Origin of the sequence: Aestuariimicrobium soli (assembly GCF_051192575.1) — a bacterium.
Taxonomy (GTDB): Bacteria; Actinomycetota; Actinomycetes; order Propionibacteriales; family Propionibacteriaceae; genus Aestuariimicrobium; species Aestuariimicrobium soli.
This window is the reverse complement of the sequence record NZ_JBPJSQ010000002.1, coordinates 456,902-513,302: the sequence shown is the minus strand read 5'-3', so window position 1 is coordinate 513,302 and position 56,401 is coordinate 456,902. Positions and strand designations below refer to the sequence as shown.

49 protein-coding genes and 1 tRNA gene (2 of these 50 cut by a window edge) are annotated in these 56,401 nt (G+C 69.5%); 26 read left to right on the top strand and 24 right to left on the bottom strand.

Features of this window, described 5'->3' with window-relative positions; genetic code table 11:
- On the top strand, positions 1-365 hold the 3' portion of the coding sequence (locus ACSDQ9_RS03660) for a histidine phosphatase family protein (RefSeq protein WP_435143693.1). 280 nt of this gene lie to the left of the window's left edge; only the last 365 of its 645 coding nucleotides appear in the window; its start codon lies off the left edge, out of view; the stop codon is at positions 363-365.
- 101 nt (positions 366-466) lie between these two features.
- Positions 467-1,255, top strand: a complete 789-nt coding sequence (locus ACSDQ9_RS03655) for a hypothetical protein (protein WP_435143690.1) — start codon at positions 467-469, stop codon at positions 1,253-1,255.
- Between the two features lie 31 nt (positions 1,256-1,286).
- Here ACSDQ9_RS03655 and ACSDQ9_RS03650 read toward each other — a convergent pair whose 3' ends face one another.
- A complete protein-coding gene (locus ACSDQ9_RS03650; RefSeq protein WP_435143688.1) occupies positions 1,287-2,234 on the bottom strand; it encodes an L-lactate dehydrogenase in 948 nt (315 codons plus the stop codon).
- Between the two features lie 133 nt (positions 2,235-2,367).
- Here ACSDQ9_RS03650 and ACSDQ9_RS03645 point away from each other — a divergent pair.
- Positions 2,368-2,440, top strand: a tRNA-Ala gene (locus ACSDQ9_RS03645).
- Between the two features lie 67 nt (positions 2,441-2,507).
- Here ACSDQ9_RS03645 and ACSDQ9_RS03640 read toward each other — a convergent pair.
- From ACSDQ9_RS03640 to ACSDQ9_RS03625, 4 genes are all read right to left on the bottom strand, one after another.
- Complete coding sequence (locus ACSDQ9_RS03640; protein ID WP_435143685.1) at positions 2,508-4,547, bottom strand: hypothetical protein; 2,040 nt, start codon at positions 4,545-4,547, stop codon at positions 2,508-2,510.
- A gap of 113 nt (positions 4,548-4,660) precedes the next feature.
- Complete coding sequence (gene crcB / locus ACSDQ9_RS03635) at positions 4,661-5,038, bottom strand: fluoride efflux transporter CrcB (protein ID WP_435143682.1); 378 nt, start codon at positions 5,036-5,038, stop codon at positions 4,661-4,663.
- Positions 5,035-5,460 (bottom strand): fluoride efflux transporter FluC, encoded by a 426-nt coding sequence (locus tag ACSDQ9_RS03630; protein ID WP_435143679.1) that lies wholly within the window; start codon positions 5,458-5,460, stop codon positions 5,035-5,037. Before ACSDQ9_RS03630 ends, crcB begins: the two co-directional genes overlap by 4 nt.
- Positions 5,457-5,954, bottom strand: coding sequence for a universal stress protein (locus ACSDQ9_RS03625; RefSeq protein ID WP_435143676.1), 498 nt, complete (start codon positions 5,952-5,954; stop codon positions 5,457-5,459). Before ACSDQ9_RS03625 ends, ACSDQ9_RS03630 begins: the two co-directional genes overlap by 4 nt.
- A gap of 190 nt (positions 5,955-6,144) precedes the next feature.
- On the opposite strand from ACSDQ9_RS03625, the gene ACSDQ9_RS03620 reads away from it, so the two are divergent.
- Positions 6,145-7,044, top strand: coding sequence for a 3-methyladenine DNA glycosylase (locus tag ACSDQ9_RS03620; RefSeq protein ID WP_435143673.1), 900 nt, complete (start codon positions 6,145-6,147; stop codon positions 7,042-7,044).
- On the opposite strand, the gene ACSDQ9_RS03615 is transcribed toward ACSDQ9_RS03620, so the two are convergent.
- Entirely contained in the window at positions 7,021-7,572 is a 552-nt protein-coding gene (locus ACSDQ9_RS03615; protein WP_435143671.1) for a DUF1707 SHOCT-like domain-containing protein, read from the bottom strand. The genes ACSDQ9_RS03620 and ACSDQ9_RS03615 overlap by 24 nt on opposite strands.
- A gap of 277 nt (positions 7,573-7,849) precedes the next feature.
- Between ACSDQ9_RS03615 and ACSDQ9_RS03610 the strand changes: the two genes are divergently transcribed.
- Positions 7,850-9,007 carry a L,D-transpeptidase family protein gene (locus tag ACSDQ9_RS03610; protein WP_435143668.1) on the top strand — a complete coding sequence of 386 codons (1,158 nt, stop codon included), beginning with the start codon at positions 7,850-7,852 and terminating at the stop codon, positions 9,005-9,007.
- A gap of 9 nt (positions 9,008-9,016) precedes the next feature.
- On the opposite strand, the gene ACSDQ9_RS03605 is transcribed toward ACSDQ9_RS03610, so the two are convergent.
- The gene (locus ACSDQ9_RS03605) at positions 9,017-9,775 is read right to left on the bottom strand and encodes a hypothetical protein (RefSeq protein WP_435143666.1); all 759 of its coding nucleotides are present in this window, start codon (positions 9,773-9,775) and stop codon (positions 9,017-9,019) included.
- 117 nt (positions 9,776-9,892) lie between these two features.
- Here ACSDQ9_RS03605 and ACSDQ9_RS03600 point away from each other — a divergent pair, with 117 nt between their 5' ends.
- The gene (locus ACSDQ9_RS03600; protein WP_435143663.1) at positions 9,893-10,870 is read left to right on the top strand and encodes a DUF4192 domain-containing protein; all 978 of its coding nucleotides are present in this window, start codon (positions 9,893-9,895) and stop codon (positions 10,868-10,870) included.
- 11 nt (positions 10,871-10,881) lie between these two features.
- Here the strand turns inward: ACSDQ9_RS03600 and ACSDQ9_RS03595 are convergent, their stop codons facing one another.
- Complete coding sequence (locus ACSDQ9_RS03595) at positions 10,882-11,925, bottom strand: Gfo/Idh/MocA family protein (RefSeq protein WP_435143660.1); 1,044 nt, start codon at positions 11,923-11,925, stop codon at positions 10,882-10,884.
- 281 nt (positions 11,926-12,206) lie between these two features.
- Here ACSDQ9_RS03595 and leuS point away from each other — a divergent pair, with 281 nt between their 5' ends.
- The 6 genes from leuS to holA all read left to right on the top strand — a co-directional run bounded on the left by leuS (position 12,207) and on the right by holA (position 23,959).
- Positions 12,207-14,702: a leucine--tRNA ligase gene (gene leuS / locus ACSDQ9_RS03590; protein ID WP_435143657.1), complete on the top strand. Its 2,496-nt coding sequence runs from the start codon at positions 12,207-12,209 to the stop codon at positions 14,700-14,702.
- Positions 14,703-15,015: 313 nt separating this feature from the next.
- Entirely contained in the window at positions 15,016-15,690 is a 675-nt protein-coding gene (locus ACSDQ9_RS03585; RefSeq protein WP_435143655.1) for a ComEA family DNA-binding protein, read from the top strand.
- Between the two features lies 1 nt (position 15,691).
- Entirely contained in the window at positions 15,692-18,133 is a 2,442-nt protein-coding gene (locus ACSDQ9_RS03580; RefSeq protein WP_435143652.1) for a ComEC/Rec2 family competence protein, read from the top strand.
- Between the two features lie 39 nt (positions 18,134-18,172).
- The gene (locus ACSDQ9_RS03575) at positions 18,173-18,808 is read left to right on the top strand and encodes a SanA/YdcF family protein (protein ID WP_435143768.1); all 636 of its coding nucleotides are present in this window, start codon (positions 18,173-18,175) and stop codon (positions 18,806-18,808) included.
- Positions 18,809-18,811: 3 nt separating this feature from the next.
- Entirely contained in the window at positions 18,812-22,933 is a 4,122-nt protein-coding gene (gene treY / locus ACSDQ9_RS03570; RefSeq protein WP_435143650.1) for a malto-oligosyltrehalose synthase, read from the top strand.
- 48 nt (positions 22,934-22,981) lie between these two features.
- A complete protein-coding gene (holA, locus tag ACSDQ9_RS03565; protein ID WP_435143647.1) occupies positions 22,982-23,959 on the top strand; it encodes a DNA polymerase III subunit delta in 978 nt (325 codons plus the stop codon).
- 175 nt (positions 23,960-24,134) lie between these two features.
- Here the strand turns inward: holA and rpsT are convergent, their stop codons facing one another.
- A complete protein-coding gene (gene rpsT, locus ACSDQ9_RS03560; RefSeq protein WP_435143644.1) occupies positions 24,135-24,398 on the bottom strand; it encodes a 30S ribosomal protein S20 in 264 nt (87 codons plus the stop codon).
- A gap of 476 nt (positions 24,399-24,874) precedes the next feature.
- Here rpsT and lepA point away from each other — a divergent pair, with 476 nt between their 5' ends.
- Entirely contained in the window at positions 24,875-26,734 is a 1,860-nt protein-coding gene (gene lepA / locus ACSDQ9_RS03555; RefSeq protein ID WP_435143641.1) for a translation elongation factor 4, read from the top strand.
- Between the two features lie 27 nt (positions 26,735-26,761).
- Here the strand turns inward: lepA and ACSDQ9_RS03550 are convergent, their stop codons facing one another.
- The 4 genes from ACSDQ9_RS03550 to ACSDQ9_RS03535 form a co-directional block, all read right to left on the bottom strand.
- Positions 26,762-27,595 (bottom strand): carbohydrate ABC transporter permease, encoded by an 834-nt coding sequence (locus tag ACSDQ9_RS03550; RefSeq protein WP_435143638.1) that lies wholly within the window; start codon positions 27,593-27,595, stop codon positions 26,762-26,764.
- A gap of 2 nt (positions 27,596-27,597) precedes the next feature.
- Positions 27,598-28,587 carry a carbohydrate ABC transporter permease gene (locus ACSDQ9_RS03545; RefSeq protein WP_435143635.1) on the bottom strand — a complete coding sequence of 330 codons (990 nt, stop codon included), beginning with the start codon at positions 28,585-28,587 and terminating at the stop codon, positions 27,598-27,600.
- Entirely contained in the window at positions 28,587-29,909 is a 1,323-nt protein-coding gene (locus tag ACSDQ9_RS03540) for an ABC transporter substrate-binding protein (RefSeq protein ID WP_435143632.1), read from the bottom strand. Before ACSDQ9_RS03540 ends, ACSDQ9_RS03545 begins: the two co-directional genes overlap by 1 nt.
- A gap of 103 nt (positions 29,910-30,012) precedes the next feature.
- Complete coding sequence (locus tag ACSDQ9_RS03535) at positions 30,013-30,534, bottom strand: hypothetical protein (protein WP_435143629.1); 522 nt, start codon at positions 30,532-30,534, stop codon at positions 30,013-30,015.
- A 103-nt stretch (positions 30,535-30,637) separates the two neighbouring features.
- Here ACSDQ9_RS03535 and hemW point away from each other — a divergent pair, with 103 nt between their 5' ends.
- The 3 genes from hemW to ACSDQ9_RS03520 are packed head-to-tail and all read left to right on the top strand — an operon-like array spanning position 30,638 to position 33,652.
- The gene (gene hemW, locus ACSDQ9_RS03530; RefSeq protein WP_435143626.1) at positions 30,638-31,900 is read left to right on the top strand and encodes a radical SAM family heme chaperone HemW; all 1,263 of its coding nucleotides are present in this window, start codon (positions 30,638-30,640) and stop codon (positions 31,898-31,900) included.
- A gap of 54 nt (positions 31,901-31,954) precedes the next feature.
- Positions 31,955-32,818, top strand: a complete 864-nt coding sequence (locus tag ACSDQ9_RS03525) for a DUF3097 family protein (RefSeq protein ID WP_435143624.1) — start codon at positions 31,955-31,957, stop codon at positions 32,816-32,818.
- A gap of 21 nt (positions 32,819-32,839) precedes the next feature.
- Complete coding sequence (locus ACSDQ9_RS03520) at positions 32,840-33,652, top strand: inositol monophosphatase family protein (protein WP_435143622.1); 813 nt, start codon at positions 32,840-32,842, stop codon at positions 33,650-33,652.
- Here the strand turns inward: ACSDQ9_RS03520 and ACSDQ9_RS03515 are convergent.
- The 3 genes from ACSDQ9_RS03515 to ACSDQ9_RS03505 form a co-directional block, all read right to left on the bottom strand.
- Complete coding sequence (locus ACSDQ9_RS03515; RefSeq protein WP_435143619.1) at positions 33,622-34,452, bottom strand: hypothetical protein; 831 nt, start codon at positions 34,450-34,452, stop codon at positions 33,622-33,624. The two genes, ACSDQ9_RS03520 and ACSDQ9_RS03515, sit on opposite strands and share 31 nt — an antisense overlap.
- A 37-nt stretch (positions 34,453-34,489) precedes the next feature.
- Positions 34,490-38,008, bottom strand: a complete 3,519-nt coding sequence (locus tag ACSDQ9_RS03510; RefSeq protein ID WP_435143616.1) for an ATP-binding cassette domain-containing protein — start codon at positions 38,006-38,008, stop codon at positions 34,490-34,492.
- Positions 38,009-38,083: 75 nt separating this feature from the next.
- Entirely contained in the window at positions 38,084-38,929 is an 846-nt protein-coding gene (locus tag ACSDQ9_RS03505; protein WP_435143613.1) for an MBL fold metallo-hydrolase, read from the bottom strand.
- A 95-nt stretch (positions 38,930-39,024) separates the two neighbouring features.
- Between ACSDQ9_RS03505 and hrcA the strand changes: the two genes are divergently transcribed.
- From hrcA to tgt, 4 genes are read left to right on the top strand one after another with little or no spacing between them, the layout of a single operon-like run.
- Entirely contained in the window at positions 39,025-40,056 is a 1,032-nt protein-coding gene (gene hrcA, locus ACSDQ9_RS03500; RefSeq protein ID WP_435143610.1) for a heat-inducible transcriptional repressor HrcA, read from the top strand.
- Between the two features lie 10 nt (positions 40,057-40,066).
- Positions 40,067-41,263 (top strand): molecular chaperone DnaJ, encoded by a 1,197-nt coding sequence (gene dnaJ / locus ACSDQ9_RS03495; protein ID WP_435143607.1) that lies wholly within the window; start codon positions 40,067-40,069, stop codon positions 41,261-41,263.
- Positions 41,260-42,021 carry a 16S rRNA (uracil(1498)-N(3))-methyltransferase gene (locus ACSDQ9_RS03490; RefSeq protein ID WP_435143604.1) on the top strand — a complete coding sequence of 254 codons (762 nt, stop codon included), beginning with the start codon at positions 41,260-41,262 and terminating at the stop codon, positions 42,019-42,021. Before dnaJ ends, ACSDQ9_RS03490 begins: the two co-directional genes overlap by 4 nt.
- Complete coding sequence (gene tgt, locus ACSDQ9_RS03485; RefSeq protein ID WP_435143601.1) at positions 42,018-43,274, top strand: tRNA guanosine(34) transglycosylase Tgt; 1,257 nt, start codon at positions 42,018-42,020, stop codon at positions 43,272-43,274. The genes ACSDQ9_RS03490 and tgt overlap by 4 nt, the downstream gene beginning before the upstream one ends.
- Here the strand turns inward: tgt and ACSDQ9_RS03480 are convergent.
- The 3 genes from ACSDQ9_RS03480 to ACSDQ9_RS03470 form a co-directional block, all read right to left on the bottom strand.
- Positions 43,259-43,957, bottom strand: coding sequence for a queuosine precursor transporter (locus ACSDQ9_RS03480; RefSeq protein WP_435143598.1), 699 nt, complete (start codon positions 43,955-43,957; stop codon positions 43,259-43,261). The two genes, tgt and ACSDQ9_RS03480, sit on opposite strands and share 16 nt — an antisense overlap.
- Before the next feature lie 170 nt (positions 43,958-44,127).
- The gene (locus tag ACSDQ9_RS03475; RefSeq protein WP_435143595.1) at positions 44,128-45,135 is read right to left on the bottom strand and encodes a hypothetical protein; all 1,008 of its coding nucleotides are present in this window, start codon (positions 45,133-45,135) and stop codon (positions 44,128-44,130) included.
- 40 nt (positions 45,136-45,175) lie between these two features.
- Positions 45,176-45,832 carry a PadR family transcriptional regulator gene (locus ACSDQ9_RS03470; RefSeq protein ID WP_435143592.1) on the bottom strand — a complete coding sequence of 219 codons (657 nt, stop codon included), beginning with the start codon at positions 45,830-45,832 and terminating at the stop codon, positions 45,176-45,178.
- A gap of 205 nt (positions 45,833-46,037) precedes the next feature.
- Here ACSDQ9_RS03470 and ACSDQ9_RS03465 point away from each other — a divergent pair, with 205 nt between their 5' ends.
- Positions 46,038-46,523, top strand: coding sequence for a DUF5709 domain-containing protein (locus ACSDQ9_RS03465; protein ID WP_435143589.1), 486 nt, complete (start codon positions 46,038-46,040; stop codon positions 46,521-46,523).
- 40 nt (positions 46,524-46,563) lie between these two features.
- On the opposite strand, the gene ACSDQ9_RS03460 is transcribed toward ACSDQ9_RS03465, so the two are convergent.
- The 4 genes from ACSDQ9_RS03460 to ACSDQ9_RS03445 are packed head-to-tail and all read right to left on the bottom strand — an operon-like array spanning position 46,564 to position 50,482.
- A complete protein-coding gene (locus ACSDQ9_RS03460; protein WP_435143586.1) occupies positions 46,564-47,406 on the bottom strand; it encodes an ABC transporter permease in 843 nt (280 codons plus the stop codon).
- A complete protein-coding gene (locus ACSDQ9_RS03455) occupies positions 47,399-48,247 on the bottom strand; it encodes an ABC transporter permease (protein WP_435143583.1) in 849 nt (282 codons plus the stop codon). The genes ACSDQ9_RS03460 and ACSDQ9_RS03455 overlap by 8 nt, the downstream gene beginning before the upstream one ends.
- Positions 48,244-49,257 carry an ABC transporter ATP-binding protein gene (locus ACSDQ9_RS03450; protein WP_435143580.1) on the bottom strand — a complete coding sequence of 338 codons (1,014 nt, stop codon included), beginning with the start codon at positions 49,255-49,257 and terminating at the stop codon, positions 48,244-48,246. Before ACSDQ9_RS03450 ends, ACSDQ9_RS03455 begins: the two co-directional genes overlap by 4 nt.
- A gap of 25 nt (positions 49,258-49,282) precedes the next feature.
- A complete protein-coding gene (locus ACSDQ9_RS03445; RefSeq protein ID WP_435143577.1) occupies positions 49,283-50,482 on the bottom strand; it encodes an ROK family protein in 1,200 nt (399 codons plus the stop codon).
- Between the two features lie 337 nt (positions 50,483-50,819).
- Between ACSDQ9_RS03445 and ACSDQ9_RS03440 the strand changes: the two genes are divergently transcribed.
- Positions 50,820-51,371, top strand: coding sequence for an MFS transporter (locus ACSDQ9_RS03440; RefSeq protein WP_435143574.1), 552 nt, complete (start codon positions 50,820-50,822; stop codon positions 51,369-51,371).
- On the opposite strand, the gene ACSDQ9_RS03435 is transcribed toward ACSDQ9_RS03440, so the two are convergent.
- Positions 51,341-52,624, bottom strand: coding sequence for an MFS transporter (locus tag ACSDQ9_RS03435; RefSeq protein WP_435143571.1), 1,284 nt, complete (start codon positions 52,622-52,624; stop codon positions 51,341-51,343). The genes ACSDQ9_RS03440 and ACSDQ9_RS03435 overlap by 31 nt on opposite strands.
- Positions 52,625-52,914: 290 nt before the next feature.
- Between ACSDQ9_RS03435 and ACSDQ9_RS03430 the strand changes: the two genes are divergently transcribed.
- The 4 genes in view from ACSDQ9_RS03430 to era are tightly spaced (at most 22 nt apart) and all read left to right on the top strand, a layout consistent with a single transcriptional unit that may run on beyond the window.
- Positions 52,915-53,862 (top strand): PhoH family protein, encoded by a 948-nt coding sequence (locus tag ACSDQ9_RS03430; RefSeq protein ID WP_435143766.1) that lies wholly within the window; start codon positions 52,915-52,917, stop codon positions 53,860-53,862.
- Complete coding sequence (gene ybeY, locus ACSDQ9_RS03425; RefSeq protein ID WP_435143568.1) at positions 53,859-54,317, top strand: rRNA maturation RNase YbeY; 459 nt, start codon at positions 53,859-53,861, stop codon at positions 54,315-54,317. The genes ACSDQ9_RS03430 and ybeY overlap by 4 nt, the downstream gene beginning before the upstream one ends.
- Positions 54,318-54,339: 22 nt before the next feature.
- Complete coding sequence (locus ACSDQ9_RS03420) at positions 54,340-55,629, top strand: hemolysin family protein (RefSeq protein WP_435143764.1); 1,290 nt, start codon at positions 54,340-54,342, stop codon at positions 55,627-55,629.
- Positions 55,622-56,401 carry the 5' portion of a GTPase Era gene (era, locus tag ACSDQ9_RS03415; RefSeq protein ID WP_435143565.1) on the top strand. 192 nt of this gene lie beyond the right edge of the window, so the window shows 780 of its 972 coding nt (coding positions 1-780); its start codon is at positions 55,622-55,624; its stop codon lies beyond the right edge, outside the window. The genes ACSDQ9_RS03420 and era overlap by 8 nt, the downstream gene beginning before the upstream one ends.

Sequence of the window (56,401 nt, the reverse complement as noted above, 5' to 3'; positions counted from 1 at the left end):
ATGTCGGCAGCTGGGTCGGACTGACCCCCGCCGACCTGGCCGGTGACCCCGAGTACGCCAAGGCTGCCCGGGGGGTCGACTTCCGGCGATCACCGAGCGGTGAGACCGCCACCGAGGTGGGGGAGCGCGTCGCCGGTGGCGTGCGCGAACTCGCCTCGTCCAACCCCGGCAAGCGGGTGGTCGTCGCCTCCCACGGGCTGGCGATTCGCATGGGGGTCGGGGCCCTGCTGGGTTGGGACTTCGAGACGACCTGGTGGTTGGGTGCGGTGCGCAACTGCCATTGGGTGGAGCTGTCGGTGTCGGAACCAGCGGCGTCGACGGGCCGTCGCAGGTGGCGGCTCCAGGCCTACAACGTCGGTGGTTGATCCCTCTCGCGAGCGGTGATTCCCGACGCGACAAGGGACGACATGACCCTTCCGTTGCCTAGGCTTGGGTGTTCACCATCCGCGATCCCTGGGAGCAGACCATGACCTTTCCTTCCGCACCTCTGACGCTGCGCAGCGGTTGGGCCCAACGTGTCGCCGCCGGTGTCGTCGCCGTGTCGACGCTGGCGCTGTCGTCCTGCAGCCTGATCGGGGGCACCCAGCAGGGCGCCGAGGGCACACCCTCGGTGGCGGTCACCACTCCGCAGCAGCCCACCGAGGAGTCGTCGTCGTCCGAACCCTCGGACGAGGCCACCTCGTCGGAGCCGACCGACGAGGCCACCTCCGCCGAGCCGAGTGACGAGGCCAGTTCGTCCGAGCCCACCTCGTCGCAGCCGACCGGCACGTTCAAGCAGACGGCGCCGGGCACCAAGCTGAAGTTCGGGCAGGAGGCGATGGTGACCTACGGCACCAGTGAGGAGCGGCGCGGCAACATCATCATCAAGCCGACCTCGATCACCAAGGGCAGCTTCGCCGACCTGGCGAAGATCAAGAACTCCGAGAAGTACAAGGACTACACGCCCTACTACATCAAGGTGACCGTCACCGCCGCCGACGACAGCGCCGCGAAGCTCAAGTACAGCGGTCCGGGAGTCGTGATGAAGCCCTTCACCCCGAAGGTGACCGGCCTCGGCACGCTCACCATCATCGGACGGTTCGACAAGTGTGAGAACGAGTCCTTCGAGGGATCGCCCAAGGCTGGCGACTCGTACGAGACCTGCATCATCGCCATGGCCAAGGCGGGGGAGAGCGCCGCGGGGATCGCCTACGCACCGGCGGGCGGCGCTTACAGCTCGATCAACGGCAAGCCGATCTTCTGGACCGTCGCCTGACGCGACTCCGGCACGACCAGACCTGCGGCGGTCAGTGGCTGATGGCAGCCAGTGACCGCCGCAGCGTGTCGGCCGAGGCATGCAGGCGGGTGGTCTCGTAGGGATCCATGGCCGGTGTCAGCACCTGTTCCACGCCGGCGGCGGAGACGACGCAGGGCAGGCTGAGCGCGATGTCGTGGATGCCGTACTGGCCCTGCAGCACCGTCGACAACGGCAGGATCGACCGCTCCGGGGCCAGCAGGGCCTCGACCAGACGAGCCCCGGCGACACCGATGGCATGGTTGGTGGATCCCTTGCCCTCGATGATGCGGTAGGCGGCGTGGGCGGCCTCGTGGGCCAGTTCGGACAGGTGCTCATCGGTGAACAGCCGGCGGCCGTCGACCGCCCACTCGCGCAGCGGGATCTCGCCGATGGTGGCCGTGCTCCACAGCGGGAACTCCGTGTCGCCGTGTTCGCCGGCGATGGTCACGTGCACGTTGCGCTGGCTGATGTTGAGCTCGCGACCGAGCATCCACCGCAGCCGGGAGGTGTCGAGCATCGTCCCGGTCGAGAAGACCCGGCCGGCAGGCAGCCCCGACAGACGTTGCGCGACCACCGTGAGCACGTCGCACGGGTTGGTGACCAGCACGTACAGGGCGTCGGGTGCCTGCTGCACCAGTTCGGGCAGCAGACGGGAGAGAATGCGGGCGTTGGTCTCGGCCAGATCGAGCCGCGACTGCCCGGGGTGCTGCTTGGCACCAGCCGTGATCACCACCACGTTGGCGTCCTTGACCGCGCTGATGTCTGCCCCGCCCATCACGATGGACGACGTGAACTGCGTGCCGTGGGCCAGGTCGGCCACCTCGGCCTCGACCTTGGGGCGGTCGATGTCGTACAGGGCGACCACGTCTGCCGACCCCCGGATCAGGGCCGCGTAGGCCAACGACGTGCCCACGGATCCGGCTCCGATGACGGCCAACTTGGAGTTCATCCTGCTCATGGGACGAGCCTAGTGCCGGTTGGCTGGGCGGGTGCCCGGCCCGATGTGACAGCTGCCGGCCTCGATGTGACAACCGTTCCCAAGGTGCGCTAATGTTTCGGAGTCCCAAGCGGAGACGCGAGGGGCACACAGCGGGGCTATGGCGCAGTTGGTAGCGCGCTTCCATGGCATGGAAGAGGCCAGGGGTTCGAATCCCCTTAGCTCCACCGCAGCAGCAGTGAACCCCGGTCCTCGGACCGGGGTTCACTGCTTTTGTCGGCTTTCTTCGAGGTCTCAGCCGAACGGGCCCGCCACGGTGGCCTTGCCGATCTGGGTCATGATCACCGACTGCGTGCCCGACCAGACGCCCGAGAAGATGGCCCGGTCGCCCCGCACTGCGATCAGGTCACGGCGGCTGTCACCGCCCAACTGGCCACCCTGCACCAGCCCGATCCACCCCTGCCAGCCCCACCCGATCTTGGTCGTCGAGACGATCCGGCCGGTCGCATCGAAACCGAAGCGCATCAGGCGTCCGTCGGAGAAGGTCGCCACCAGGTCGGGGAGCTTGTCGAGGTTGGCGTCGGCCACGATCGTGGTCAGCACCGCCGTGCCCCAGCCCTGGCCGATCTTCACCCGTGACCCAAAGGTCGTCGCCGAGGTCATGGGATAGCGCCACAACGCGCCGGTCGACTTCTCCACCGCCACCAGCGAACCCTTCGCGCCGCCGATCGGCAGGTGCATCAGGTGCGAGAAGCCACCCCAGCCCCAGCCGATCCGCTTCGAGGTGCTCTTCGACCAGCCGGTCGACGAGGCCGGCGAGAGCCAGAGTTCGCCGGCGCTGTTGACCGTGAGCAGGTCGACGCTGCCCGAGGCGGTCAGCCCGGTGGCGCGCACCAGCTGCCGGGTGCCGGTGAATCCGCGGCCGACGGCGGCGCCGGTGCGGGCATCGACGAGGGTGTCGCCCGAGAGTCCGATCAGGTCGTTGGCGACGGCCCGTCGGGTGACCACGGTGGGGGTGGCCTGTGCGGTACCAGCCCAGTGGGGTGCGATCCATTCGGTCAGCTGCCACGGGAAGGCGTTGATGTCCATGGCGTTGATGCGCGGGGCGACCACGGCATCGGTCTTCCACGGGTTCGCGTTGGGGTCGGAGGCGCGCACCCCCATGCCGTAGGGGTTCTCGAAGTTGAAGGCCATGCAGAAGTTGTTCCGGTCGGTCACCATGCCGCCGTAGGTCTTCACCGCGCGCATGATGGCCGCCGTCACCTGGTCGATGCCGTGCGCCGCGACGTAGGCATCGACGTCGAAGGACTTCGGGAAGGTGAACACCTGACCCGCCTGCGGTGCGTTGGCGTCGGAGGATCGTCCGTCGGTCTGCTTGGCGGGAAAACTGATCAGGTTCTGGCGGTAGTCGGGGAACGTCACGGACACCATGTGGTTGATCACCCCGCGACGCACCTCCTCGAACCCGATCTGGGTGAGTTCGTTGGCCAACCCCACGACGGACGAGGAGCCCTGCACCAGCGAGAGCCAGAAGTTCCGGGAACTCACGTGGCGGCTGGCGGCGTCGCCGTACAGGTAACCGGCCGCCGAGTACTGCCAGACACCCTTGGCGTCCTTCTGAGCGTTGAAGTACGAGCGCCAGATACCGGTGGCGACGTCGAAGATGGCCAGCGAATGGTCACCGCCGTCGGAGGGCTTGGCCCAGGTCGGCAACGGGATCGACCCCGAACACAGCTGCATCAGCTTGGGGAAGTTGACGACCCGCGCATCGGTGGAGTTGAACGTCTGGAACGTCTGGTAGGGATTGGACGAGTCGACCGTGTAGACCGGGATGTTGTCGTTGGCGCGCACGCCCCCACCGATGTTCGACCCGGTGCGCAGCCACTGCAGATCGGGGCCGACGAACTTCGAGGGCATCGCGTTGACGACCTTGGCCATGGTGGCCGAGTTGGTGGCTCTCGGGGCATCGGCGACGCCGCGGGTGGCCATCGTTCCCTTGGCGAGGTAGTGGTCGGGGTGCAGGGGCGACCAGCTCTGCACGGCGGTCAGTTGGGCGCGGGTCTTGGCCGCATCCTTGGTGGCCACGCGCGACACGGTCGAGGCGTCCTGGGTGGCGAAACAGTGGGGACCCTGGGCGAGGTTGCCGCTGGCGGGTTGGTAGAACCAACCGTTCTCGATGCAGCCCCGGGCCGCATTCCAGCCGGTCTCGGTGGTGATGCCGGCGGGTTGCAGCGGAGAGGCGGCGGCGCGAGGGTCACCGGTGGAGGACACCAGGCCGGTGGCGAGGCCAGCGGTGGCGAGGGTGGCGAGGCCGAGGGTGCGGCGCGAGATCATTCAGGACTCCCGAAAGGTCTGTGCGCACCTCCCCGGGAGAGTGTGGCCGGTTCTCGGTGAACCCCGCAAGCAATCTCGAGCAACGGATCAGGGTTGGGCCTCGGTGGTGGCCGTCAGAGCAGCCCTCCCCACCACAGGCCCAGCCCCGCGGCCGCCACCGACGCCAGCAGACCCCCGAGCCCCACGACCACCGCCGCGCGCCGGCGCCCGTCCTGCAGCAGTCTCACGGTCTCGAGGCTCGCGGTGGAGAAGGTGGTGTAGCCGCCGAGGAAGCCGATGCCGATGACCGGCTGCCAGCCGGGTGCCACCAGGTGGTGCCCCAGCACCCCGGTGACCAGCCCGAGGGCGAACGAACCGGTGAGGTTGATGGCGAGCGTTCCCCAGGGGAGGGTGCCGGCGAACAGCCGACCGATCAGGGTGTCGACGGTGAAGCGGGTACCTGCCCCGAGACCACCGACGAGGGCCAGGGCGAGGAAGATGGGGACGGTCATCGTCCCTCCTCGGGGTGACGACCCGACGCGACCACCACGCCCAGCCAGGCGGCCACCACTCCCATGACCACCGTGCCGATGCCGATGCCCAGACCCATTGCCCCGCGCCCCTGCGCCAGCAGGTCTGCCGTTTCGACGGCCAACGAGCTGTAGGTGGTGAACCCGCCCAGGAATCCGGTTCCGGCCAACAGCCGTGCGTGGCGCGTGCGCGTGCCGGGCAGTGGTCGGCGGGCCAGCCGCTCGAGCAACCAACCCAGGGCGAACGAGCCGAGCAGGTTGATGACGGTCACCACCCACGCCACCGTGTCCACGGGCGGCCAGAGCAGACTCAGACCCTCACGGGCCGCCGTCCCCGCCACTCCGCCGAGCGCGACGGTGCCCACGGACGACAACGAGAGGGATGGGCGGGAGCCCCGCCTCACCGCTGACCCCTGTCCCGCGGCGGCACCACCAGCACCGGACGATCCTGGGCATGGGCCAACTGGGCGCCGGCCGACCCCTGGAAGAAGTCGCGGACCGAACCCCACAGCCCCGGCTCGTGCCGGCCGACAACGATCAGGCAGGCGTCGAGTTCCCGGGCGAGTGCGCCCAGCTGCTGGGCGACCCCGCCTGCCCGGGCGAGCCAGCGCGGCTCGATCGCCGGTCGGTCGGCGAGGGCTCGCGCCACGGCGGCGGTCACCTCGTCCGGGATGGTGGGTGGCGACCCGTCGTCCAGATCGGGATCGATGGGCACGCTCACGATGGTGCCGTCGGTCTCGACGCCCAGCGTGTGCCTGGTGGAATCCACCCAGACACACACGAGCGGGGCTCCCAACCGAGCGGCCAGGGTTGCTGCGGTGCTGACGACGGCGGGGGATTGCGTGGCGGTCACCCCGACGATCACGGGGGAGGGGGCCGGTGACGGGCTCTCGGGCATGCGATCTCCTACCTCAGGGCGCGCTCGCGCCAGGTGGTAGGGACTGTTGTCGTTCGCCCCTCGGAGCGAGGAACGTCGAGGTTCGGATCGGCGAGCCCCACCGCCGCGCCGGTGTGTGCGTGGCACCGCACCGGCGTCGTCATCCTATCGCCCCGCCGCCAGCTCGGGCACCCGACTACCATGGACACCCGTGACGAACGAGGTGGAATGGTCGCGTGAGCAGTGGCTCGCGCGCTCAGACGCCCACCGTGACCGCGCCAGAATGGCGTTGGCCTCCGTGGTCGAGCGACGCTCCCGCGGCGAGAAGCACCCCGTCTGGGACTTCCTCTTCGACTACTACCGGCTGCGGCCCTCGGAGCTCGTCGCGTGGAGCCCCGGCGCCGGGGTCCGGCTGTTGAGTGCCCCCGAGTTCGCCGGCCGCAGGTTCTTCACCACGGACGAGGCGGGCGCGGCCCGCGTCGACGTGGCGGCCTTCCTGGGGGTGCGCCGCGGAACCCTGGACTTCACACGTCGCCTGCTCACCGCCGTCGACTCGCGCCCCGCTCACTTCGGGTGTTTCGGTCTGCACGAGTGGGCCATGGTGCACCGGCTGCCGGCCGAGGCGGTGCGCCACGCAGCGGTGCCCCTGCGCCACTCGCCCGAGGAGACCGCGGCGATCGTCGAGGCGCACGACCTGCGCTGCTCCCACTTCGACGCCTTCCGCTTCTTCACCCCCACCGCGGCCCCGCTCAACCAGCGTCCGCTGACCCGCGATGACCAACTCGCGACCGACCAGGGCGGCTGCCTGCACGTCAACATGGACCTTTACAAATGGGCGGGCAAGCTGCACCCGCTGACCTCGTCCGAGCTGCTGTTCGACTGCTACGAACTGGCCTGCGACATTCGCGCCCTCGACATGCGGGCCAGCGCCTATGACCTGGCGGAATGGGGATTCGAGGCCGTCCCGGTGGAAACCCCCGAGGGAAAGGCCGAGTACGTGCGGCAGCAGCGGCTGTTCGCCGAGCGGGCCGAGGGCCTTCGGGCACGACTGCTGGCCGAGATCGAGACCATGCTCGCCTGCGCCCCCTCAGTCGTGACTGGCGGGAGTTGAGGCGCGCATGCGAGGAAAGAAGTAGCAGGCACCCGCGGTGGCCACACTGGCGCCGAAGGCCGCCAGCGCGGCGGACGCGAACTCGGAACCGCCGCTCACCCCGAGCGCGCCCAGCAACATCACCGTGCAGAGCGCGGCACCGAGGCTGATGAAGCCGAGCATCGAGATGACCACGGCACGGGTCACGTCGGCCACCGCCGTGGACGCCGGCGCCGGTGGGCCCGGCATCCGGGGCGCAGGAGCCAGCCGGGTCGGAGCCGGCAGGTCGGCCATCAGCCCTGCCAGATCGCGATTGGTGCGCGCACCGACGGCGCGGCTGGTGCGCTCGTCCAACTCCTCGACGGTCAACCGGCCAGCCGCGAAGTGGTCGGCGAGCTCCTGGCAGACGCGATCGCGTTCGGCATCACCGATCAGTTGACCGGACGACGGCACGTGCGGCCGGGGTCGCTCTGGTGTCCGGTTTCGATCTGGCACCTGAGAAAGATCGGGCAGGGGGTACAGGGGGCGGGGCGTCGCTGGCTGGCTCATGACTCGACTGTGCCCTCGTCGACGGGCGTCTGCGATCGTTGACGGCCGCTTGTGGCCCTCGGGTGCCGAAGACGCCGACCAGGGTCGGGCACGGGCGAGACCGGCGTCGTCCGTGGGTCTGATGGGCGAACACTGAGGGCGGCGTCGAGAGTTCTCAGGGACTTCTTGGGTCATCGGCGGCAACCGGACCGGGGTCGATGCGCGTATTGCTCACGACCGCAGTTATTGTGTTTCAGCGGTCGTTCCCCTGATCGCCCATTCCGTGAGGATCCCCACCATGAAGACTGCATTCCACAAGGCGGCCGCTGTCACCGTCGTCACGCTCGCGGTGGCGCTGTCGGCCGGGTGTGCCAAGGACCAGGGCGCAGCCCACCCCTCGAACCCCCCTGCCCCGGAAAGCAGCGCTCCCTCGTCGACGGCGGCCTCCCCGGCCACCTCCGAGGGGCCGGCCACCAACACCCCCACCCCCACGGACGAGACGTCGACCCCGGCACCCACCTCGGCCACGCCCACGCCCACGCCGACCCCGACGCAGGCCGCGGCCATCCTGAAGAAGGGTGACTCGGGTGACAAGGTGCGCGAACTCAACCATCGACTGCTGCAGTTGGACTGGTACGCCGGCAAGATCCAGCCGACCTACGACGCGGCCACCGTCGAGGGCGTGACCGGCTTCCAGCGCAAGCGCGGCTTCCCGGCCACCGGTGAGGTTGACCAGCAGACCTGGGACAAGCTGGTCGCGATGACCAAGACCCCCTCGCACGACCAGATGTACAACATCCTGCGAGCTGGCCCTGCCCTGTACAAGCAGGGCTCCACCGGTGATGCGGTGCGTCGCATTCAGGTGCGCCTCAAGGAGTTGGCCTGGTACGAGGAGAAGACCATCACCGGCACCTACGGTCCGGTCACGGTGGCCGCGGTCAAGGGATTCCAGGAGAAGCGCGGTATTCCGGTCACCGGTGAGATCGACCAGCGCACCCTCGACCTGCTGGTGGGCATGACCAAGACCCCCACGACCGAAGAGATGTACAACAAGCCGCCGAAGCAGACCACCGGTGCGGCCAAGCTCGACGCCCGCTGCATGACGGGGCGGGCCATGTGCATCGACAAGAACACCCGCAAGCTGGCCTGGGTGGTCGACGGTCAGGTCAAGCTGACCCTCGACGTGCGTTTCGGCTCGGAGTTGACCCCGACCCGCGAGGGCGCCTTCTCGGTCGGCTGGAAGTCGCGCGACCACGTGTCGACGATCTACCACACGCCGATGCCCTATGCGATGTTCTTCTCGGGTGGCCAGGCCGTGCACTACTCGTCTGACTTCGCCGCCCGCGGCTACAACGGTGCCTCGCACGGTTGCGTGAACGTGCGCGACAAGCAGTCGATCATCTGGCTGTTCGACCAGGTGCACGTCGGCGACAAGGTGATCGTCTACCGCTCCTGACCGGGCAGGTCAGCCCTTGACCACGAGTGCTGTCACCTGGCGGCCACTGCCCGCCAGGTAGACAGTCGTGTCACCTTTCGGCTTGTCGAAGATGACGGTGCCGGTCACCTTCTCACCCTCGCTGGCCGTGCCATGGGACAGGCTCTCGGTGCTGCCCGCGGCCGGGTCGTAGTCCTGCGTGGTGGCGTTGTCGAGGGCGAAGAACGAGTACTCCATGGTGCCCGAGGTGATCGACAGTTCCATGGTCAGCTCGAGGCCCTGATCGGTCCACTGCTGGGCGGTGATCGTCCAGAAGCCGTCGGCATCGTCCCGCTCGGAATGGAACGGCACGGCATTGCTCGAGGCCGCGGTCGGGCCGGTCACCGACGGGGTCGACGAACCCGAGACCGACGGCGACGGGGTCGGCGCGACGGTCGGTTCACGACCCACGGTGAACGCGGCGATCAGCAGCCCCACCACCACGACGCCCACACCGCCGGCCACCCACCAGGTGGCCCGGCCCTTGGGCTCGGCGAACTGGTCGATCGAGACGCTGTCGGGGCGCTGCCTGCCGAGAGGATCGTGCCCGGTGGGCTGCTGGTAGGGGTTGGGCTGCTGGGGGTACTGGCCCTGCTGGGGGTACTGGCCCTGCTGGGGGTACTGGCCCTGCTGGGGCGGGTACGGCTGATTCGGGTACTGCTGGGCAGGGTACGGCTGCTGCGGAGGCGTCCCTTGAGGACCAGCCGGCGGACGCCACTGGTGCTGCGGGGGGTGGTTCTGCTGGCTCATCGCCCTCCATCGTACGTGGCGAGGGGGTTGTCCACAGCCCGCTGATGGGTCCAAGAGTTGTCCACAGGCTCCAGAAATAGTTGGGACGAACCGGCCGCTTCGCACCACAACTCAGGCATGGACAAGCAAACACGTGTGCGGGCCACCAGTCCCGCCGACCTGCTGGCGCTCGCGCCCTACCTGCTGGGCTTCGAGCCGACGGAATCCGTCGTTGTGGTGGCGATCGACGAAGGCGTGACAGCCGGCGTCGCACGCTGCGACCTGAGCGACCTCGAGGCGGAGCCCGACCTGGCAGCCCGGGCCTGGGAGGCCCTGAGTTGGCCCTCGCCGGGGGCCCACGCCATCGTGCTCGGCTACGGTCACGACAGCGAGCGGGTGGCCCGGGTGCTGCAGTCGGCCGTGGGCCTCATCGAGCAGGTGGCGGGGGGGCTGCTCGTGGACAGTGTGAGCCTGACCGATGGCCACAGCTGGTGGTCGCTGACCGACGAGTGGCAGTTCGACCCTGCGGCGGGGGAGCCCTACGACATCTGCCCGCCTGCGGTGGTCGAGGCCGTCACGGCAGGTCTGACCTCGTCCGGCACCCGCGACGACCTGGTGCGCAGTGTCGAGGGGCCGAGCCGTATCGGGGGTCGTCCGTTCGCCGCCAGCGTGCGCAGCCAGGAACGGGCCTTGAGGGGGCTCAGTGACGAAGACGGCATCGCCATGGTGCTGGAGTTGTTGTTCCGCGGCATGGCGGCTCCGGCCCAGATGTCCGACGACGAACAGGCCCGGCTGGTCGTGCTCATGCAGCGCATTCCGTGGCGCGACGAGGCCTGGCTCACCCAGACGCGCGCCAACGCGGAGGACCATCAGGTGCTGTGGCACCACCTGGTGGGCAGGACCCCGGCCAAGTGGTCGGTGCCGCTGCTGGCCCTGCTGGGGTTCTCGGCCTGGTTGAACGGGCATGGCGCGCTGGCAAGCATTGCCTGCCAGCGCGCCCTCAGCCTCAACCCGCGTTACGGGATGGCCGATCTGTTGAACACCATTCTCGTCAAAGGTGTCCATCCGCGGCTGTGGGCGTCGATGCCCTCCATCGGGCCCGGACCCGCAGCCTGAGCGGGTGAGCCTCAGAGGCGAACGGCCTCGCCCAGTTCAGCCGAGCGGTACATCGCGTCGACGATCTGCGTGACCTGCAGGGCCTGCGCCGGCTTGGTGACGACCTGACCGCCGGTGCGCACGGCCTCGACGAACTCGGCGGCCTGGTGGGCGCCGGGGTCGAGCTTGGCGTCGGCGATCCAGTCCGGCTTCCAGGTGGTCAACATCTCGTGGTCGGCCTTGTTGACGCTCAAGGGGAAGACCTCGAGGCCGGCCTTGGTGCCCGACAGCGAGATGTTCTCCTTCGACTCCGGAATGTTCACGGCCCACGAGCACTCGAGCATCATGGTGACGCCGTTCTCGAAGCGGACGAAGGCAGCGACCTGATCCTCCACGGTGAACTCCTGGTAGTTCCAGTTGCCCCACATGTTGACGTTGGGCTCCTTGCCCAGACGCTGCGACAGGCTGGCCGAGACCTCGACGGCCTTGGGGTTCCCCATCAGCCACAGCGCCGAATCGAGCAGGTGCACGCCGAAGTCGATCATGGCGCCGCCACCCTGGATGTGCTTGTGCACGAAGGTGCCCCAGCTGGGAATGCCACGCCGGCGCAGGGCCTGCACGCGCACCATGTACACGTCGCCCAACTCGCCGGAGTCGACCACCCGGCGGGCGGCCATCACCTCGGGCATGTGGCGGTAGTGGAAGCCGAAGGTCAACAGCTTGCCCGACTTCTCGGCTGCCTCGAGCATGGCCTGACCCTCGGTGGGGTCGAGCGCCATGGGCTTCTCGCACAGCACGTTGATGCCTCGCTCGAGGGCAGCGATGGTGGCGGGGGCGTGGACGTCGTTGGGGGTGCAGACAATGACCGCGTCGAGGTCTTCCTTGTCGTACATCTCGAGGTAGTCGGTGTAGCGCGCGGCGACCTCGTAGTCGTCCGCGGCCTTCTCGAGCACGTCGGGCTTGATGTCGCACAGCGCGACCAGTTCCGCCGTCTCGTTCTCCGTGAAGCAGGGCAGATGGCGTCCGCGGGCGATGCCGCCGGTGCCGACAATGCCGACCCTGACCTTGTCACTCATGAATGGGGTGTCCTTCGTGGTGGTTGAATTAGTCCAAGACTTAGTCAATCAGTCCCATGGGCGGCCGTCGAGGCGTTCGCGAACATTCCGCAGACGAGGTGCGCACTGTCGAGCACCCCGCCGGGCGGAGTACACTGCTGCCCATGCAGATGGAGTCGCTCCTTCGCTAGCCGCCCACCCGATGGTGGAGCGGCTGTCCTCGATGCCCCCTGGGCCTCGAGGATTTTTCATGTGAGGACGACGACAGGCCCATCCCGGGTCAGACGACGAGAGGGACGACAGTGAGCGAGCAGGCTGGCGAGCACAGCGAACGCCGCGGGTACGTGGCGGCCGAGGCCGAGCAGAAGTGGCAGGCCTTCTGGGAGGCCGACGGCACCTTCCGCGCGCTCGACGACGGCTCCAAGCCACGACGCTACGTGCTGGACATGTTCCCCTACCCCTCCGGCGACCTGCACATGGGTCACGCCGAGGCGTTCGCCATGGGCGACGTGCCCTCGCGCTGGTGGCGCATGCAGGGCTACGACGTCATGCACCCGCTGGGCTGGGACTCGTTCGGGCTGCCGGCCGAGAACGCCGCCATCGCCCGCAACGCCCACCCCTCGGAATGGACGTACGCCAACATCGACACCCAGGCCCGCTCGTTCAAGCGGTACGGCGTCTCGGTTGACTGGAACCGGCGCCTGCACACCTCCGACGCCGACTACTACCGCTGGACCCAGTGGCTGTTCCTGCGGTTCTTCGAGCGTGGGCTGGCGTACCGCAAGAACTCCTACGTCAACTGGTGCCCCGTCGACCAGACCGTGCTGGCCAACGAGCAGGTCGTGCAGGGGCTGTGCGAGCGCTGTCACAACCCGGTCACCAAGCGTCAGCTGAACCAGTGGTACTTCAAGACCACCGACTACGCCCAGCAGTTGCTGGACGACATGGACCAGCTGGAGGGTGGCTGGCCCGACCGCGTGCTGGCCATGCAGCGCAACTGGATCGGTCGCTCCGAGGGAGCGCGGGTGAACTTCACCATCGAGGGACGCGACGAGCCCGTGACGGTGTTCACCACCCGCCCCGACACCCTGTACGGAGCCACCTTCATGGTGGTGGCACCCGACGGGGCGCTGGCGTCCGAGATCGTTTCGGACGAGGCGCGCCCCGCCTTCGAGGAGTACCTGGAGAAGACCAAGCGCGCCAGCGAGATCGAGCGCCAGTCGAGTGACCGCGAGAAGACCGGTGTCGATCTGGGCGTGTTCGCCATCAACCCCGTCAACGGTGCCCGCGTGCCCGTCTGGGCGGCCGACTACGTGCTGGCCGACTACGGCACGGGCGCGATCATGGCGGTGCCGGCGCATGACGCCCGTGACTTCGATTTCGCCCGCACCTTCGGGCTGCCCATCGTCCAGGTCATCGACACCGGTGAGGGCGACCCCGCGCAGACCGGAGTGGCGGTCACCGGCGACGGCGAATACGTGAACTCCGGCGTCCTGGACGGGCTGGTGGGCAAGCAGGCGGGCGTGGCGCGCATGCTGGAGCAGCTGGGCTCCGAGGGCACCGGCGAGGCGACCGTCAGCTTCCGGCTGCGGGACTGGCTACTCAGCCGTCAGCGCTTCTGGGGCTGCCCGATCCCGATCGTCCACTGCCCCGCGTGCGGCGAGGTGCCCGTCCCCGACGACCAGTTGCCCGTGCGCCTGCCCGATGACCTGAAGGGGGCCGACCTGGCCCCGAAGGGCACCTCGCCGTTGGCGGGGGAGGCGGCCCGGGCGTGGCGTGAGGTGGCGTGCCCGACGTGTGGTGGGCCGGCCGAACGCGACACCGACACGATGGACACCTTCGTCGACTCGTCGTGGTACTTCTTCCGCTACTGCTCGCCGGGCTACCAGGACGGGCCGTTCCGCGTGGAGGACGTCAAGAACTGGATGCCGGTCGCCCAGTACGTGGGTGGTGTCGAGCACGCCATCCTGCACCTGCTGTACATGCGTTTCTTCACCAAGGTGCTGCGCGACATGGGCCTGGTCGACTTCGACGAGCCGATGTTGCGTCTGCTGAACCAGGGGCAGGTCATCAACCAGGGCAAGGCGATGTCGAAGTCGCTGGGCAACGGTGTCGATCTGGGCAAGCAGATGGACGAGTTCGGTGTCGATGCCGTGCGCCTGACCGTGGTCTTCGCCGGCCCGCCCGAGGAGGACATCGACTGGGCCGACGTCTCGCCCGCCAGCTCGCTGAAGTTCCTGCAGCGCGCCTACCGACTGGCCACCGACGTCGCGGCACCCGTGGACGCGGAGGCTGCCACGGGCTCGCGGGCCCTGCGCCAGGTGACCCATCGCACCATCGCCGAGGTGACCGAGTTGCTCGGCTCGCAGCGGTTCAATGTGGTGATCGCCCGCATCATGGAGCTGGTCAACGCCACCCGCAAGGCCGTCGACTCCGGGCCGGGCGCCGCCGATCCCGCCGTGCGCGAGGCCGTCGAGTTCGTGGCCCAGTCGCTGAGCCTGTTCGCCCCCTACGTCGCCGAGGAGATGTGGGAGGTGCTGGGTCGTCCGGCTTCGGTGGCGAACTCGAGCTGGCCCACCGCGGACGATTCGCTGCTGGTGGCCGAGTCGGTGACCATGGTCGTGCAGGTGGCAGGCAAGATTCGCGCCAAGCTCGACGTCTCGCCGGACATCACCGAGGCGGAGGCGACCGAGTTGGCCGTCAACGACCCCGGCGTGCAGCGCTCGCTGGACGGTCGTTCGGTGGCGAAGGTGATCTGCCGACTGCCGAAGATGGTGAGCATCGTTCCCGGGGCCTGACGGCCGGGAGTTGTCCACAGCCCCACGATGGGGTCAGGAGTTGTGCACAGGGTCGAAAACTTTCTGGGACGAATGAGGCCCTGCGCACCACAACACCAGTGTGAGCACTGGCACCCTTCACGACCCCACGACCAACCATCCCGCCGAGGACGAGCCGCCGGCGGGCCCCGAGCCTCCGCTCGAGCCCGCCCGGCGGCTCCGTCGCGTGTTGGGGGAGGCACCGCCAACCGAACCACCTGAGCCTGAGTTGCCTGAGGCTGAGTCACCTGAGGCCGGGTCACCTGAGGCTGGGGCCGCGGAACGGGCCTCTGCGGTGACCATCGTGCGCCGGTTCGGTGCGCGCCACCTGGGGGCCATCGGGGTGTTCGTGGTGGTGGCTCTCGTCTTCTGCTCGGTGCAACTGCTGCGGGCACGCACCGACGAGGTGCCGCTCGGGGTGCTCAGTTCCGACCCAGCCCCGTCGGCTTCGGGGGTGGCCACCGGACAGGGCCCCTCGGCGCCATCGCCCGCGAGTCAGGCGACCGTGGCCCCGAGCGATCTGGTGGTGCACGTCGTCGGACGAGTCGCCCGCCCCGGCATCGTCCGGGTTCGTCCGGGTGCGCGCGTCGCCGATGCCCTGGCGGCCGCGGGCGGTGTCGTGACGGGGGCGCAGCTGGGTGATCTCAATCTGGCCCAGCCGATCGTGGATGGCAGCCAGGTGCTGGTCGGGCCCTTCGAGGGGGAGCGGTCGCAGGTTCGCCCGCCCGGCGGCGGCGCTGGCCCGGCGACCTCCGGGGGGTCCACGGGGGCACCCGGGGCGCCACTCGACCTGAACACGGCCACGGTCGAGCAGTTCGAAGCGCTGCCGGGGATCGGGCCGGTCACGGCGCAGAACATCGTGGCCTGGCGCACCCAGCACCAGCGCTTCTCGAGTGTGGAGGAGTTGCAGGAGGTCGACGGCATCGGTCCGAAGACCTACCAGAAGCTGGCGCCCCTTGTTCGGGTCTGACATGCCCGGGTCTGACGTGCCCGGGTCTGGATCACCCGCGTCGGCCCCGCGCCCCGACCTTCGCCTGGTGGGCACGGCCTTGGCCGCATGGGGGGCCGCCTTCGTGACCCTGCCGGGGTGGGGCTGGCCGAGCGCCGTGGCCGTTGCGCTCAGCGTGGTCGTGATGGTGGCGGCGCTGGTCGCCCGTCACTGGCAGTGGGCCGCGATCGGGCTCATGGGGTGCTGCCTGGTGCTCACGACCGGGTTCCGGGTCGGCGCCGTGCACGACGGGGTCACGGCCCAGCTGGCTCGAGAGGGAGCCGCCGCCACGGTCACGGGAGTCCTGACCAGCGATGTTCGCCTGAGCCCCGCGCAGGGGGTGCGCCCGGAGAGCGCGACCGTGGTGCTGCGAGTCGAGCAGATTCGGGCCCGCGGGCGGGTCGTGCGCGGCGGTCCACCGATCCTGGTGAGGGCCTCGGGCGAGCTGGGGCGGGCACTCGCGACGGTGCCAGCGGGTTCTCGGGTGACCCTCGCCGGCCGGTTGACCCCGCCCGAGGCCGCCGATCCCACCACGGGCAGCCTGACCGTCAGGGCTCCTCCCGTGGTGGAGTCCCGACCCGGCCGGTGGTCGTCCGCCATCAACCACCTGCGTGCGGGGCTGGTGAGGGCCACCCGGCATTCGTCCCGCGACCAGGCCGGACTGCTGCCCTCCTTGGTGGTGGGTGACACCTCGCGGTTGCCGATGCAGGTGGTCGACCGGTTCAAGGCCACCGGGCTGACGCACCTCACCGCCGTGTCGGGTTCGAACCTGGTGCTGCTGCTCGGGTTCGGCACGATGGTGGCCACCCGCTGCGGGGCCCGCGGCTGGGTGCTGCGCGGCATCCAGGTGGCGGCGGTGTTCGGCTTCGTGGTGCTGTGCCGCGCCGAGCCGTCGGTGGTGCGGGCGGCGGCGATGGGTCTGGTCGCCCTGGCGGCCCTGGGTCGCGCGGGGGTGGGCCGGGGGCGCGAGCGCTCCCGAGGGCTGCGCCACCTGTCGGCGGCTGTGATGGTGCTGATGGTCGTGGACCCTTGGCTGTCCCGATCCTGGGGGTTCGCCCTGTCGGCCGCCGCCACCGCCGGCCTGATCGCCTGCGCCGGTCTGTACCAGCGGGCCATGCGCTGGGCGCCGGGCTGGCTGGGGGAGGCGGTCGCCGTCCCGTTGGCGGCCCAGCTCGCCACCCAGCCGCTGGTCACGGCGCTGTCGGGCACGCTGAGCGTGTCGGGGATCGTGGCCAACGCCGTGGCCGGGCCGTTCGTGGGGCCGGCGACGGTGCTGGGCATGCTGGCGGCGTTCGGTTCGCAGTTGCCCGGCGTGATCGGCGACACCGTGGGTGGGGTCTTCGGATGGTTGGGCGGCTGGTCGGTGGAACCGCTGCTGCAGATCGCCAGGCTGGGCGACGCCCTGCCCGGTGGGTCTCTGACGTGGCCGGCCAGCCCGGCGGGTCTGGTGATCGTGTCGCTGCTCAGCCTTGGTCTGGCGTGGGTGATGCCGATGGTCCTGAGGCGTCCGTGGGCGGTGGTGGCGCTGGCCGCCGTGTTGGCGATCGCTCTGCTGCGGGCACCGGCGAGTCCCGGCTGGCCCGGTGACTGGCGGGTCGCCTTCTGTGCCGTCGGCCAGGGCGACGCCGCCGTGCTGCGCGCCAGCCGCAGCCAGGCGGTGCTGGTCGATGCTGGCCCGAACCCCAAACCGGTCGTCGCCTGCCTGCGCCAATTGGGGGTGCGGAGCCTTCCGGTGGTCGTGATCACACACTTCCACGCCGACCACCTGACCGGGCTGGCCGAAGTGCTCGACAGTTTCCCGGTCGGACGAGTGGTCGTCTCCCGCGACGCTCCCGGTCTGCCCGCGGCCCGGATGGTGACCGCCTTGGCCCACGCGCACGGGGTACCGGTGACCGAGGCGCGTGCCGGCGAGCGGTGGAGCGTCGGTGAGGTCGCGTGGCACACCCTGCGCACCGGTCCGGTGCCCGGCGCCGTGCTGCCCACCGCCACGGACGAGGCCGCCAACCCCGAGAACTCCTCCGAGAACGACGCCTCCGTGATGGGGGTGGCGACGGTCGGAGCCGGCGATCAGGTGGTGCGTGTGTTGCTGGCGGGCGACTCCGAGCCCGACGCCCAACGGGCCGCGCTGCGGGCCTTGACCGGCCCCGGCGGTGGTGGCACGGGTGAGCTGCGCGTGGATGTGATGGCGATGCCGCACCACGGTTCGTCCCGGCAGGAGCGTCGGTTCTGGCAGGCAGGCGGCGCACAGGTGGCGGTGGCCTCGTCCGGCGTCGACAACGACTACGGGCATCCCGCGGCCAAGGCGGTCGAGCTGGCCCACTCGCTCGGCATGCGGGTGGTCGCCACCAATGAGCAGGGGTCGGTGGCGCTGTTCCGACGAGGGGATCGGCTGGTGGTGGTGACCAATCGTGCGCCGCAACGCTGAGGAACGGCTGGCACACTGGGCGACGTGCGCATCCGCAGACTGGCCGTCGGGCTCACCGCCATCGCGGTCATCGCCCTGGCCCCGGCCGCGGTCGTGCAGGTGGCCGCCGCCGGCCACCAGCACAACGACGTCGCCACCGCACCCGCCAACGACGTGGTGCTCGTGCTGGGTGCCGGGGTGCGCCCCGACGGGCAGCCGAGCGCCTTCCTGCGGGCCCGGCTCGACGTGGCCGCCGATCTCGTGCGGGCAGGCAAGGCCAGGGTGATTCTGGTGTCGGGTGACAACCGGGCACAGAACTACAACGAGCCGAAGGCGATGAAGCGCTACCTCGTCGAGCAGCGGGGCATCCCCGCGGGCAAGGTGGTCGAGGACTTCGCAGGCTTCGACACCTACGACTCGTGCGTGCGCGCGAAGCGCATCTTCGGCGTCGAGAAACTGACGCTGGTCACCCAGGACTTCCACCTGCCGCGCGCCGTCGCCACCTGCCGTCTGGTGGGGGTCGACACCGAGGGAGTCGGCGACCAGACCGCCAAGGTGATCAGCCCGGGCACGTGGCGCTACGGGGTCGTCCGCGAACTGCCCGCCGCGTGGAAGACCCTCTACGACGTGGTCTCCCGCCGCACCCCGACCCTCGGCAGCCCGGAGTCGAGCGTCAAGGACGCGATAAACTCCTGACCGATGCGCACCCCGGCGAGCACTTATCGACTGCAGATCACCGAGGACTTCGACCTCCTCGAGGCCGCGAAGCGGCTCACCTACCTGCACGCCCTCGGCGTGGACTGGGTCTACCTCTCTCCGCTGCTGGCGGCGGGCACGGGCTCCAGCCACGGCTACGACGTCTCTGACCACTCCTCGATCGACCCCACCCGCGGCCGTGGCGCCGGGTTGGCGGCGCTGGCCAACGAGGCCCACCGCCTCGGCATGGGCGTGCTGGTCGACATCGTGCCGAACCATGTCGGGGTGGCTCGTCCGTGGGAGAACCCGTGGTGGTGGCACGTGCTCACCCACGGGCAGGCCTCACCGTTCGCGACGGCCTTCGACATCGACTGGGAGGTCGCGGGTGGCCCCGGTTCGAGCGGCAAGGTGCGCATCCCGGTCGTCGGCGACGACGACCTGTTGCCCGACGGCACCATCGCGAACCTGCGCGTGCTCGCCGGCGAACTGCACTACCACGACAACCGCTACCCGCTGGCCCCCAACTCCGGCGGCCCCGACGATGATCCCAACGTCGTGCACGCCCGCCAGCACTACGAGCTGATCAGTTGGCGACGGGCCGACACCGACCTCAACTACCGCCGGTTCTTCGCCGTCAACGACCTGGTCGCCATTCGGGTGGAAGACCCCGAATGGTTCGCACGCAGCCACGAGGAGATCAAGCGCTGGTTCGACGAGGGCCTGGTCGACGGCCTACGCGTCGACCACCCCGACGGCCTGCGCGACCCGGTGCGCTACTTCGACGACCTCGCCGCCCTGACCCGCACCGCCGACGCTCCCGACGGGTCGTACGTGCTCATCGAGAAGATCCTCGAGCCGGGGGAGCACCTGCCCACCGGGTGGGCGACCAGTGGCACGACCGGCTACGACGCGATGGCCCTGATCGACCGGGTGCTCGTCGACCCCGCCGGCATGCAGCCGCTGAGTGACCTCACCGACTCCCTGGTCGGTCACGCCACCGACTGGCACGCCCTGATCCACGACACCAAGCGCACGGTGGCCGACACCATCCTGAACTCCGAGGTGCGTCGCATCGCCCGCGAGACCGGGCTTGAGACCGACGAGTCACTCGTCGACGCCGTCGCCGAACTGCTCGCCTGCTTCCCGGTGTACCGCAGCTACCTTCCCGAGGGGCGCGAGCACCTCGAGCGGGCCTTCTCGTCCGCCCACGAGCACCGCCCCGACCTGGCCGAGCAGTTCGCCCGGCTCGGCCCGGTGCTGTTCGACGGCGCCTCCGACGCCGCCCAACGCTTCCAACAGACCAGCGGCATGGTGATGGCCAAGGGCGTCGAGGACTGCGCCTTCTACCGCTGGTCACGTCTCACGAGCCTCAACGAGGTCGGCGGCGACCCGAGCGTCTTCTCGATCAGCCCGGACGAGTTCCACGCCGCGATGGCCACCCGCCACGAGACCTGGCCGGCCGCGATGACCGCCGGCTCGACCCACGACACCAAGCGCGGCGAAGACGTGCGCGCCCGCATCTCGGTGCTCGCCGAGCGTCCGCAGTGGTGGGCCAGCATCATCGCCGAGCTCGACAGCTTGGTGCCCCTGCCCGACCGAGGGTTCGCCCAGCTGCTCTGGCAGGCGATCGTTGGCGCATGGTCGTCCGACCCCGACCTGCGGGAACGGCTGCACGGTTACGCCATGAAGGCGATGCGCGAGGCGGGGGAGCGCACCACGTGGACCGCCCCCGACGAGTCCTTCGAGGCGGCCGTGCACGCTGCCGTCGACGCCTGCTTCGACGACCCCGCGGTGGCCCGGGTGGTGGGCGAGGCCGCGGCTGAAATCGCCGCCGCCGGCCACAGCAACGCCCTCGCCGCCAAGCTGGTCACGATCATGGCCCCCGGCGTTCCCGACATCTACCAGGGTTCCGAGCTGTGGGAGGACTCGCTGGTCGACCCCGACAACCGCCGGTCCGTCGACTTCGACCGTCGCGCCGGGCTGCTGGAGGGCATCCGGCTGGGCGATCGTCCGACCCTCGACGGCACGGTGGACGACCCCGGCGCCGCCAAGCTGTTGGTCACCCACATCGGCCTCACCACCCGCCGCGACCGAGCGGAGCTCTTCACCGACTACGCCCCCCTCGAAGCCACCGGCGAGGCCGTCGACCACGTGCTGGCCTTCGACCGCGGGGGAGCGATCGCCGTGGTGACCCGCCTGCCGCACGGTCTGGCCGAGCGGGGTGGCTTCGGTGAGACCCGCCTGCCGCTGCCGGGAGGCGAGTGGATCGACGCGCTCACCGACCGGCCGTTCGCCGGCTCGGTGCGGCTGGCCGACCTGCTCGACACCCACCCCGTGGCGCTGCTCGTGCGGCCCGTCCCGCGTCAGCTGCGCAACGGACGCGGACGATTCGACGTCTGGGCACCCCTTCCCGAGCGGGTTCGGCTGCAGGTGGGCGACCGCGTGCTGCCCATGACGCCGACCGGCGACGGTTGGTGGCAGCTCGATGGCCCCGAACCCCAGGGCGAGGTGGATTACGGCTACCTGCTGGACGACGACCCGACCCCCCGCCCCGACCCGCGCTCGCGCCGGCAGCCCGCCGGGGTGCATGCCCCGTCGCGCACTTTCGACGCCGACGCCTTCACCTGGACCGACCAGACCTGGACCGGGCGCCAGCTGGCCGGGGCCACCCTGTACGAGCTGCATCTGGGCACCTTCACCCCCGAGGGCACCCTCGATGCCGCCATCGGACGACTCGACCACCTCGTCGAGTTGGGCATCGACGTGGTCGAACTCATGCCCGTCAACGCCGTCAACGGGGTGCACAACTGGGGCTACGACGGGGTTTCCTGGACGGCCGTGCACGAGCCCTACGGTGGGCCCGCCGCCTACCAGCGGTTCGTCGACGCCGCACACGCCCGCGGGCTGGCGGTGATGCAGGACGTGGTGCACAACCACTTCGGGCCCTCGGGCAACTACCTGCCGCTGTTCGGCCCGTACCTCAAGCCCGGGCAGAGCACCTGGGGTGATCTGGTCAACCTCGACGGCGAGGGTGCCGCCGAGGTGCGCCGGTTCATTCTCGACGGCGTGCAGATGTGGTTCACCGACTTCCACGTCGACGGCCTGAGGCTCGACGCGGTGCACGCCCTCCGTGATGACTCCGACCTGCACCTGCTCGAGCAGATGGCCACCGAGACGGCCGCCCTGTCGGCGCACCTGGGTCGTCCGTTGACGCTGATCGCCGAGTCCGACCTGAACGACATCGCCATGGTGACCCCGCGCGAGGCCGGTGGCCTCGGCATCGACGCGCAGTGGTCGGACGACTTCCACCACGCGGTGCACGTGGCGCTCACCGGCGAGACCGACGGCTACTACGCCGACTTCGCCCCGCTGTCGGCGTTGCAGAAGGTGATCACGCAGGGGTTCTTCCACGACGGCAGCTACTCGAGTTTCCGCGGACGCGACCACGGTCGTCCGATCGACACCTCGCGGGTGCCCGGCTGGCGGTTGGTGGTGGCCAACCAGAACCACGACCAGATCGGCAACCGGGCCCGCGGCGATCGGCTCGCCGAGGTGCTCGACGACGACCAGCTGGCGGTGGCGGCCCTGTTGACGCTGGCGGGTCCGTTCACACCCATGCTCTTCCAGGGCGAGGAGTGGGCGTCGTCCAGCCCGTTCCAGTTCTTCACCTCGCACCCCGAACCGGAGCTGGGTCGGGCGGTGAGCGAGGGACGACTGGCCGAGTTCGCCGCCATGGCCTGGGATGCCGACCAGGTGCCCGACCCGCAGGACGAGGCCACCTTCGTGCGTTCGAAACTCGACTGGGACGAGCGCGACCACGGGCGACACGCCCGGGTGTTGGCCTGCTACCGCGAGCTGCTGCGGCTGCGGAAGCGGCTGCCGGCTCTCACCGAGCCCGATCTGCGGCTGACCGCCTGCGCAGTGGACGAGGACCTGGGCACGTTGCTGATGACCCGGCAGTCCAGCGCCGGGGCCACGGTGAGGGTGGCGGTCAACTTCTCCGACGAGCCGACCGAGGTGGCGGTCGAGGGGGCGGTGGCGGTGATGTTCGCGACGCCGAGCGGTGCCGAACTCGTCGGTGACGTGGTGCACCTGCCGCCGCACGGCGGCGCGCTGCTGGTGTGAGTGTGGGGCTGGTGTGAGTGTGTCGGAGCTGGCTGGCATCATGAGCGCATGAGTGCCGCACAGGCTGCCATGGGACGAGCCCTGCTGGTCGCGGGGCCCGAGTCGCTGCTGGCGGAGCGGCACGTTGCCGCGCGCGTGAAGGCCGCCCAGCAGCAGGCACCGCAGGCCGACCTGCACCGGGTCGAGGCCGCCGCCGTCGACGCCGGCACGTTCGCCGAACTGACCGGGGGATCGCTGTTCTCCACGGCCTCGATCGTGGTGCTGAACGACATCTCGGGCCTCGACCAGTCGCTGTTCGACCTCGTCGCCGCCACCGCCGCGAACCCGCCGGACGAACTGAGTCTGGTGATGACGCATCCGGGTGGTGTGAAGGGCAAGGCCCTGCTCGACAAGCTCAAGAAGGCCAAGGTCGAGACCCTCGAGGCGCCCACCATCAAGGCGTGGGAGCTGGGCAAGTTCGTCGAGTCCGAGGCGAGGCGGGCCAAGGTGCGCCTCGGTGGCGGAGCGGCCCAGGCGTTGGTCGACGCGATCGGCGCCGACCCGCGGGCGCTGGCCGCGGCCGTCACCCAGCTGGGGGACGATCTCGGCGACCAGCCGCTGACCGTCGAGTCGATCCAGACCTACTTCGGCGGACGAGCCGAGGTCACCAGCTTCGCCGTGGCCGATGACGTGATGGCGGGCCGCACCGGTGATGCACTGGAGAAGTTGCGCTGGGCCTTGGCGACGGGGGTGGCGCCGGTGCTCGTGACCAGCGCGGTGGCGAACTCGCTGCGCGGGCTGGGGAAGTACCACGACCTGCGGTCGTCCCGACTGAACGATGGTGAGCTGGCCCGCCAGATCGGGGTGCCGCCGTGGAAGGTGAAGGACCTCGCCCGACTGTCACGGGCCTGGAGCCCGCGGGCGGTCGCCGACGGTGTGGTGGCGGTGGCCGTGGCCGACGGTGCCGTCAAGGGAGTGGCGGCCGATCCGGACTTCGCCCTCGAGCAGATGCTGCTGGCCCTGGATCGGGCCCGCGCGGCGCGCTGAGGCTGTCGCACGTCAGGCTGTCGACGATCTGGCTGTCGACGCAATCAGGCTGTCGAAATGGGGGGGAGGGGACAACACAGCGCCCCCGATCACCCAGAAGGATCGGGGGCGCTGCATCACAGCTGGTGAGCGACCGTCAGCTGCCCCGAAGGGTGCGCGGCCTGCTCGGGGGAGCTCAGGAGAGCTTGGCGGCAGCCTTCGAGATCGACGACTTGCGGTTGGCGGCCTGGTTGGCGTGGATGACGCCCTTGCTGGCGGCCTTGTCGAGGGCCTTGTTGGCGGCCTTCGCGAAGTCGAGAGCCTTGTCGTTGTCGCCGGCCTCGACGGCCTCGCGGAAGCGACGCACGTGGGTCTTCAGAGCCGACTTGACGGCCTTGTTGCGCTGACGCGCCTTCTCGTTGGTCTTGATGCGCTTCATCTGCGACTTGATGTTTGCCATCGGGCAGGCTCCAACTTTCTCGAAATCCAGGGTCTGGGTGGTGCGGCACCGTCATCGTCACCCGAGGGTGGTCAACGCGGCGCACGCGCGAACAACAAAGTTACCAGCCCGGCACCCGCCGCCCAAATCGGGGCGGCTGCTGGCGGTTGCTGCGCCGCGGCCTCCGGGTTCGTCCGCCCCAACCCGCAGTTCGTCCGCCAGCTCGCCGGTTCGTCCACCCACTCGCCGGTTCGTCCACCCACTCGCCGGTTCGTCCACCCATCTCCCCTTGGCTTCAGTTCATGAACATGGCTTCCGTCCTGAACCGAAGCCATGTGCACGAACTGAAGCCAAGTCGGGGAAGGCGGGCCGGGGGTGGGGATGGCGGGCCTGGGGGCCGGGGGATGGGATGGGCAGGCACCAGCGAAGGTGCGTCCCACGTGCGCGCGTGAGAGACTGGGGAGCCGCTCACACCCGACCCTGACTGGATCTGCTGCATGCCCGTTTCGACCCACGCACCTGCACCCGGCGCCACGCCGTCGGACGTGATCCGCAACTTCTGCATCATCGCGCACATCGACCACGGCAAGTCGACGCTGGCCGACCGCATGCTGCAGGCCACCGAGGTCGTCGACCCGCGCGCCATGCGGGCCCAGTACCTCGACCGCATGGACATCGAGCGGGAACGTGGCATCACCATCAAGTCGCAGGCCGTGCGCATGCCCTGGGATCTCGACGGCACCACCCACGTGCTGAACATGATCGACACCCCCGGTCACGTCGACTTCACCTACGAGGTGTCGCGCTCGCTGGCGGCGTGCGAGGGTGCGATCCTGCTGGTCGACGCCGCCCAGGGCATCGAGGCCCAGACGTTGGCCAACCTGTACCTGGCCATGGAGGCCGATCTGCACATCATTCCGGTGCTCAACAAGATCGACCTGCCCAGCGCGAACCCCGACAAGTTCGCCGCCGAACTGGCCGGCATCATCGGCTGCGACCCCTCCGACGTGCTGCGCGTGTCGGCGAAGACCGGCGTCGGTGTCACCGACCTGCTCGACGAGATCGTCCGCCAGATTCCCGCCCCCGTGGGCGACCCGAAGGCGCCGGCCAGGGCGCTGATCTTCGACTCCGTCTACGACACCTACCGCGGCGTGGTGACCTACGTGCGGGTGGTCGACGGTGAGCTGTCGCACCGCGAGCGCATTCTGATGATGTCGACGAAGGCCACCCACGAGGTGCTCGAGGTGGGCGTGATCTCGCCCGAACCGATCAAGGCCGGTGCGCTGGGCGTCGGCGAGGTCGGCTACCTGATCACCGGGGTGAAGGACGTGCGTCAGTCGCGCGTCGGTGACACCGTCACCCTCACGTCGCGGCCCGCCACCCAGGACCTGGGCGGTTACAAGCACCCCAACCCGATGGTCTTCGCCGGTCTCTACCCGATCGACGGGGACGACTTCCCCGAACTGCGCGAGGCGCTCGACAAGCTGCAGCTCAACGATGCCGCCCTCACCTACGAGCCCGAGACCTCGGGCGCACTGGGCTTCGGTTTCCGCGTGGGCTTCCTCGGGCTGCTGCACATGGAGATCGTCCGCGAACGCCTCGAACGCGAGTTCAACCTCGACCTGATCTCGACCGCCCCCAACGTGGTCTACCGGGTGGCGATGGAGGACGGCACCGAGCACACGGTCACCAACCCGTCGGAGTACCCCGAGGGCAAGATTGCCGAGGTGTACGAGCCGATGATCAAGGCGACGCTGCTGGCGCCGGCGGAGTACATCGGCACCATTCTCGAACTGTGCCAGACCCGCCGCGGCATCCAGCTCGGGCTGGACTACCTGTCGGAGGACCGCGTCGAGATCCGCTACCGGCTGCCGCTGGGCGAGATCGTGTTCGACTTCTTCGACGCCCTGAAGTCGCGGACGAAGGGCTATGCCTCCCTCGACTACGAACCCGACGGCGAGGCCGCCAGCGACTTGGTGAAGGTCGACATCCTGCTGCACGGAGACCCGGTGGACGCCTTCTCGGCGATCGTGCACAAGGACAAGGCCTACGCCTACGGCGTGGCGATGGCGGCCAAGCTCAAGGACCTGATTCCCCGCCAGCAGTTCGAGGTGCCGATCCAGGCCGCGATCGGCGCCCGGGTGATCGCCCGCGAGACCATTCGCGCCATGCGCAAGGACGTGCTCGCCAAGTGCTACGGCGGTGACATCAGCCGCAAGCGCAAGCTCCTGGAGAAGCAGAAGGAGGGCAAGAAGCGCATGAAGATGGTCGGACGCGTCGAGGTGCCCCAGGAGGCCTTCGTGGCCGCGCTGCAGACCGGCGAGGGCTCCAAGGAGAAGGACAAGAAGCAGGGCTGAGCGGGCGGGTTCCTCTGGCCTACGTGATCACTTGATGCCCGAGGTCTCGACTCCCTCGACCAGCCACCGCTGCAGGAACAGGAAGACGATCACCACCGGCACCACGGCCACCAGCGCGCCGGCGAACAGTTCGGGATACTTCACGCCCTGCGAGGTCATGAACTGACTCAGGGTGAGCTGGATCGTCCGGGTGTTGTCGCGGGCGATGAGCAGTGGCCACAGGAACGCATTCCAGGCCCCGATGAAGGTGATCGTGCCCACTGCGCCGACGATGCCCATCGAGTTGGGCACCACCACCCGCCAGAACGTCGACCACGGGTTGGCGCCGTCGATGGCTGCCGCCTCTTCGAGTTCGACCGGGAAGGTGAGGAAGTTCTGCCGGAACAGGTAGACGGCGAAGGCCGAGAACATCACCGGAATGATGAGTCCTCGCAGGGTGTCGATCCAGCCGAACTGGGCGGTCATCACGAACGTGGGCAGGAAGGTGACCGCGGCCGGCACCATCAGCGTGAACAGGGTGATGCCCGTCAACACCTTGCCGAGACGGTTGTCGAGCCGGGCCAGTGCGTACCCGGCCAGCAGCGCCACCACGATGGTCAGCACCGTCTGGCCGACCGACTGCAGGGCCGAGTGCCACAGCGCCCCGAGAATGTCGAGTTGCTCGTCGGTGAGCATGCGCTGCAGCACGCCGAAGTCCCACGCCTTCGGGATCCACTGCCAGCGGGCGGCAACGATCGTGGAGTTGTCAGAGAAGGCGTTGCGCACGATCACGTAGAACGGCAGCAGGAACAACACGGCCAGCACGACCAGCACCACGTACCGCACGGCCGACGCCGCCCGGGAGCCCTTCGAGGCCACCATGCTCATTTCTCACCCCGGTTCAGCAGCCAGTTCTGGGCCAGCCCGAAGGCCACGATCAGGGCCGTGACGATCATCGTGCCCGCGCCGCCCAGACCGAGGTCGACCTGTGACCCGCCCAGGCTGAGCAGGTACAGGTGCACCAGCGGCGGCCGGGCGAACGTCGGATACGAGCCGATCGCCCCGAACAGGTTGAAGAACTCGTCGAAGGCCTGGAAGGCGCTGATCAGCAGCAGCATCATCACCGCCACCGTGGTCGTCCGCAGCTGGGGAAGGGTGATCCAGCGCAACTTGCGCCAGCCGGTGGCCCCGTCGATCGCCGCCGCCTCGTAGGTGTCGAGGGGAATCCGGTTGAGCCCGGCGATCAGCAGAATCATGTAGAAGCCGACCTGCAGCCACAGCCGCAGCGTGATCACGACCATCCAGTACCAGGAGTTGTCGCCACCCAGCAGCCACGCCTTGTTCTCGCCCCCGAACTGCCGCAGCAGGGAGTTGGCCAGGCCGAAGCGGGCCCCGTTGAAGAAGCTGAGCCGCCACACCATGGCCGCCACCACGTACGAGACCGCCGTCGGAATGAAGAACACCGAGCGGAAGAACGCTCGTCCGACCTTGACCCCGTCGAGCAGCAGTGCGAGGCCCAGCGAGCAGACGTAGGTCACGGGCACGATGAAGGCCGCGAACACCACGAAGGTGACGATCGACGAGCGGAACATCGGGTCGCCGAGCAGGTATCGATAGTTGTCGAGGCCCACGAACTTGGTGGGCTTCACCGTCGCGCGTGCGTCGAAGAACGACAGGTAGGCCGACCAGCCGATCGGCACGTAGACGAACACCAGCAGGCCGACCACGAAGGGAAGCGCGAACGCCAAGAACCACAGGTTGCGCCCCTGCCGGCCGGCGATCCGCGCCCACGTCGAGGCGGGACGAGGCCGCTGCCCGTTCGGCAGCAGCCCCGCCCCGTCGCGGGCGGCGGAGTCGCCGGTGGGCTGACTCATCAGCCCTTGAGGCGCTTGAGCTCGTCCTTGGCCTTCTGGGCCACCGACTCGAACTCCTTGGCGGGGTCGGCGCCCTTGGTGATCACGTTCGACACGGCGGCACCGTAGGCCTCGCCGAGAGCACCCGACCACATGATGTCGTTGGTGAACCCGTTGTCGGCGACGAACTTGGCCGCATCGGCGCCGGGGCCGGAGGCGAGCTTGTCGGCCTTGGCGACCAGCGAGAGCTTGGCGGGAATGTGGGTGCCGTAGGAGTTGGCGAAATCGACCTGGTCGTCGTCATTGTCGATCCACAGCCACTTGACGAAGGCCTTGGCCGCCTCGATGTTCTTGCCCTTGGCAGCAACGCAGGCACCGAAGGCGCCGAACGGCACTGCCGGACGACCCGCGGTGCCGATCGCGGGGAAGGCCAGCACGCCGAAGTCGTCACCCAACGCCTTCTGGATGTCGGGCATCGACCAGAGCCCGCCCCACTGCATAGCGGTCTCGCCCTGTGCGAAGGGGGTGCCGTCGTACCACTCCTTCGAGGCGGCCTTGAGCAGCCCCTTGCCGTTCTTGTAGAAGTCGGCGTAGGCCTTGAGCCCGTCGTAGAAGTTGGGGTTGAAGAAGGTGGCCTCGGTGCGGTCGGTGTTGAGCTGCTCGTTGCCAGACGCCCAGATGAAGATGGTGCCGAGCACGCCCAGACCACCGTCGTTGCCGGCGAAGAACCCGCCCATGTCGGCCGTCGCGACGGCGTTGGCGACGTCGATCAGTTCGGCCAGGGTCTTCGGGGGCTGCTTGCCGGCCTTCTCGAGCACCGACTTGCGGTAGTAGAGCAGCTGCATGTCGATGACCTGCGGAATGCCGTAGATCGTGCCGTCGAAGGTGAACCGCTCGACCACCTTGGGGCTGAACTGGTCCTTCACCGAGTCGAAGATGTCGTTGAGGCCCACGATCTGCTTGCCCTGGATCATGTCGAGCGAGCCGCCCTGCTCGGCCTCGAAGACATCGGGCACGTCGTTGGTGAGCAGTGTGGCCGACAGCTTCTTGTTGTAGTCACCCACGTTCCAGGTCACCTTCACGTCGGCGTCGGGGTAGGCGGCCGCGTACTTCTCGACGGCCTCCTTCACGCCGGCCTCGCCGTACTCGTGGTACCACTGCTGCAGCGTGGGCTTGGGCCCACCGGCCGAGGCCGATGTCGACGCCGAGACGCCGCCGGTGTCGGCCGAGGAGGGGGCGGACGAGGTGCCGATGCCGCCGGAGTTGCTTCCGCAGGCGGCGAGGGTGGCCAGGGCGGCGATTCCGCCAGTGGCGCCGAGGATGGAGCGACGAGACAGGTTCATGATGGACACACTAGAACTCCCCTGTGACAGTTGCGTCGGTGTTCGCCGAGGGTGAGCCGATTCGTGACCTGCTCGAGACCCCCAGGTCGGCTCGTGGTGGGGGTCAGGAGCTGAATTCCAGCACCCTGGCTCGGTAGCCGATGCCGTCAACGACCAGGATGGTGTAGCTCCTGGTGCTCACCCGTGAGCCGTCCTGCGGGACGGGTTCGGAGGGCGACAGGGTGCGAATGGCTTGTTTGGCCTCGTCAGAATCGGGCCAGGCCGTCACCCGGGACACCGGGATCGTCCCGATGCTGGCGTGGCCCTCGTCCATCAGGCAGAAGTCGACCTGCCTGCCGACCAGCGCGGCATGGTCGTCGGGACGAAGCTCGCGGGCGGTAGGTGCGGCCGCGAGGCAGCCGCGCTGGGCGGCGGCCAGTGTCTGGGCATCGAGCGACACCGTGGGGGCCGGTGCAGGCGAGGGCGCCGCTGAGATCGTGGTCGGCGGCAGGGACTCGTGTGGAGTCGGCGTGGCTGCACCCGAGCTGCACCCCGCCAGCTGCACCAGACCGGCGACGGCAACAGTCAGGGCACCAGCAGGCAGGGTTCCCTGCAGCAGTGCGTGGGCTGATCGGTGCTTCGCCATGACTCATGGTCACCTCCACCCCCCCCCGGGGCAAGTCCCTCGACCCTACCGTGACCACATCGAGACCGATGTCCCCGCGAGCGCGCGCCCTACAGTGGTCACCATGCCCTCTGCGCTGCCCGACGGTGAGCCCGTCCCCGACGACGGAACGCTCCCCGCCGAGGCGCTGGCAGAGCTGGGCGCAGCCGACTCCGGTTCAGGGGAGCACGGATTGTCGGTCTACCTGCACGTGCCGTTCTGCTCGTCGCGGTGCGGCTACTGCGACTTCAACACCTACACCCCCGCCGAGCTCGGGGGGCTCTCGATCGCCGACTACCTGACTGCGGCTCACCGCGAGATCGACCTCGCGGCACGCGTGCTCCCGGACGACCGCCCGCCCCTGAAGTCGGTGTTCATCGGCGGCGGCACCCCGTCGCTGCTGTCCTCCGACCAGTACCGCTCGCTGCTGGACCACCTGCGCGAGGCGTTCGGGTTCGCCGAGACCTGCGAGGTGACCACCGAGGCCAACCCGGAGTCGACCACGCCCGAGCTGCTCGCCGGCATGCTCGAGGCCGGGGTGAACCGGCTCAGCCTGGGGATGCAATCGGCTCGTCCGCACGTCCTGCAGCTGCTCGAGCGGGCCCACACCCCGGGGCGCGCGCTCGAGGTGGTCGCGGACGCCCGCGCCGCCGGGTTCGACGACGTCTCGCTCGACCTGATCATGGGCACGCCGGGGGAGTCGCTGGACGACTGGCGGGCCTCCGTCGAGTCGGCCCTGAGTGCCGACGTCGACCACCTCAGCGCCTACTCGCTGATCGTCGAACCCGGTACCCGGTTCGCGCGGCAGGTCGAGCGCGGGAACATCCCGCTGCCCGACGAGGACGACCTGGCCGACAAGTACCTGCTCACCGAAGACCTGCTCACCCGCGCGGGCTTCGTCAATTACGAGGTCTCGAACTGGGCGCGTCCTTCCGGCGACGGGTCGGGGCGAGCGCACCGCAGTGAGCACAACCTTGCCTACTGGCGCGGCGACCACTGGTGGGGCGTCGGCCCCGGCGCGCACTCCCATGTCGGTGGCGTGCGTTGGTGGAACGTCAAGCACCCGCGCACGTATGCGAAGGCACTGGACGAGGGCCGATCCCCGGGCGCCGGACGAGAACTGCTCACGGCGGAACAGCGCCGGGTCGAGCGGGTGATGCTGGAGTTGCGGATTGCCGACGGTCTGCCGCTGTCGGTGCTGACGCCTGCCGAGCGGGAGCGGGTGAGCGACCCGGTGGATCGTGGGTTGGCGTTCGTCACCGAAGGGCCCGACGGGGGAGAGCGGCTGGTGCTCACGCTCGAGGGACGCCTGCTGGCCGACGCAGTCATTCGCGACCTGCTCGACTGACGGACCGCCCGCCGTGCGGAAGTGGGGCGTTCGGGATGGGTAGGCTCGACTTCCGTGACTTCCCCCACCTCGCCCTTCGCCGATCGTTACGGACGCGACGTGCTGGCCGCGCCGCGTGAGAAGCCCAAGCCCCGCGAACTCGCCCTCGAGCGCGACCTCGTGCTCGAGGTGCCAGGTGACTTCACCGGTGCCGTCGTCGGCTGGGAGAACGGGCTGGTGCTGCTCGAGGACCGCAAGGGCAAGCGCCGCGCCTTCCCCGTCGGTGGCACCTTCTGGGTCGACGGCCTGCCGGTCGCGGTCCGCATTCCTCCCCGCGCCGGCAGTGCCCGACCCACCCACACCGCCTCGGGTTCTCGGGCGACCACCACCACCGCGAAGGTGGCCCTGCCCAGCCGCATCTACGTCGAGGGCCGCCACGACGCCGAACTGGTCGAGAAGGTCTGGGGCGACGACCTGCGCCACGTCGGCGTGGTCGTGGAGTACCTCGGGGGCATCGACGACCTGCCCGGCATCATCGGCGAGTTCCGTCCCGAACCCGGGCGCCGTCTCGGGGTGCTTGTCGATCACCTGGTGCCCGGCTCGAAGGAGTCCCGGATCGCGGCCGAATGTCATCGGTCGGGCTACGGGGATCACCTGATGATCACCGGGCACAGCTACATCGACATCTGGCAGGCCATCAAGCCCGCCGCCCTCGGCTTCAAGGCGTGGCCGGCCGTGCCCAAGGACGAGGACTGGAAGAAGGGCACGCTCAAGCGCCTCGGCCTGCCACATGCCGAACAGGCCGACGTGGCCCGCGCGTGGCAGGCAATGCTGGCGAAGGTGACCTCGTTCCGCGACCTGGACGGCCGATTGAACACCGAGGTCGAGAAGTTGATCGACTTCGTCACCGCAGACCACCTCGACACCCTCGACGCCTGACCACCCGAAAGAGAGGCACCGATGACCACCGTGAAGGCACCCGCCACCCAAGCCGTGCTCGAGCAGATCCACCTGGTCGTCGAGGAGGTCATCCATCCGCGCTGGCGCAACCTCGATGCCGGCGAGATCGACGAGAAGCGGCCGGGTGATCTGGTCACCGTCGCCGACCGCGAGTCGGAGGAGGTGCTCACCGAGTGGTTCGCGATGGTCGCCCCCGATGCACTGGTGGTGGGGGAGGAGGCCGTCTTCTCCAACCCGTCGCTGCCCGAGGGCCTGGCCGCCGCCGAGCTGGCCTACACCGTCGACCCGGTCGACGGCACCAGGAACTTTGCGTCGGGCAGCCCCGACTACGGGGTGATGGTGGCCGAGCTGCGTCGCGGGGTCACGACCAGGTCGTGGATCGTCCAGCCCGAGCACGGCCGGGACTTCGTGGCCGAGAGGGGTGCAGGGGCCACCCTCAACGGATCGGCGCTGCCCGCGCTCGTGGCCAGTTCTGCCCCACGCGGCATGTCGTCACGCCGCGAACTGCACGACGTCACCATCGCGGACGACTGGCAGCCGGTCACCGAGACGGCCCTGTGCTGCGCCATCGACTATCCGATGCTCGCGCTCGGCGAGGTCGACTTCGTCTGCTACTGGAACCTCAACCCCTGGGACCATCTGCCCGGCGCCCTGCTGATCCGCGAGTTGGGCGGCAGTGTGGCGCTGCTCGAGGGCGGTGAGTACCAGTTGTCGCTCACGCAGAAGGGGCTGGTGGCGGGGTCCTCGTCCGAGGTGACCGAGACGGTGCGCCGTCGGTGGCGTCAGCTGCTGGACGAGCGCCCGGCGCGCTGACCCCTCAGCGCCACGGCGAGCCCCACACAGGCGGCAGCCGCGGCCAGCAGCGCCACGACCTTGACGAGCACGAGCGCCCGGAAGACCAACCACACGGGTGCCACAGTGGGGAACCTGCCCAGGCTGTCGCCGATGGCCGGCACCAGTGGCACCACGAGGGTGATCAGCGCCGCCGCGGCCACCGGCCAGCGCCGCAGGCTCACTGCCACCCCGATCAGGACGATCGCGAGCGGCACCATGGCCGACAACAACGGTCCCGTGACCGGCGGCGCCTCGCGCGACCAGCCGATCAGGACCAGGAGCTGGTCGTGGAAGTGCACCAGCACCATGGCCAGCCCGGCCAGCAGCACGCCGACGGTGGCCGTGGGCGGCCACACCCGGGTACGTCCCGCGAGTGAGACCACCACCCCCACCACGGCCAGCCCGACCACGACGAGGTTCTCCGCGAGCTGATCCGGCCGTAGCACGCCCGCACTCACGGACACGTCGGCGACATGCAGTGCCAGGAAGCCGCCGAGGGCGCCCAGCTCCACCAGCCCGGCCAGCAGGGCCACGACCGTGAGTCCCAGCCGACGCAGGGACGTCGCGGCCACTGCCAGCAGGATCGTCGCGAACACCATCTGTTGGAACCATTGGGCCACCAGCAGCACGGGGTTGAGTTCGCTGCGGCGCTGCACCAGCTCGTTGGCGACCACCCCGAGGCAACTGGCCAGGTACCCCCAGCCGACGAGGACGAGGACTGCCAGTAGGGCCCAGCCGCGCCCCACTGTGGGGCGGACGGGATGGGGGGCTTGGGTCATGATGCCCAGTCAATCGCGCCGGCGGTTCAGGCCGGGGTCAGCCGGCGAGATGGCCCCACTGCAGCGACAGGTCGTCCCAGTGCCCGACGGCAGCCACCTCACCGTCGACCATCACGACGACCCGGTCGGCTCGCGCCAACGCCGCCCGCTTCGAGGTCGCCCCCACCACGGTGGCCGAGCGTTGCCGCAGGGCCTGCCACAGTTCGATCTCGGTCTTGGCGTCGAGGGCGGACGAGACGTCGTCGGCCAGCAGCAGTTCCGCGTTGGCGGCCAGGGCCCGGGCCAGCGCGAGGCGCTGCACCTGTCCGCCGGACAGCCGCACACCGCGGTGACCGACCATGGCGAAGGCGCCACCGGCGTCCTCCACGTCGGGAGTCAGTCGGGCGTCGGAGACGGGAGCGTCGAACGCGCGGGTGAACCCCAACTGCACGTTGTCGGCGAAGGTGCCCGACATCACCCGGGGAACCTGGGCGACGTAGGCCACCTGGCCGGGGCGCATGAACAGTTCGGCATCAGAGACCACTTCGCCGTTCCACAAGACATCGCCGGAGTAGTCGATCAGTCCCGCCAGGGTGCGCAGCAGACTCGACTTGCCGGAACCGACCTGGCCGAGCAGCAGCACCAGTTCGCCTCGGTTGACCGTCAACGAGACGTTCTCGACGCCGACGGTGCCGTCCTCGTGGATGGCGGTGACGTCGCGCACCGTGAGGCTCTCGAGCGGGATCTGCCGCACCGTCGGGGCCGCCGGGGCCTCGCCGGTCTCGAGATTGACGCCGGCGGGCAGGTCGACGAGATCGACGCCGCCGGCCATGCGCTGCGTCGCCTGCTGCCAGGAGCGGGTGCCGGGCGCCTCGGTGACGACGGCACCGGCAACTCGTCCGAACCATTCGAAGCCGTTGAGGGCGTTGACGACCAGCAGCGCCGTCGCCAGCCCCCACCAGCCGCCCACCACGGCGGCCCAGACCGCCACGATGCCCACCTTGATCATGATCACGGGAACCGAGTCGAGCACCGCCTGCACGTGGTGTTCACGCACGGCGGCGTCGACACGGCCCGCGTCGACGTCGAGCAGGTGGCGGTGGACCTCGGGGGTGCGTCCCGCCAGTTTGACCGTCCGCGCCGACTCCAAGGCCGAGACCAGGGCTCGTCCGAAGGTGGCGCGCATGGCCGAGGCCTTCGTGGCCGTGCGCCCCGCGATCGGACGACCGATGGCCGAGGCGATGGTGGCGGCCACCACGACGGCCAGCAGCACGGCGCCCGCCAGCGGGTTGGCGGCGGCGATCGCCGTGACCGCCACCACCAGCAGGCCGTTGACGAAGTCGACCCACCGGTCGGCATAGCGGGCGTAGCGGTCGGCGTCCATGGCACGGGCGACCACCTCGCCCGCGGGCACCTTCTCGAGACGGTGCTGGGCGGTCTGGCCGACCAGCACCGACAGGCGCACCCGCAGCAGCACCTCGATCCACCACCGCGGGTAGCGGGCGATGGCCTCCGACAGCATCACCGGGCCGGCGAACACCATCACCACCAGCGCCGCCAGCCACCACCACGGCTGCTCGCCGGCGGCCACCTGCTCGACGGCGTGACCCCACGCGAAGCCGGTCAGGGCCCCGGCGGATCCGGTGAGCGAGACCCCGAGGAACAGCCCGACTGACAGCAGGCCCCAGTCGGGCCGTACCTTGAGGGCGTTCCAGATGCCCCGGGTCAGGGACGGCCCGTCGCTGGTCTCGGTTCGCTGCGGCACCTCGCGGCGACGTCGGGCGCTGCCGACGGCCTCCGCGGGCTGGTCACCGTCGTCGGAGCCGCCGTCGGACTCGACGCCCAGGCCGGCGCTGCCCGCCGAGAGCAGCAGGTCGCGGAACGGCCCGTCGGTGTGGCTGAGGGAAGCCTGTGGTCCGAACTGGACGACCTCGCCCGCCCTCATCACCGCCACCAGATCGGCGCGCGCGATGGTCGACAGCCGGTGGGCGACCAGCAGTCCCGTGCGCCCCCGCAGCAGGCGGTCGGAGGCCGCGACGACGCGCGCCTCGGTGAGGGGGTCCATGCGGGCAGTCGCCTCGTCCAGCACGACGACGTGCACGTCGCGGATCAGCAGGCGCGCAAAGGCGACCATCTGTTCCTCGCCCGCCGACAACGTCGTGCCGCCGGGGCCGAGCAGGGTGTCGAGGCCCTGGTCGAGGCCGGCGACCCAGTCGGTGAGGCCCAGTTCCTCGACCACCTCGACCACGCGGGTGCGGGGCAGGTCGGCGTACAGCGTGATGTTGTCGGCGAGGGTGCCGGCCAGGATCTCGGTGCGTTGGGTGACCACACCGACCTGGCGCCGCAGGTTCTGCAGGTCGAGCTCGAGCACGTCGACGCCCCCGAGCAGCACGCTGCCAGCGGGGGGTTCGACGGCGCGGCTGATCAGCGAGGCCAGCGTCGACTTGCCGGAACCGGATCGCCCGACCAGCGCGAGCGTCTGCCCGGCGGGCACGTGCAGGGTGATGTCGCGCAGCGAGAAGGTGCCCTCCTCGTAGGCGAACGTCAGGTGGCGGAAGTCGAGGTCGACCTCGTCGGAGGTGATCTGCCGACCGCCGACCGGCTCGGGCTCGAGCGCCATCATCTGGCGCAGGCGGGCGACGGCACCGAGACCGGCCTGGATGTCGGGCATCTGTTCGGCGACGAAGCCGACGACCCCGACGAACTGGCTGGTGATCAGGAAGAGGGTGACCAGTTGGGCCACCGAGGTGTGACCGGCGGTGGCCATGACGACGCCGGTGACCGCGACCGCGGCCAGCAGGGCGTTCAGCAGGATGATGCCCCGCAGCAGGATCTTCTTCTCCAGGTCGAGCACGGCCTTGAACGTGCGGTGCACGTCGGCCGACAACTGGGCGAGACGCCGAATGGCGAACGACTGACCCAGGCTGGTGCGCAGGTCGTCGCGGCCGGCGATGCCCTCCTCGAGGGCGGCGGCATGGTCGGTCCACGCGGCCTCTTCGACGATCTTGCGTTCCTGGATGGGCTTGAGCAGCGAGCGCATGCCGAGCCAGGTGAGCCCGGCGAAGGCCGGGAACATGATCCACGCGGGCCACCAGGTGAGCCCGGCGATGATCCACATGGGCACGGCGCCGAACAGTGCACGGAGCACCATCCAGGACTGCCAGCGCATCAGGTTGCCGACCTCGCGGGTGTCGTCGTCGACCCGGTCGAGCACCTCGCCGACGGCCTGTTCGCCGAGGTGGGCGAGCGGTTGGTTGAGCGCGGCGTCGAGCAGGTCGCGCCGCAGCCCACCCTCGACGCGGTCGATCTCACCGAACCACAGGTAGCGGCCGAACATGTCGAGGATCGATCCGCCGACCATGGCGATGGCGAGCCAGCGGACGAGGTCCCACGTCGGCTGCTGCGCGAGTTGGCCGGCGAAGACGTTGCCGAGCACCATCGCCAGCGACCCGATGGCGAGCACGACCAACGCGACGGTGTTCACGGGCGTGCGCACGCGCCGCCAGTCGACGGTGCGGGTGGCGGTGGGGTGGGCGGTCGTCTGGACGGTCGGGGCGGGGCTCAGGGAGGTGCTCATGGCACCGATCAGCGTAGGCGGGGGGTCCGACATTTCGCGCGTGGATTTTCGTCCCCGCTTCGTCGGGCCCTCAGCTCAGAGGCGACCCAACAGCGGCAGGCTCGTCCGCGGCTGCACGCCCTTGGCCGCCAACTCGGCGTAGGCCAACGGCAGCGCGACCTTGATGGTCGCGGTGGAGTACGGCCACGCCCACTGCGAGGCGCCAGGATGCGGCCGACCGTCGACCTCGGGGTGGTCGAGCGCCTCCAGCGCCTGCTCGAGTTTCACTCCGCGCTGCACCAACTGCTCGGCCTGGCCGTAGATGGTTGACACGTTGGCCCGCTGCTCGAAGGCCGCCTGCCGGTCGAGCACGGCCCCATGGCCGGGCACGAACAGGGTGTGGTCGTTGGTCGCTCCCAGCATGCCGTCGAGGGTGGCCGCCCACGCCTCGACGGTGGTGTCGTCGCCGAACTGGGGGTCGGCGCCGGCCTCGAGCAGGTCGCCGGTGAAGACGACATTGCGCTCGGGCAGGTGCACCACCAGATCGCCCTGGGTGTGGCCTCGTCCGTGGTGAATGATCTCGGCGCGCGAGCCGCCACCCAGGTCGACGGCCTTGACCATCGAGATCGGGTGGGTGACCGCCGCCGGCACGCTCTCGTGGGCGATCGAGACGACATCGCCGAAGCCGGGCAGCCCATCGGCGTGGTCGGTGTGGGCGTGCGTCACCACCACGTGGGTGACCGGTCGCCCGGCCTGCTCGGCTGCGGCGGTCGCAATGACCGCGCCCTGCTCGGGCAGCGAACCGGTGTCGATGACCATCACGGCGGCGTCGCCGACGACCAGGCCGATGTTGACCGACCAGGGCTCGGCCACCGCCACCCACACGCGGTCGGCCACCTCGCGCCACGGCGACAGCGACAGCTGGTCAGGTGAGATCTCCATGCCCACGAGCGTAGCGGTACACTGGCACTCGCCCGGGCGGAGTGCCAGCCAGCCCAGTTGAACCAGCTCAGTCGAAGCAGCTCAGGAGGTGACCGATGGACGATCGCAAGCTCGAGGTGCTGCGCGCCATCGTCACCGACTACGTCGAATCCCGCGAGCCGGTGGGCTCGAAGGCCCTGGTCGAGCGCCACCAGCTGAACGTCTCCCCGGCCACCGTGCGCAACGACATGGCGGTGCTCGAGGAGGAGGGCTACATCACCCAGCCCCACACCAGCGCCGGTCGCATCCCCACCGACAAGGGGTATCGCATCTTCGTCGACCGGCTGGCCAGCATCAAGCCGCTGTCGGCGGCCGAGCGCCGGGCCATCCAGAGTTTCCTGTCTGGCGCCGTCGACGTCGACGACATCGTGCTGCGCACCGTGCGCCTGCTGGCCCAGATCACCCAGCAGGTCGCCATCGTGCAGTACCCGGTGTCGAGTTCGGCGATCGTCCGCCACGTCGAACTGGTCAGCCTCACCCCCGACCGCGTGATGGTGGTGCTGATCACCTCGACCGGCCGGGTGGAGCAGCAGGTGATCGAGCTGCCCGGCCACGACGAGGCCATGCTCGCCCGCCTTCGCGGCAAGCTGAACGCCACCGTGATCGGACGAGCCACCGCCCAGGCCGCCGCCGCCCTCACCACGCTGTTGGGCGAGGTTCCGCCCGATGACGCCATGGCCGCGACCGCCGTGGTCGCCACCCTGCTCGACCTGCTGGCCACCGATCGCGCCGCCGCCCGGGTGGCCGTGGCGGGTGTGCCCAACCTCACCCGTTTCTCGGACCAGTTCGAGACCACCGTCAAGCCGGTGCTCGAGGCGCTCGAGGAGCAGGTCGTGCTGCTGCGGCTGCTCGGCGAGACCGCCCAGGCCCACGCCGCAGCCGGTCAGACCATCGGCGTGCGCATCGGTCACGAGAACTCGGTCGAGGAACTGCGCTCGACCTCGATGGTGGCCGCGGCGTATGGTCCCGAAGCGGCAGCCTGGGCGAGTCTCGGCGTCGTCGGCCCCACCCGCATGGACTACCCCCAGACGATGGCCTCCGTCAGCGCCGTCGCCCGCTATCTCGGCAACTTCCTGACAGAAGGATGACAAGCAACAGATGAGCCCCTCCCAGACCGACTACTACGAGGTTCTCGGTGTCGATCGTGACGCCACCCCCGAGCAGATCAAGAAGGCCTATCGCCGGATGGCGATGAAGGTGCACCCCGACGTCGCGCAGGATGCCGACTCGGCCGAGAAGTTCAAGCAGGTGCAAGAGGCCTATGAGGTGCTGCACGACCCCAACAAGCGTTCCGTCTACGACCGTGGCGGCGACCCGATGGGCTCGGGCTACGGTGGCTTCGGCGGCGCTCAGGGGTTCGAAGGGTTCGGTGGCTTCGGCGGGGCACAGGGGTTCGACTTCACCAATCTGGTCGACGCCATGTTCGGGGCCCAGTCGTCGCGGGGGCCGCGCAGCCGCGTGCGTCGCGGCCAGGACGCCCTCGTCCGCACGCAGTTGACGCTCGCCGAGGCCGCGTTCGGGCTCACCAAGCCGATCACCATCGACACCGCCGTGATCTGCCCCAGCTGCACGGGCAAGGGCTCCGAGGACGGGTCGGAGCCGGTGACCTGCACCACCTGTGACGGCCACGGCGAGATCACCCAGATCCAGCGCTCGTTCCTGGGCGACATCCGCACCTCGCAGGCCTGCCCCACCTGTCGCGGGTTCGGTTCGATCGTCACCAACCCGTGCAGCGAGTGCTCGGGTGAGGGCCGCGTGCGCCACCAGCGCACCATCAACGTGAAGATTCCGGCGGGCGTGAAGTCGGGCAACCGCATTCACCTCGAGGCCCAGGGCGAGGTCGGGCCGGGCGGCGGTCAGGCCGGCGACCTGTACGTCGAACTGATCGTTTCCAACCACGAAACCTTCACCCGCGAGGACGACAACCTCGAGACCATCCTGCGGGTGCCGATGACCGCCGCTGCTCTGGGCACCACGGTGCAGATCGCCACTCTCGAGGCCGAGCGCGACGACACTGACGCCGACGACCGGCAGGTGTCGATCGAGATTCCCGCCGGCACCCAGTCGGGTACCCGACTCGTGGTCGACGGACGAGGGGTGCCCAATCTGCGCAGCGGCCGCCGTGGTGAGCTCGGTGTCACCCTGCTCGTGCAGACGCCCACCAAGCTGGACGACGAGCAGCGCGACCTGCTGACCCGCCTCGCCGAACTGCGGGACGAGACCTCGATCACCCCGGCCGTCACCAAGCACGGCAAAGGTGTCTTCGGGCGCCTGAAGGAGGCCTTCGGCGGATGACCGACCCACTCTTCCTCGGCGAGATCGCCGGCGCCCGGGTCGGGTCGCGGGTCGACCTGGTCGGGGACGAGGGACGACACGCTGCCGTCGTGAAGCGCCTGCGGGTGGGGGAGTCGGTGCTGGTCGCCGACGGCCACGGTTCCGCGGTGCGCGGCACAGTGACCGAGACGGGCAAGCACGGGCTGGCCCTCGAGGTGACCGAACTGCTGCAGACCCCCGAACCGCCGGTGCGGTTCCGGGCCGTGCAGGCCCTCGCCAAGGGCGACCGCGGCGAACTTGCGATCGAGTTGCTCACCGAGATCGGCTGCGACGAGATCGTGGCCTGGCAGTCGCACCGGTCGATCGTCCGGTGGGATGCCAAGGTCGACAAGGGGCTCGCCAAGTGGGCGGCGACGGCGCGGGAAGCCACCAAGCAGTCGCGTCGGTTCCGGGTGCCTCACGTCGGCGCCGAGGTGCTCACCACCAAGCAGTTGGCGGCCGCGCTCGCCGGTGCCGGTACCGGTGAGCGCAGCGACGACGACCTGACCCTGGTGCTGCACGAGGACGCCACCGAACCCCTGACCGAACTCACCCTGCCCACGACCGGACGGATCACCGTGATCGTCGGGCCCGAGGGCGGCATCGCCCCCGAGGAACTGGAGCTGCTGACCCGGGCGGGGGCTCGCCCGGTGGTGATCTCCGACGGCGTGCTGCGCTCGTCGACGGCCGCGGCGGTCGCGATCGCGCAGCTGAGGGCACTGGCGGGGGTGCGACGGTGACGTTCGGCTTCACCCCCGATGCCGTGCTCGACAACGGGTTGGGGCGCGCCGGCGTCATCCACACCCCGCACGGCGACATCGAGACCCCGGCCTTCGTGGTGGTGGGCACCAAGGCGACGGTGAAGGCCGTGCTGCCCGAGACGATCGCCGAGACGGGCGCGCAGGCGGTGCTGGCCAACGCCTACCACCTGTACCTGCAGCCCGGCGCCGATCTGGTCGACGAGGCCGGCGGCCTGGGCCGGTTCATGAACTGGCCCGGCCCGACGTTCACCGATTCGGGCGGCTTCCAGGTGATGAGTCTGGGGGCCGGCTTCAAGAAGGTGCTGGCCATGGACGCCTCGCGGGTCTCGTCGGACGACGTGATCGCCGAGGGCAAGGAACGCATGGCCCACGTCGACGACGACGGGGTCACCTTCAAGAGCCACCTCGATGGGACGAAGCACCGGTTCACGCCCGAGGTGAGCATGCGGGTGCAGCACGAGCTGGGCGCCGACATCATCTTCGCCTTCGACGAACTGACGACGCTGATGAACACCCGTGCCTACCAGGAGGAGTCGCTGGAACGCACCCGGCTGTGGGCCGAACGCTGCCTGGCCGCCCACGCCTCGCTCACGCGTGAGCGTTCCGACAAGCCCTACCAGGCGTTGTTCGGGGTGCTGCAGGGAGCACAGTACGAAGACCTGCGGCGCAAGGCCGCCCGCGACCTCGGGGCCATGCGGATCGACGGTCAGGCCTTCGACGGGTTCGGCATCGGGGGCGCGCTCGAGAAGGAGAACCTCGGCACCATCGTCGGCTGGGTCGCCGAGGAACTGCCCTTCGACAAGCCCCGACACCTGTTGGGCATCTCGGAACCCGACGACTTCTTCGCCGCCGTCGAGGCCGGCGCCGACACCTTCGACTGCGTGAACCCCTCCCGGGTGGGGCGCAACGCCGCCATCTACACCCACGACGGACGATTCAACGTGAACACCTCGGCATCCCGCCGGGCGTTCGTGCCGTTGGACGACGACTGCGACTGCTACACGTGCGCCCACTACACCCGGGCCTACCTGCACCACCTGTTCAAGGCCAAGGAGATGCTGGCGGCCACGCTGGCGACGATCCACAACGAGCGGTTCACGGTGCGGCTCGTCGACCAGATCAGGGCGGCCGTGCGCGCGGGTGACTTCAATGCCTTCCGCACCGAGTTCCTGGGGCGGTTCTACGCCTCGCGGGGCCCAGGTCACGACCCGAGTGATCAGCACGGGCGGTAACTCGGCTCGTGGCGCTTGAGCCACCCGATCACCCAGGCGGTCACCGGCATCGCCGCGTACTGCACGATCACCTTGTAGAGGAATCCGAAGAAGGTGTAGTTGGCCCACTGGCCCACGCCCGTGATGCCGATCGCCGTCGCGGCCACCGTGCAGAACACCAGCGTGTCGACGAACTCACCCAGGCCCGTCGACGAGGCCAGCCGCGCGAACAGCCCGCGCTCTCCGCTGCGGCGCTTCATCACCACCATCACCAGCGAGTTCAGGGTCTGGCCGGCCGCGTAGCCCAACAGGCCGGCCAGCACGATCTGCCAGACGGGGCCCAGGGCCGTTTCGAGGGCCGCCTGCTTGGTTCGTCCGTAGTCGTCGTCGAAGCCGGGCAGGGCGATCACCACCCAGTAACACAGCACCGACAGGATCGCGGCGACGAAGCCCATGGCGATGGCCCGCCGGGCCGCCCTGGCTCCGTACAACTCGGTGATCACGTCGCCGAGAATGTAGGCCAGCGGGAACAGGAAGAAGCCGCCGTCGGTGATCACCGGGCCGAACTGCACCCCCTTCGAGGCGCCGATGTTCGACAGGATCACCACCACCGAGATGCCGGCGAGCAGGATCGCGTAGTGCGGGGAGCCGGCATCGGCGTAGGCGGGGGAGGTGCGGGGGCTGGCTGCGGGGGTGGCTGTCACGAGGGGACAGCTTAGGGGAGGGCGCGTTTGCCTCGTCCACGTCGCGTTTGCCCCGCCCACGTCGCGTTTGCCCCGCCCACGTCGCGTTTGCCTGCCCAGCGTGCCTTTGCCCTTGGTGCATCAGGGGCAAACGCACGTTCGGCAGGCAAACGCCGAGGGGCTGGGGTCCCTCATTCGTACATGACGTAGGCCGGGGTGGGCGAGAGCGCGATCACCTCGGCCGGGGTCATCAGCCGCTTGCCGGTCTCGACGTCCTCCTCGTAGAACAGTTTGAAACCCAGATGGACGAAGGCCGGGGTCGAGGCGATCACCCGCTTCCAGGTGGCCACCTTCGCTCCCGGGCTGCCGATGCCGTCGACCGACTTGATCCAGGCCACGCCGGGGAAGTCCTTCATGGTCTTCTCCTCGCGGACGACTCCGGGGTTGAGTTGGTGGAAGACCAGCACCTTCTCGGGCAGGTGGTGCTCCGCGACCATTGCGGAGAGGTACTCGCCGACCAGATTCAGCTCGGCGCCGGTGGTGTGACCGAAGACCCGTCCGGGAATCTGGCCGGCCTGCACGGCCCACTCGGGGTCGAGCGCCACGCCGACGTCGGGCTGCAGCAGCCAGGGCTCGTAGGCCTTGACCTCGTCGATGAACCTGGCCCGCCCGGGCTGGATGTTGAGCAGCAACAGCGACCCGTGCCGACGAGCCGTGGCGAGCCAGGCGTCGATCAGGGCGCCGTCGATGCGGGTGCGGAACATGCCGTCCTTGCCCGGCGATGCGTGCACCGTCGTGACGATCAACTCCATCACCGGCACCACGGGCATGCTGCCCTCGTACTGCTTGGTCACGGCGATCATCTCGCCGGCACGCTTCTCGAGGTCGTTGCCGACGCCGAGTCGCCCCTGCCCCGGGGCGCCGGGGTGGCCGCACCAGCCGACGAGCCGCCCGCCACCGCTGACCGGCTGCATGCCGCCCGGGGTGTCGAACGTCGGCGTGGGCGTCGGGGTCGGGGTGGGTGTCGGGGTTGACGACGCGCCACTCGGGGAGGCCGACGTGTCCGCCGTGGGTCCGCCGGACGTTGGAGTATGCCCGGGGGTCTGGTCGGACGACGAAGAGCCGCCGCACCCGGTGAGGGTGACGGCGGCTCCCACGACCGACGTTCCGGCCAGAGTGAGCAGGTTGCGTCGATCCATGCCCCCATCCTGTCGGATGGTGGGTCGATCGGGCCCGGTCTCAGTGCTCGGCGAGCAGCGAGTACAGCTTCTTGCGGGCGTCGGTCACCAGATCGGTGGCCTGTTGGACGAGGGCCTCGTCGCCCGTCTGGGCGACCGCCTTCGCGGCTTGGGCGAGACTGCCGAAGGCCCGGAAGAGCTGCCCGGCGGGCGAGCCCTCGATGCCCTCGGAGGCCTGCTCCCAGGGAGCCTGGCGGTCGGCGGACTGCTCCGCCTCGGCCCGGCCGGCCTCGGTGATCTCGAAGACCTTGCGGCCCTCGACCTCGGTCTCGCGGATCAGGCCCTCGTCCGTCAGCTGGCTGAGGGCGGGGTAGATGGCGCCGGGGCTGGGCTTCCAGGCGCCCTCGGAGCGCTCACCCAGTTCCTGGATGATCTGGTATCCGTTGCGCGGTCCTTCGGCGATCAGCAGCAGAGCCGCGAGGCGCACGTCACCGCGGCGGGCGCGGCCTCCGCGTCCTCGGTGCCCGCCCGGGCCGAAGCCCGGACCGCCGAAGGGGCCGAAGCCGAAGCCTCGCCCGAAACCGCCGAGACCAGGGCCGCCGAAGCCGGGCCCGCCGAAGCCTTCGGGGGAGGGGCCGCGACGCCCGCGGCGACCGTGGTCGCCCTCGCCCTCGGGGCGCATGTGGGGATGGTGATGGGAGTGGAAGTGGTTCTTCATGGTGTGTCTCGTTTCAGTGAGTCAGGGTGGGGCGGCGCTCGTCTCGAGGTCGGATGACCGAGGCGGGGGAGTCGTCCCCTCTGGTGCGCCGCTGCAGTCAACTGTGACAGGTCTATCGCGATATGTCAACGATATATCGCAAACTCCTTCGAGAATCCTCGCCGTTCACCCTTGTCTGACGCTCGCGCGGTGGCAGAATCGGGTCATGGAAGGCTCATTCGAGACAGACGAACTCGTCCCCGACGACTCCGAGCAGCTCGACCAGCTCGACCAGGCCGACACCCTGATCGACCGTGGGGTCAACGATCCGCTCGACGAGGGCTGGATCGCGCCTGACCACTGGTCGGCGGGTGAGGGCTTCGGCAACACGGCCGCCGAACAACGCCAGGGCGAGTCCCTCGAGATGCGCATGACCCAGGAGGAGCCCGAGGTCGTCCGTCGTCACGAGGACTGGAACCCCGATCACGAACCCCGCGAGGTCGGACGACGCCGCGCCGGCCGGTTGGTCGCGGCCAGCCGGGGTGACAACGGTGATGACGTGGAGTCCGAGGAGGTCGGTGAGGACGTCGGCTTCGCCGGCGGCGCCGCGTCGGCCGAGGAGGCCGCCATGCACGTCTTCGACCCCGATCACGACTCCGATGACGAGGAGTGGGACGGCGAGGAGTGGGACGAGCCTGCGGCCGCCCGCTGAGGTGACCAGACCTGAGGTGACCAGACCTGAAGGGCCCCGCTCAGCTGCCCGGGCTCGCGTACTGCCGGGTCATGCGCTGCCACCAGGCGTGGGTCGCCAGCAGCAGCAGCACCCCCAGCAGGGGGGAGCCCCACACGAACCACTCGGGCAGCGGCACCTCGGCGGCTCGTCCGAGCAGCGCGGTCGCCGGTAGGTAGGCAACCAGGCCCAGGGGCAGGGCGAACACCAGCACGTACAACCCCCAGCCGAAGATGGTCAGCGGGTAGGGAGCGAACGACGTGATCACGTTGTCGACGAGGTACGAGGCGCTGCGCACGGTCACGAACCGGAACGCGAACGAACCGATGAAGGTCTGCACGGCCGACTCGACCAGCCCGCCACCGATCACCGCCAGCACCAGGTAGCCCAGGCGCCACCACGTCCACTCGACCGGGGCCAGCGCCGAGAAGATCACCACCGTGCCGACGCCCAGCGCCACGTCGCCCAGCCCCATCAGCGGGAACCGACGGGTGAGCAGTTGCACGAAGGCGGGCACCGGCCGCAGCAGGTAGCGGTCGAACTCGCCCTCGCGCACCACCTGTTCGGTCTGCGACGTGGGCTGGAAGAACAGGATGTAGACGGCGTGCGAGGCCAACCGCATGCCGAACATGAACGCGATCTCGGCGAACCCCCACCCGCCGATCGTGCGGAAGCGGTTGAGCAGCACGCCGATGAACAGCAGCTGCACCCCCTGGAAGGCGATGCCGCCGAGCACGGCCGAGACGAAGTTGGCGCGGTACTGCAGTTGCGCCTTGGCCGACGTGCGGTAGAGCAGCCACCAGGCGCGCACGGTCGACGGCAGGGCTCGCGTGCCCTCGCTGCGGGTCGTGGACGAGTCAGCCACCCTGCACCACCACCTTGGTCTGGGCCGCCCGCCAGACCAGCCACAGCAGCGCCGAGCAGCCAGCGATCCAGGCCACCTGCACCCCCATCAGCTCCAGGGCGTTCGGCCAGCTGGTTCGTCCGAAGAAGATCACCAGCGGGGTGAACATCTGGCCCTGGAAGGGGAGCCACTCGAGGATCGAGCGCAGCCAGCCGGGCATGAACCACAGCGGAATGAGCGACCCCGACAGCACCGCGGAGCCGAATCGGTAGATCATCATCCAGCCGGTGATCTCGAGCGACCAGAACGAGATCATCGACATCAGCAGGTTGAGCACCATGCCCAGGGCGAGCCCCAGCACCGCCGAGACCGCCCACAGCCCGAGCGACCACGGCGCCGGTGGCACCCGGATCGCCCCGATGACCAGGGCGGCCACCACGCCGGTCGCCGCCACCGGCAGTCGGGCCAGCATGGTGCCCAGGTTCTGCGCCAGCAATTGCGGCACCAGCCCGACGGGGCGGGTCATGTCGACGCCCACCTGCCCGGTGCGCACTCGTTCGTAGAGCCCCGAGAACGCCCACGGCATCATCACGGTCTGCATCGAACTGGCGAGCACGGCGTAGCTGACGGCCTGCTCGCGCGAGATGCCGCTGACGGTGGTGGCCGAGCCGTAGACCGAGCGCCAGACCACCATCAGCAGCACCACCTGCACCACCTGGCTGATCATCGACATCACCAGGTCGGCACGGTAGGCCAGCCCCTCGCGCAGCGCGTTGCGGGCGAAGCCGAGCAGGGCGAGGGTGCGTTGCCGCGGTGTCAGGAATCCCGCGTGGCTGCCGGGGCTGGTTGTGGTCGTGCTCATCGGCCCTGGTCGGTGTAGATGCGTGAGATCACGTCGGCGAGCGGGGGCTCGGTGACCGTCAGGTCGGTGATCTGCCAGCGGGAGGTGACTCGTCCGATCAGTTCGGGGGTCGAGACCGTGGCCGGGTCGTGTGAGATGACCGCCCGACCGTCGCGGACGATGGTGGTGCCGCCCTCGGGCGTGATGTCGTGCGGGTCGACCTCGGGGGCGGGGGTGACCACCAGCTCGCGGTCGGGGATGTAGCGCCGCTTGAGGGTGGTCACGTCGCCGTCGTACAACACCGTGCCCGCGTCGATCAGGATGATCCGACGGCAGAGCGTCTCGATGTCTTCCATGTCGTGGGTGGTGAGCATCACCGTCGTGCCGGTGCGGGCGTTCAGCTCGGCGATGAAGTCGCGGATGCGCTGCTTGGCGACCACGTCGAGCCCGATGGTTGGCTCGTCGAGGTAGAGCACCTTGGGCTCGTAGATCAGGGCCGCCACCAGGTCGCCGCGCATGCGCTGGCCCAGCGACAACTGCCGCACCGGGGTGTCGAGGAACTCGTCGAGCCCCAGCAGCTCGGTGAACTCGCCCAGCCGGCGGCGGTAGTCGGCCTCGTCCACCGCGTACAGGTCGCGGATCAGCTCGAGCGAGTCGCGCAGCGGCAGGTCGTACCAGAGCTGGGTGCGCTGGCCGAACACGGCGCCGATCGACAGGGCATTGGCGCGGCGGTTCTGCCAGGGGACTCGTCCGTCGACCAGGATCTCGCCCGAGGTGGGCACGAGAATGCCGGTGAGCATCTTGATGGTGGTCGACTTGCCAGCGCCATTGGCGCCCAGGTAGCCGACCAGCTCGCCCGGGGCGATGTCGAAGCTGACGCCGTCGACGGCCCGGGTGGTCGAGGTGCGGCGGGTGAACAGCCGACGCAGCTCGGCGAAGCGCCCCGTGGGGGTGACCGGGCGGGTGAACTCCTTGACGAGGTCTCGCACCTGCACGATCGGGGGAACCTGCGTGAGGGGCGCGTCGGTCATGGTCACGGACCCTAGTCGGTCGGGGTCAGCGTTTGCCTCTGGTTTCTTCCCGTGGAAGTTCGAGGGCGCCCAACAACTCGGCGCGGGCCCCCAGGGCACTCGGACGAACCTCCAGGTGGTGGGCGATGGCGGGCGGGCTGTAGACCGACAGCGCCTCGCGGCAGCCGGCCAGCACGTGTTCCACCGCCGGGCCGATGGAGGTGTCGACGATGATGCAATCGGGGTCGAGGGCGGTGCTGAGGTGGCCCAGCGGAGCGCCCAGCAGGCGTCCGACATCGGTGAGGATGCGCACGGCGCCCGCGTCTCCCTGCTCGGCCAACCGCGCGACCCGCTCGACATCGAACGCCTGACGCCCCTGCGTCGCCGAGGCGGTTTGGGGAGGGGCGACGCGCCCGGTCACCAGGTCGAGCATGCGCAGCCACAGGCAACCGCGGCCGCCGCAATGGCAGAGCGGGCCGTGAGGGTCGAGTTGCAGGTGGGCGATCTCGCCCGCGAAGCCACGCCGCCCGCGCACCAGCCGGTGGTTGACCACCACCGCCGATCCCAGCCCGTCGTTCGAGAGCTTGACGTAGACGAAGTCCTCCGGGGCCCGTGACTGGTGGTCGGGCGACGCATGCAGTTCGCCCAGCGCGGCCAGATTGGCGTTGTTCTCGGTGCGGAACTCCACCCCGTGGCGCTGCGAGAAGTGCGCATCGAGGTCGCCGGGCTCGGTCAGGCGGAACCCCTGAGGCAGCCCATTGCTGCGGGAATGCTCCGCGGGGGTACCGGTGCCCCGTAGGAAGGGCGCGGGTGCACTGATCACCACCCCGGTCAGGCAGTGGTGGGGCAGGTCGGCGGCCATGCCGAGCAGCGCGTCCACGATGGGGTCGAGGCCGTCGGCGCCGGTGGCGGGGTCGGGTGCCGGCAGGCTGTGGTCGGCCAGCACGGTGCCGGCGTGGTCGAGCATCCCCGCCCTGGTCACGATCTCTGCGCGCACGGTGCCGGTGCGCCAGCGCACCAGCCCGAGGGCCGGGGTGTCGCCGACCACCCTCAGCGGGTGACGACCGCGACCCCGCAGGGGACGGCCACCCTCGGCGTCCATCGCGACGAGTTCGCCCGACCGCAGCAGCTGGGCGACGGCACCGGTGACGGTGGTGCGCGGCAGGCCCAGGGCCTCCGCGATCTCGCCGCGGCTGGCGCCGGGGGAATGGCGCACGAACTCCACGATGCGGGTCCTGGTGTCCATGAATGAACGATATCAATGGTGTGGCGGGCTGTTCTGGGGTCGCGGCGTGCCGCCGCGGTGGGGGGTGCCCGTAGCGTGGACGACGTGAACAACGTGGGGCTCGCAGATATGACCGAATCGTGCATTTCGGCCGGAGTGCGGCGCCCGTCCTTCGGGGCCCTGATGCTGATCACTGCCACCACCGCGCTTTCGACGGACACCTACATCGCGGCCCTGCCCGAGGTGCAACGAGCCCTCGGCACCACCGCCTCGGCGGTGCAGTTCACGATGACCGCCTGCATCGCCGGCATGGCCGTGGGCCAATTGCCGCGACCCCCAGTTCTTCACCCCTGTGCTGGTGCAGGCCCTCACCACCGGCGGCTTCTTCGTCTACATCGGGGGCTCGTCGTTCGTGCTGCAGAACGGGTTGCAGATCTCGCAGGCCCAGTACGCGACGGTCTTCGGGGTGAACGCGGCCGCGATGATGGCCTCGAGCGTGGTCCATCGCCTGTTCGTCATGCGCACCGGTCCCGCGCCGTTGCGTCGGATCGCCATGATCGTGCAGACCACGTCGGTGGTCGCGCTGGTGGTGGTGTGCCTAGTCACGGACCGGCGACCGTTACTGCTGCCCGTGTGGATCTGTCTGGCGGGCATGACGACCGGCCTGGGCACCTACCTGCCCGCCAACTCAGCCCTCGCCCAACTCGCCGGACGACGCTACGGCGGCACGGCCTCGGCGATCGGCGGCGGCATCCACTTCCTCGTGGGGGCCGCGTTCACCCCCCTGACCGGCCTGTTGGGCACCGACTCGGTGCTGGTGATGGGGGTCGCCATGGCCGTGATGTTCCTCACGGCCGGGGCGGTGGCCATCGTCCGCCGTCAGGACGGCCCGGCGACCGGGGCGGTGTAGCGGCGGAAGGATCGTCCGAACACCGCGCAGACAGCCACGCCGACGATCACCAACACCCCGCCCCACAGCGATGCCCAGCCGGCCCCGATGCGGGCGGCCGCGAAGCCGTGGGTGACGTCGGCGATGCGGGGTCCGCCGACCACCACCACGAAGAACACGCCCTGCAGGCGACCGCGCACGTCGTCGTCGGCGGCCTGCATCAGCATGGTCGACCGGAAGGCGGACGAGGCCGTGTCCGACGCTCCACCGAGGGCCAGCGCGGCCACGGCCAGCACCAGCCAGGGCAGCATGGTGCCGCCCGCCAGCACGCAGGCGATGCCGAAGGCCACCACGCTGCACCCCCAGGCGAGGATGCACGCCAGCACGGCGACACCGTGGTGGCGCACCCGTGAGACCCACCCCGAGAAGACTCCGCCGAGGAAGCCACCGAACGGGATGGCCGCGAACAGCACCGCCAGCGCCACCCCGCCATCACTGGGGCCGCCGAAGTTGAGGTCGGCCAGCTGGGGGAAGAGCACGCGCGGCATGCCGAAGACCATCGCGACCAGGTCGACGACGAAGCTCATCAGCAGCACCGGTGAGCCCTTGAGGTAGCCCAGCCCGTCGATGATCGAGCGCAGACCCGGGCGGTGGGCGGTCGCGGCCTCGCTGCGTCGGGGCAGCATGGGTGGCAGCCGCCAGACGGCGTACAGGGTGCTGAACAGGAAGATGGCGTCGACCAGGTAGAGCCAGCTGAACCCCAGCACCGGGATGAGCATGCCGCCCACCAACGGCCCGGCGATGCCGCCGAACAGGAAGACGGTGGTGTTGAGGGCATTGGCGGCCGGCAGTTCGTGGGGTTCGACCAGGCTCGGCAGCATCGCCGTGCGCGCCGGGGCGGTGATCGCGAAGAACGACTGCTGCACGGCGAACAGGCACAGGATCAGCCACACGTGGTGCAACCCGGCGAACGCCTGCACGGCGAACAGGGCGCTCGAGACGATCAGGCCCGTGCCCGCCACCAGCGCCAGCTTGCGGCGGTCGAAGTGGTCGGCCAGTGCTCCACCCCACAGCCCGAACACCAGCAGCGGCACCAGGCCGAAGATGCCGGTCAGGCCGACGATCGAGGAGTCATGGGTGATCTGCCACAACTGGGCGGGCACGCTGACCACGGTGAGCTGGGCGCCGATGGTGGTGACGATCTGCGCGGTCCACATGCGCCGGAAGTCGGGGTGACGCAGGGGGCGGGTGTCGGCGAACAGTCGTGGAGCCACCCGAGGAACTGTAGTGCGGCGGCCGTTGTGTGAAATGCGCACCCGAAACGGGGTTCGTTCCCCCATCGAGCATCGAATCGCCACTCGGGTGCGCGTTTCACACGCGGGGCGCGGTGGCCGCAGCCGGGGAGGGCGGTCGAAACCCCCGTGTCGCCGCCCGCGACAACGCCTAAGATGGGTGTCTCCACCTGAACACCCGCCCCGGAGGCATTCCCCTGACTACCGTCCAGCCCGGCACCGTCACGCCGCTCCCAGCCGAGCGCATCGTGGTCATCCCGGCGTCCATCCCGATGATCAACGTGCTCGGCCCCCGTGATGAGTTCCTGCGCATCCTGGAGCGCGAGCTCGACGCCGACCTGCACGTGCGCGGCAACGAGGTCACCCTGCGCGGCACCGTCGACGACGTGTTGTTCGCCCACGACGTGATCACCGAACTCGTCACCATCCTGCGCACCGGCCAGGGCCTCACCGCCGAGACCGTCGAGCGGGTCGTGAGCATGAGCGAGGCCCAGGAGCAGGTCGCCCCCGCCGAGGTGCTCACCCAGAACATCCTGTCGAGCCGCGGCAAGACGATTCGTCCGAAGACGCTGAACCAGAAGCGCTACGTCGACGCCATCGACCACCACACCGTGGTCTTCGGCATCGGCCCCGCCGGTACCGGCAAGACCTACCTGGCGATGGCGAAGGCGGTGCAGGCACTGCAGGCCAAGCAGGTGACCCGCATCATCCTCACCCGCCCGGCCATCGAGGCGGGGGAGAAGCTGGGATTCCTGCCCGGCACCCTCAACGACAAGATCGACCCGTACCTTCGTCCGCTCTACGACGCCCTGCACGACATGGTCGACCCCGAGTCGGTGCCCAAGCTGCTCACGGCCGGCACCATCGAGGTCGCCCCGCTGGCGTACATGCGCGGGCGCACGCTGAACGATGCCTTCATCATTCTCGACGAGGCGCAGAACACCTCGATGGAGCAGATGAAGATGTTCCTGACGCGCTTGGGCTTCGGCTCGAAGATGGTGGTCACCGGTGACGTGACCCAGGTCGACCTGCCTGGTGGGCAGCAGTCGGGCCTGCGCGCGGTGCAGGGCATTCTCGACGGGGTGACCGACATCGCCTTCTGCCAGCTGACCAGCCGCGACGTCGTGCGCCACCAGTTGGTGGGGCGCATCGTCGCCGCCTACGACAAGTTCGAGAGCACCCAGCATCCCGAAGCCGAGCGACACAGGCGCACCCGGTGATCGACCTCAACAACGAGTCCGGAGTCGAGGCCGACGAGCAGGGTCTGGTCGCCCTGGCCCTGTTCGCGCTCGAGCACCTGCGCATCAACCCGCAGTCCGACCTGTCGATCCTGCTGGTCGACGAGGACACCATGGCTGGCTACCACGAGCGATTCATGGATCTTCCCGGCCCGACCGACGTGATGAGCTTCCCGATGGACGAGCTGCGTGCCCCCGACGACGACCAGGACCCGCCGCTGGGCCTGCTCGGTGACATCGTGCTCTGCCCGACCGTCACCGCCCGGCAGGCCGCCGAGAACGGGCGATCGGCCGACGATGAGGCCGAGTACCTGCTCATCCACGGGTTGTTGCACCTGCTCGGACACGACCATGCCGAACCAGGTGAGAAGGCCGTGATGTTCGGCCTGAACGACAAGATCATCGCCGCGTGGCAGTCGCGCAAGCTGGGAGCCTGAGGTGCAGACCATCGACTGGGTGATGCTCGCCGTCGCCCTGGGCCTGGCCGTGCTCGCCTGCGTGTTGGTGGCCGCCGATGCCGCCCTGCAGTCCTTCAGCCGCAGCCGGGCCGACGGCCTGGTCGAGGAAGGCAGGCCCGGAGCCGTTCGCCTGCAGCGCATCGCCCAGGATCCCGCGCCCTACCTGAACGCGGCCATGTTCGTGCGCATCACCGCCGAGATCGTCTCGGTGGTGCTGGTCGCCCTGGTGGTCTTCGACCATGTCACCCCCACCTGGCAGCGGCTGCTGATCGCGGCTGGCTCGATGGTGGTGGTCTCGTTCATCGCGTGGGGGGTGGCTCCCCGGACGATCGGTCGCCAGCGCGCCGACCAGGTGGCGCTGGCCATGGCGGCACCGGTGTCGTTCCTCGACACCATTCTCGGGCCCATCCCGCAGTTGATGATCCTGATCGGCAACGCGCTCACCCCCGGCCGAGGTTTCGCCGACGGCCCGTTCTCGAGCGAGGCCGAACTGCGCGAGATGGTCGACCTGGCCGAGGCCACCGACCTGATCGAGGCCGGGGAGCGCAAGATGATCCACTCGGTCTTCGAACTGGGCGACACCTACGTCAAAGAGGTGATGGTGCCCCGCACCGACGTGGTCTGGGTGAACGCCGACAAGACGCTGCGGCAGGGCATGCACCTGAGTCTGCGCTCGGGCATCAGCCGCATTCCCGTCGTCGGCGAGGGCGGCCTCGACGACGTGATCGGCATCCTGTTCCTCAAGGACGTCACCCGCCGCGTCTACGACAACCCCGACGCGGAGCGCACCGAGACCGTCTCGAACCTGATGCGCCCGGTCTCGTTCGTGCCCGACTCCAAGCCGGTCGACGAGGTGCTGCGCGACATGCAGCGCACCCGCACCCATCTGGTGATGGTGGTCGACGAGTTCGGCGGCACCGCCGGGCTGCTGTCGATCGAGGACATCCTGGAAGAGATCGTGGGCGAGATCGTCGACGAGTACGACGCCGAGCCGACCCTTGCCGAGGATCTCGGCGACGGCACCTGGCGGATCAGCGCGCGCATGCCCATCGACGACCTCGGCGATCTGTTCGGGCTTCACCTGGACGATGACGACGTCGCCACGGTGGGCGGCCTGATGGCCAAGCAGCTCTCGGTGGTGCCCATTCCCGGCTCGGTGATCGTGTACGAGGGGCTCGAGATCACCGCCGAGAAGGAGGTCGGACGACGCCACCAGATCGACACCTGCCTGGTGCGGCGCGCGCCCGAATCGTCCGAGGACGAGACCGAGGAGGAGTCTGCCCATGCCTGATCCGACCCAGCCTGATTCGATCCAACCTGAGCCCTTCGTCTCGGGCTTCGCCTGCTTCGTGGGGCGACCCAATGCCGGCAAGTCGACCCTGACCAATGCGCTGGTCGGCCAGAAGATCGCCATTGCCTCGTCGAAGCCGCAGACCACCCGTCACGCGGTGCGCGGCATCGTCAACCGCCCGCCCGTCGACGGCTCCGGCGGTGCCCAGCTGATCCTGATCGACACTCCCGGGCTGCACAAGCCGCGCACCCTGCTCGGTGAGCGGCTCAACGATCTGGTGCGCGCCACCTGGACCGAGGTCGACGTGGTCGGCGTCGTGCTGCCCGCCAACCAGAAGATCGGCCCCGGCGACACCTACCTGGTGGGGGAGCTGGCCCAGTTGCCCAAGCGACCCCGACTGGTGGCGATCGCGTCGAAGATCGATCTGGTGAAGCCCGACCAGTTGCGTCAGCACCTGATGGACATCACCGCCCTCGAAGACGTGCACGGCATTCGGTTCGAGCACATCGTTCCGGTCTCGGCCGCCTCCGGCGAGCAGGTCGACGACGTCGCCGACGTGCTCATCTCGATGCTGGAACCCGGCCCCGCGTTCTATCCCGACGGGGAGGTCACCGACGAACCCACCGAGACCCTGGTGGCCGAGTTGATCCGCGAGGCGGCCCTGGAAGGGGTCCGGGACGAACTGCCGCACTCGATCACCGTGGTCATCGACGAGATGGGGCTGCGGGAGGGTCGTCCGGACGACAAGCCGCTGCTCGACATCTTCGCCTCG

Excerpts from the sequence above, each read along its gene's own strand:
- ACSDQ9_RS03655 (WP_435143690.1), top strand. The coding sequence starts at position 467 with ATGACCTTTCCTTCCGCACCTCTGACGCTGCGCAGCGGTTGGGCCCAA.
- ACSDQ9_RS03650 (WP_435143688.1), bottom strand. The coding sequence starts at position 2,234 with ATGAGCAGGATGAACTCCAAGTTGGCCGTCATCGGAGCCGGATCCGTG.
- ACSDQ9_RS03640 (WP_435143685.1), bottom strand. The coding sequence starts at position 4,547 with ATGATCTCGCGCCGCACCCTCGGCCTCGCCACCCTCGCCACCGCTGGC.
- crcB (WP_435143682.1), bottom strand. The coding sequence starts at position 5,038 with ATGACCGTCCCCATCTTCCTCGCCCTGGCCCTCGTCGGTGGTCTCGGG.
- ACSDQ9_RS03625 (WP_435143676.1), bottom strand. The coding sequence starts at position 5,954 with ATGCCCGAGAGCCCGTCACCGGCCCCCTCCCCCGTGATCGTCGGGGTG.
- ACSDQ9_RS03615 (WP_435143671.1), bottom strand. The coding sequence starts at position 7,572 with ATGAGCCAGCCAGCGACGCCCCGCCCCCTGTACCCCCTGCCCGATCTT.
- ACSDQ9_RS03610 (WP_435143668.1), top strand. The coding sequence starts at position 7,850 with ATGAAGACTGCATTCCACAAGGCGGCCGCTGTCACCGTCGTCACGCTC.
- ACSDQ9_RS03605 (WP_435143666.1), bottom strand. The coding sequence starts at position 9,775 with ATGAGCCAGCAGAACCACCCCCCGCAGCACCAGTGGCGTCCGCCGGCT.
- ACSDQ9_RS03600 (WP_435143663.1), top strand. The coding sequence starts at position 9,893 with ATGGACAAGCAAACACGTGTGCGGGCCACCAGTCCCGCCGACCTGCTG.
- ACSDQ9_RS03595 (WP_435143660.1), bottom strand. The coding sequence starts at position 11,925 with ATGAGTGACAAGGTCAGGGTCGGCATTGTCGGCACCGGCGGCATCGCC.
- ACSDQ9_RS03580 (WP_435143652.1), top strand. The coding sequence starts at position 15,692 with ATGCCCGGGTCTGACGTGCCCGGGTCTGGATCACCCGCGTCGGCCCCG.
- treY (WP_435143650.1), top strand. The coding sequence starts at position 18,812 with ATGCGCACCCCGGCGAGCACTTATCGACTGCAGATCACCGAGGACTTC.
- holA (WP_435143647.1), top strand. The coding sequence starts at position 22,982 with ATGAGTGCCGCACAGGCTGCCATGGGACGAGCCCTGCTGGTCGCGGGG.
- rpsT (WP_435143644.1), bottom strand. The coding sequence starts at position 24,398 with ATGGCAAACATCAAGTCGCAGATGAAGCGCATCAAGACCAACGAGAAG.
- lepA (WP_435143641.1), top strand. The coding sequence starts at position 24,875 with ATGCCCGTTTCGACCCACGCACCTGCACCCGGCGCCACGCCGTCGGAC.
- ACSDQ9_RS03550 (WP_435143638.1), bottom strand. The coding sequence starts at position 27,595 with ATGGTGGCCTCGAAGGGCTCCCGGGCGGCGTCGGCCGTGCGGTACGTG.
- ACSDQ9_RS03545 (WP_435143635.1), bottom strand. The coding sequence starts at position 28,587 with ATGAGTCAGCCCACCGGCGACTCCGCCGCCCGCGACGGGGCGGGGCTG.
- ACSDQ9_RS03540 (WP_435143632.1), bottom strand. The coding sequence starts at position 29,909 with ATGAACCTGTCTCGTCGCTCCATCCTCGGCGCCACTGGCGGAATCGCC.
- ACSDQ9_RS03535 (WP_435143629.1), bottom strand. The coding sequence starts at position 30,534 with ATGGCGAAGCACCGATCAGCCCACGCACTGCTGCAGGGAACCCTGCCT.
- hemW (WP_435143626.1), top strand. The coding sequence starts at position 30,638 with ATGCCCTCTGCGCTGCCCGACGGTGAGCCCGTCCCCGACGACGGAACG.
- ACSDQ9_RS03520 (WP_435143622.1), top strand. The coding sequence starts at position 32,840 with ATGACCACCGTGAAGGCACCCGCCACCCAAGCCGTGCTCGAGCAGATC.
- ACSDQ9_RS03515 (WP_435143619.1), bottom strand. The coding sequence starts at position 34,452 with ATGACCCAAGCCCCCCATCCCGTCCGCCCCACAGTGGGGCGCGGCTGG.
- ACSDQ9_RS03510 (WP_435143616.1), bottom strand. The coding sequence starts at position 38,008 with ATGAGCACCTCCCTGAGCCCCGCCCCGACCGTCCAGACGACCGCCCAC.
- ACSDQ9_RS03505 (WP_435143613.1), bottom strand. The coding sequence starts at position 38,929 with ATGGAGATCTCACCTGACCAGCTGTCGCTGTCGCCGTGGCGCGAGGTG.
- hrcA (WP_435143610.1), top strand. The coding sequence starts at position 39,025 with ATGGACGATCGCAAGCTCGAGGTGCTGCGCGCCATCGTCACCGACTAC.
- dnaJ (WP_435143607.1), top strand. The coding sequence starts at position 40,067 with ATGAGCCCCTCCCAGACCGACTACTACGAGGTTCTCGGTGTCGATCGT.
- ACSDQ9_RS03490 (WP_435143604.1), top strand. The coding sequence starts at position 41,260 with ATGACCGACCCACTCTTCCTCGGCGAGATCGCCGGCGCCCGGGTCGGG.
- ACSDQ9_RS03475 (WP_435143595.1), bottom strand. The coding sequence starts at position 45,135 with ATGGATCGACGCAACCTGCTCACTCTGGCCGGAACGTCGGTCGTGGGA.
- ACSDQ9_RS03470 (WP_435143592.1), bottom strand. The coding sequence starts at position 45,832 with ATGAAGAACCACTTCCACTCCCATCACCATCCCCACATGCGCCCCGAG.
- ACSDQ9_RS03465 (WP_435143589.1), top strand. The coding sequence starts at position 46,038 with ATGGAAGGCTCATTCGAGACAGACGAACTCGTCCCCGACGACTCCGAG.
- ACSDQ9_RS03455 (WP_435143583.1), bottom strand. The coding sequence starts at position 48,247 with ATGAGCACGACCACAACCAGCCCCGGCAGCCACGCGGGATTCCTGACA.
- ACSDQ9_RS03450 (WP_435143580.1), bottom strand. The coding sequence starts at position 49,257 with ATGACCGACGCGCCCCTCACGCAGGTTCCCCCGATCGTGCAGGTGCGA.
- ACSDQ9_RS03445 (WP_435143577.1), bottom strand. The coding sequence starts at position 50,482 with ATGGACACCAGGACCCGCATCGTGGAGTTCGTGCGCCATTCCCCCGGC.
- ACSDQ9_RS03430 (WP_435143766.1), top strand. The coding sequence starts at position 52,915 with ATGATCAACGTGCTCGGCCCCCGTGATGAGTTCCTGCGCATCCTGGAG.
- ACSDQ9_RS03420 (WP_435143764.1), top strand. The coding sequence starts at position 54,340 with ATGCTCGCCGTCGCCCTGGGCCTGGCCGTGCTCGCCTGCGTGTTGGTG.